The following is a 56,597-nucleotide window of genomic DNA, read 5'->3' as shown; positions in this document are numbered from 1 at the left end:
CGCTCTTGCCAATCACGCGGCAGTGCGCGGCCCCCATGGAGCGGCATTCGACCTCGCGGAACACGATCAGGCGCCCGAACAGGGTGCTCACATAGCCCGTGGCATAGCCCACCTGCATCCAGCAGGCCGGTGAGCCGCCGATGCCATAGGCCGCGATGTGCTCGTCGTCCTCGCTGGAGTGGTGCCACAGGAATTCGCCCTCGTAGCTGCCACGCTCGGGGTCGAAGGCCGCATCGACCACCTCGACCTTGACCATGCCCTCCAGCGCGTGCAACCGGGTGCCGGCCACGGCGGCGGCGGGCGGTTCGGCATCGGGCCACTGGCGCCGCACCAGGGTCGCGTCGCGCGCCCCGCTCACATAGCCGGCCCGGGTGAACAGGCCGCGCACGCGCTCCAGCCCCAGGCTGTCCACCATTTCGCGCCGCAGCGAGCCCAGGGCCTCGGTGTGCAGCAGCACCATGCGCTGGTCCTGCAGCCAGATGCGGCCGTCGCCGGGTGAAAAGAACAGGCATTCGCTGATGTCGTTGACGGTGGGCGAGGCGTCGCTGCTGATGCGCGCCGTGGCAAAGCCGCCCAAGGCCTGCTGCACCGCCCCGGGGTCAAAGCGGCCCAGGCCGGCACCTGAGCTGCGGGCCAGGTCGGCCAGTGAAATGCGTTCGCCCGTCTTCATGACTTGTCTCCTGCCTGTGCTCGGCGGTTTGATCTTTTGATCAAAAATTTGATTTCTTTTTGTAACCATTTGGACAAAAAAAGTCGAGACATTTCGACTGCTGCACAGCAGCAATCGGCACTAGGGATTGTCCGGAGTCTGCGAGCGAAAAACCGCCTGTGTGCAGCGCAGCAATCGCGCCTTTCGGGCCGGGCTGGTCTGGCGTTTGCGATGAACAGGCACACCACCGCAGAGGTGGCGAGTTTCATCCAAGACCTTTCAACCCGTTTCAAACGCTTCCAGAGGACATCCGCCCATGAGCGCCGTCAGAACCGCCGAGCCCTACAACTTCAACCCCGCCACACCCCCAGCACTGGGGGGCGGTACACGCGAGGTGCGCGAGCCCGCCACCGGCGAGACCCTGTGGAGCGTGAACCTGGCCACCCCCGCCGATGTGGCTGCCGCCGCCCAGCGCGCCGAGCAAGCCCAGGCCCAATGGGCCCAAGTGAGCCCGCGTGAAAAGTCCGAGATCCTGCGCCGCGCGGGCAACTTGTTCAGCCAGCGCCACAACGAGCTGGCCCTGCATGTGGCCCGCGAGACCGGGGGCATCCTGCCCAAGGGCCAGCACGAGATCCGCGAGGCGGCTGTGCTGTGCCACCTGGCAGCCAGCATGCCGCTGCAGTCGCAAGGCCAGGTGCTGCCCAGCACGCCGGGCCGCATGAGCCTGGCGCGCCGCGTGCCCCGCGGCGTGGTGGGCGTGATCTCGCCCTTCAACTTTCCAGTGATCCTGACGCTGCGCGCAGTGGCACCCGCGCTGGCCACCGGCAACGCGGTGATCGTGAAGCCCGACACCCGCACCCCCGTGTCGGGCGGGCTGATGATCGCCCGGGTGCTCGAAGAGGCCGGCCTGCCGCCAGGCCTGCTGCAGGTGCTGCCGGGTGACGCGGATGTGGGCGAAGCCCTGGTCACCGACCCGCGCGTGCCCATGATCGCCTTCACCGGCTCGCCCGCGGTGGGCCGGCGCATCGGCGAGTTGGCCGGCCGCCACCTGAAGAAGGTGACGCTGGAGCTGGGTGGCAGCAATTCGCTGCTGATCCTCGACGACGCCGACCTGGACGTGGCGGCCAGCAACGCCGCCTGGGGTGCGTACTTCCACCAGGGGCAGATCTGCATGGCGTCCAACCGCATCCTGGTGCACGAGAGCATGGCTGCCGAGTTCACCAAGCGCCTGGTGCTCAAGGCGCGCCACCTGCCCGTGGGCAATGGCGCCAGTGGCCAGGTGGCCCTGGGCCCGCTGATCGATGCGCGCCAGCGCGACCGCGTGCACGCCCTGGTGCAGGCCAGCGTGGCGGCCGGCGCCCAACTGGAGGCCGGGGGCAGCTTTGACGGCCTGTTCTACCAGCCCACGGTGCTCAGCGGCGTGCGCCCGGGCCAACCCGTGTTCGACGAAGAGACCTTCGGCCCGGTGGCCAACATCGTGACCTACCGCAGCGACGAAGAGGCCGTGGCCCTGGCCAACCAGCACCAGGGCAGCCTGGCCTCGGCGGTGATCTCGCGCTCGGTGGGACGCGCCCTGGCCGTGGGCCGGCAGCTCAAGTCCGGCATGGTCCACATCAACGACCAGACCGTGAACGACGACTGCGTCAACCCCTTCGGTGGCCCCGGCATCGCGGGCAATGGCAGCAGCGTGTGCGGCCCGGCCGACTGGGAGGAATACACCCAGTGGCAATGGCTGACGGTGCAGGACACCGCGCCCACCTACCCGTTCTGAGCCCCCGGCGGCCCCGGCCAGGGGCCGCTCCCCTCCACCGTTTCTGTTGACCCGTTTCTTCTCTCCAAGGAAAACCATGAGCCTGCAAGGAAAAACCATTGTCGTGACCGGCACCGCCTCCGGCATCGGCGCCGAAGTGGCACGCCTGGCCCGATTTCAGGGCGCCCGCGTGATCGGTGTGGACCGCAACGAACCCAGCCTGACGCTGGACGGCTTTGTGAAGGCCGATCTGAGCAGCCCGGCCACCATCGACGAGGCCGTGGCCCGCCTGCCGCAGCACATCGACGCCTTGTGCAACATCGCCGGCGTGCCGGGTACGGCCCCGCCCGATGTGGTGGCCCGGGTCAATTACCTGGGCCTGCGCCACCTGAGCACACAGCTGCTGGAGCGCCTGCCCGCCGGGGGGGCCATCGTCAATGTGGCGTCGATTCTGGGGGCCGAATGGCCGCAGCGCCTGGCGGCCCACAAGGCCCTGGCCGCCACGGCCGGCTTTGAAGCCGGTGCGCAATGGCTGGCCGAGCACCCGGTGCCCGCCGACACCTGCTACCAGTACTTCAAGGAGGCCCTGATCGTGTGGAACGCCGTGCAGTCGCAGCCCTGGTTTCTGCAGCGTGGCGTGCGCATGAACTGCGTGGCTCCGGGCCCCGTGTTCACGCCCATCCTGGGCGACTTCGTGGCCATGCTGGGCGAGGAGCGCGTGCAGCGCGACGCCCACCGCATGGCCCGCCCGGCCTATGCCGACGAGGTGGCCAGCGTCATCACCTGGCTGTGCAGCGACGCGGCCCGCTGGGTCAGCGGCGTGAACCTGCCGGTGGATGGAGGGCTGGCCTCGACCTATCTGTGACAGCCCGGCACCTGGTCGCAGGCGCCCCCCAGCGGTGACGTGCCGCTCGAACGGCACGCCCTTGATTCCAACCCACGAGGAGACAAACCATGACCCGACAAGCCCACCTGCCGAGGCCGCGCGCCCTGGCCCTGGCCAGCGCCCTGTGTTGCGCCCTGTCCGCGCAGGCCATCGAACTGAAATCGGACGACCCCGACACCCGCATCCGACTCGACTTCACGCCCAAGTACAGCACGGCCTACCGCCTGCAGAACCCCTCGGCCGTGCTCACCTCGCCCGCCGCCCGCGGTGACGGCGGCGTGGTCAATGAGAACGCCGGCGACCTGAACTTCAAGAAGGGCTTCGTGAGCAGCCGCTTCGACCTGCTGACCGAGTTCGACTACAGCCGCGGCAACTGGGGCCTGCGCGTGAGCGATGCGGCCTGGAACGACTCGCGCTTTCTGGGCAACACCGGCACCAACACCGCCGCCGGCGTGAACCCGGCCGTGAGCAGCAGCGTGGGCAAGAACAACCAGCTGCTGGATGCCTTTGTCTACCTCAAGGGCTCGCTGGGTGAGCGCCCGGCGACGCTGCGCGTGGGCAAGCACTCGGTGCAGTACGGCGAGACCCTGTTCTTCGGGCAGAACGGCATCGCCGGTGCCCAGGGCCCAATCGACATCGGCAAGATCCTGTCGGTGCCCAACTGGCAGTTCAAGGAGGTGCTGCTGCCGGTCGAGCAGGTGTCGGGCACCGTGAGCCTGAGCGACCAACTGACCCTGGGCGCCTACTACCAATGGAAATGGCGGCCCAGCCTGATCCCGGGCGTGGGCAGCTACTTCTCCAACCAGAACTACATCGGCGGCGGGCCGGTGTACTTTGGCGCGCCGCTGCCGCCGGTGCTCAACACCGACAACAGCAAGAACCAGACGCCCGGCAACAGCGGCCAGTTCGGGGCCCAGTTGCGCTGGTCACCCGAGGGCAGCGCCTTCGAGTATGGCTTTTATGCCGCGCGCTACCACGACAAGACCCCGGCGGTACCGGTGTTCGACCTGATCAATGGCAATGTGCACAACACCTATGCCAAGGGCATCGAGACCCTGGGGGCCAGCGTCACCTCGTCCATCGGGCAGCTCAACTGGGCGCTGGAGGGCTCATGGCGCCACAACGCCCCGCTGGCCAGCGACCCGGCCGTGCTGGGGGGTGCGCCCTTCATGCCGTCCAGCCAATGCAGCGGCGACGCCGGCAACCCCTGCTATGCCACCGGCAACACCGCCCACCTGAACCTGTCGGGCATCTATGTGCTGAGCAAGTCGGCCTGGTGGGACGGCGGCGCCCTGCTGGGCGAGGTGGCCTGGAACCGCACCCTGAGCGTGCTCAACAACCCCAGCGCCCGCGGCTTTGGCGGCCTGGACCCCAACACCACGCGCGACGCGGCGGCCCTGCGCATGATCTTCGAGCCCCAGTACTACCAGGTGCGCCCGGGGCTGGACCTGTCGTTCCCGGTGGGGCTGGGCTACAACTTGGCCGGCCGCTCCTCGGCGGTGGTCAATTTTGCCGGCGGCGGCAGCAAGGTGGGCGACCTGAGCATCGGGGTGAAAGGCAAGTTCCAGGACGGCTGGAACCTGTCGCTGAACCTGATGACCTATTTCGGCTCGGCCAACACCTTGACCGTGCCCGACCCCCTGGGCACCCGGATGTTGTCCTTCGGCCAGACGCTGCGCGACCGCAGCTACCTCGCCTTCAGCGCCTCGCGCACCTTCTGAACACCCCCACGGAGACACACCCCATGAACAAGCCACAACGCCCCCTGGGCGCCAACACCTTCACTTTGGCCACCACTTTTGCCACCACACTGGCCGTCAGCCTGCTGCTGGCCAGCCCCGCGGCCCAGGCCGCCGTCAGCGCCGACGAGGCCGCCCAGCTCAAAGGCCGGCTCACCCCGCTGGGCGCCGAGAAGGCCGGCAACAAGGACAACAGCATTCCGGCCTGGACCGGCGGCCTGACCCAGGCCCCGGCGGGCTACAAGAACGGCAGCCCCCGGCCCGACCCCTTTGCCGGTGAAAAGCCCACCCTCACCATCAATGCCAAGAACATGGCGGCCCATGCCGAGCGCCTGAGCGACGGCGTGCAGGCCCTGATGAAGAAGTACCCCGATTTCAGCATCGAGGTCTACCCCAGCCACCGCAGCGCGGCAGCCCCGCAATGGGTGTATGACAACACCTTGCGCAACGCCACCCGGGCCAAGACCATCGAGGGCGGCTACGGCGTTGAGGGGGCCTACGGCGGCATCCCCTTCCCGATCCCGAAAGACGGCTACGAGGCCATCTGGAACCAGCGCCTGGCCTGGCGCGGCGGCAACTTCAGCATGCCGATGCGGGTCTGGGTGGTGACGGGCGACGGCCAGCGCAGCATGGCCTCGGGCGGCGTGCAGACGCTGCGCCAGGCCTATTACGACCCGGCGGGCAGCCTGGAGAAGTTCGATGGCTACTACCAGTACGGCAAGCTGGTGGTGGACGCCCCGGGCTCCAAGGCGGGCGAGGCCATCCTGGCGCTGGACGGCGTGTCGGACGCGGCGCCGCGCGGCCTGTGGCAATACCTGGTGGGGCAACGGCGGGTGCGCAAGGCCCCTTCGGTGGCCTACGACACGCCCGACTCGGTCACCTCGGGCATCGGGCTGTTCGATGAGGCCTTCACGCTGTTCGGCCCGATCGACAAGCACGAGCTCAAGCTGGTGGGCAAGAAAGAGCTGTACATCCCCTACAACAACAACCGCGCCGCCAGCGCCAAGATAGATGAGCTGGTCACCCCGCACACGCTGAACCCGGCCCAGGTGCGCTGGGAGCTGCACCGCGTGTGGGAGGTGGAGGCCACGCTGGCCAGCGGCAAGCGCCATGTGATCCCCAAGCGCCGCTATTACCTGGACGAGGACAGCTGGCAGATCGTGCTGTTCGACGGCTGGGACGCCAAGGGCCAGCTGTGGCACACCAACTACTCGCTGATGCTGACGGCGCCCGACATCCCCGCCGTGACCAATGTGGTGATGTGGGGCGGCTATGACCTGCAGACCGGCGCCTACTACCTGAACATGGCGTCCAACGAGCTGCCGCGCCAGTACGAGGTGAAGCCCACCATCCCGCGCTCGTTCTTCAGCCCCGAAGCCTTGTCCAACGAGGGGTCGCGATGACACGGCAGGGCATACAGGATCAACCCCCTGTGTGGCGCCGGCGCAGCGCCCTGCTCGGCCTGGCAGGCCTGGCCGGCCTGGGCGGATGGGCGAGCCGCAGCAACTGGGCCGCCCAGACAACGCCGGCCCCCAGCATGCCGGCCGTGCTGGGCCAGCCGGCCCTGATCAGCCCCAAGGCCCAGGGCGCGGCCATGCTGGCCGTGACCCGTGCGGGCCCCCGGCTGGTGGCGGTGGGCGAGCGCGGCATCGTGCTGCTGTCGGACGACCATGGCCAGCAATGGCGCCAGGCCCAGGTGCCGGTGCAATGCACCCTCACCTGCGTGTGCTTTGCCAGCGCCAGCCTGGGCTGGGCCGCCGGCCACGCCGGGGTGATCCTGCACACCGCAGACGGTGGCGAACACTGGCAGCGCCAGTTCGACGGCCAGGCGGCAGCCCAATCCCAGCTGGCCGCGGCCATGGCCGCGGGCCAGGAGGGGGCCTTGAACGACGCGCGCCAGGCGGTGGCCGAAGGGGCCGACAAGCCCTTCTTCGACCTGGAGTTTCTGGACGAGCAGCACGGCTTTGCCGTGGGGGCCTACAACATGCTGTTCAGCACCGACGATGGGGGCCGCCATTGGCACAGCCAGGGCCTGCGCCTGCCCAACCCGGGCAAGCTGCACCTTTACGGGCTGCGCGCTTTGGGCACCACGCTGGTGGTGGTGGGCGAGCAAGGCCTGGTGCTGCGCGGCGAGGCCTTCGGCGCCCAGGCTTTCGAGGCGGTGCCTGCGCCGTACAAGGGCAGCTTCTTCGGCCTGCTGCGCAACGCAGGCCACAGCGTGGTGGCCTACGGCCTGCGCGGCTCGGCCTACCAGTCGATCGACGGAGGGCGACATTGGCAGCGCCTGAACAGCGGCCTGAACACCAGCCTGGGGGCCGGCGTGGCGCTGGGCGGTGAGCGCTTCATGGTGGGCAGCCAGGCCGGCGAGTTGCGCCTGGGCCAGGGCCCCGAGCCCGAGCTGCGCGCCGCACCCGGCGAGCCCCTGCCGCTCACCGGCCTGGCCCTGGCGGCGGACGGCTCGCTGGTCGCCTCCAGCCTGCGCGGCATGCGCCGCCTGGGCCCACCGCGCCTCAGTTGAACTGCCGCCCTCCTTCACAGACCTCCCTCCACCGCCGTGGCGGTGCCTTCACCCATGCACACCGACACCTCTTCAGACCCCCATCCCGTGGCCGCACGGCTGGAAGACTTCGACACCCGCTCAGGCTCCTGGCTGGAGCGCAGCGTCTTCAACCACCGGCCCTGGGTGCTGGGGCTGTGCCTGCTGCTGACCCTGTTGCTGGGCTGGCAGGCGCTGCGCCTGCCCCTGAACGCCAGCTTCGAAAAGACCATCCCGACCTCGCACCCCTACATTGCCAACTACCTGGCGCACCGGGCCGACCTGGCCGGCCAGGGCAACACCTTGCGCCTGGTGCTGGAAGCACGCCAGGGCACGATCTTTGACAAGGCCTACCTGGACGCCCTGCAGAAGATCAACGACGAGGTGTTCCTGATCCCCGGCGTGGACCGGCCTTTCATGAAGTCGCTGTGGACCTCCAACACCCGCTGGGTGGCCGTGACCGAAGACGGCCTGGACGGCGGACCGGTGATCCCCGACAGCTACGACGGCAGTGCCGCCAGCCTGGCCGAACTGCGCGCCAACGTGGAGCGATCGGGCGAGATCGGGCAGCTGGTGGCGGCGGATTTCCGCTCCAGCAGCGTGCTGATCCCCCTGCTGGAGCGCCACCCCGAGACCGGCGCACCGCTGGACTACGGCGCCCTGTCGCGCGAGCTGGAGGCCCTGCGCGATCGGCACAGCAACGAGCACCTGCAGGTGCGCATCACCGGCTTTGCCAAGGTGGTGGGCGATCTGATCGAGGGCCTGGTCCAGGTGCTGGCCTTCTTTGTGCTGGCCTTGCTGATCTGCAGCGGCATTCTGCTGGCCTACACCCGCTGCCTGCGCAGCACGGCGCTGGTGGTGGCCTGCTCGGTGGTGGCGGTGGTGTGGCAGTTCGGGCTGCTGACGCTGCTGGGCTATGCACTCGACCCCTACTCGGTGCTGGTGCCCTTTCTGGTGTTTGCCATCGGCATGAGCCACGGCGCGCAGAAGATGAACGGCATCATGCAGGACATCGGGCGCGGCACCCACCGCGAGGTGGCGGCGCGCTACACCTTCAGGCGCCTGTTCATGGCCGGCATGACGGCGTTGCTGTGCGACGCCGTGGGCTTTGCCGTGCTGATGCTCATCCGCATCGAGGTGATCCAGGACCTGGCGGTGATCGCCAGCCTGGGTGTGGCCGTGCTGATCTTCACCAACCTGGTGTTGCTGCCGGTGCTGCTGTCCTACACCGGAGTGGCCCCGGCGGCCGCGGCCCGCAGCCTGCGCCAGGACAGCGGCCAGGGCGATGGCAAGAGCAGCGGCGCCGGCCTGTGGGCCTTGCTGGCCCGCTTCACCGAACCCCGCTGGGCCCTGGGCACGCTGGTGGTGGCGGCTGTGCTGGCCGGCGCGGGCGCCCTGGTGAGCCGAGAGCTGAAGATAGGCGACCTGGACCCCGGCGCCTCGGAGCTGCGCCCCGAATCACGCTACAACCAGGACAACGCCTACCTGATCAGCCACTACGGCGCCAGCACCGACATCCTGACCGTGATGGCCATCACCCCACCCGACCGCTGCACCAGCTATGCCGCCCTGGCCCCGATGGATGCGCTGGCCTGGCAACTGGAGCAGCTGCCCGGCGTGGAAGCCACCCAGTCGATGGCGGGCCTGTCGCGCATGGCCATGGTGGGCTACAACGAGGGCAACTTCAAATGGCTGGACCTGCTGGCCAACGACGGCGCCCTGGGCGGCGTACAGACGCGCGCGCCGCGCGAGCTGTTCAACCAGAGCTGCTCCTTCCTGGCCCTGTACGTGTACCTCAAGGACCACAAGGCCGACACCCTGGCCCGGGTGGTGAAGGCGGTCGAAGCCTATGCAGCCACCCACAACAACGAGGCCATCCGCTTCGAGCTGGCCGCGGGCAGCGCCGGCATTGCAGCCGCCACCAACATCGTGGTGGAGCAGGCCAACCGCGAGATGCTGCTGTGGGTGTATGCCGCGGTGATTGCCCTGTGCTGGGTCACCTTCCGCTCGTGGCGTGCGGTGGTGGTGGCGGTGCTGCCGCTGGTGCTGACCTCGGTGCTGTGCGAGGCCCTGATGGTGGGGCTGGGCATCGGCGTGAAGGTGGCCACCCTGCCCGTGATCGCGCTGGGCGTGGGCATCGGGGTGGACTATGCGCTGTACGTGCTCAGCATCATCCTGGCGCGCCAACGCCAGGGCGACAGCCTGGCCACGGCCTACCGGCACGCCCTGCAGTTCACCGGGCGGGTGGTGATGCTGACCGGCATCACCCTGGCCCTGGCCGTGGGCACCTGGGTGTTCTCGCCCATCAAGTTCCAGGCCGACATGGGGCTGCTGCTGGCCTTCATGTTCCTATGGAACATGGTCGGCGCCCTGACGCTGCTGCCCGCACTGAGCCATTTCCTGCTGCGCACGGCCGCCAAGGCCACCGACGTGGCCCCAACAGCATCGACCTCGCCGCCGGCCCAAGCGGCCTCAGCCACCACCCCAAGCCCCTTCGCCCTGAGCGAATGACCCCCAACCCGGAGACTGCACATGAACACCGACCTTCAGGCCCAAAACACAGCGCAGGCGACCCTTGCAAAAGCCCCGCTGGAGCCCGGCTTTGCCGCCTTCCTGCAGCAGGCCGCTGCCGCCGGCGCCCCGCCCATCGAGCGCTTGACGCCCGCCCAGGCGCGCCAGATGTACCGACAGATCAGTGCCGAGCTGAGCCAGGACCCACCGGCCGTGGCCTCGGTGCGCGACCTGAGCATCGCCGGCCCCGCCAGCACGCTGACGCTGCGCGTGTACACCCCACCGAGCCAGGGCCCCTGGCCCACGCTGCTGTACGTGCACGGCGGCGGCTTTCTGATGGGCGATCTGGACACCCATGACGCCGTGTGCCGCACCCTGTGCCAGATGGCCGACACCCTGGTGGTGGCGGTGGACTACCGGCTGGCGCCGGAGCACCCCTTCCCGGCCGCACCCGACGATGTGGAGGCCACCGTGCGTTGGCTGCAGGCGCATGCCGAATCGCTGGGCGGCCAGCCCGGCCCGCTCGCCCTGGCCGGCGACAGCGCCGGGGCCCAGCTGAGCCTGGTGGCCGCCCGCCGCCTGCAAGGCCAGGGCATCCGGGCCCTGGGCCTGATCTACCCGGTGGCCGCCCACCCCGACACCCAGAGCGCCTCGCAGCGCGAACACGGGCAAGGCAAGTTCCTCACCCGCTCGGCCATGGACTGGTTCAACCAGGCCTACCTGGGCAGTGACCCGGCGCACCGCGGCCACCCCGAGGTGGACCTGCTCGGCTCCACCGGCTTCGAAGGCCTGCCCGCCACCTGGTTGGCCACCCTGGGCCACGACCCTCTGTGCGACGAGGGCGTGGCCCTGGGCAGCCGCCTGCGCCAGGCCGGCGTGCCGGTGCGCCACCAGCACTACCCCGGCGCCATCCACGCCTGCCTGCACTTCACGCGGCTGTCGCCCACGGGCTGGCAATTGATGGCGGATCTGGCGCAATGGCTGCGGGAGCAGGATGGGCGAGCGGCAAAGCGCTGAACGCGCTGAACGCGCTGAATTGAATACCAGTCTGGAATAGCAGGTTGGTATTGCCTGCTCTACCCGTGAGTAGCTTTTCCGTCATGAGGTGACTTATCAGAGCGTTTTCCTGCCAAGACGCATCACTTGATGAACTCCTCCTGGCCCAAGCTGCGGCGCCTTTGGCGTCTTCGCCGAGTAGCAGTCTCGCCAAACTGCACCGCCCGCTGAACACGCCGACCGAAGGTCGCCGATCTACTCAAACACCGGCCGAAAGAAGCTGCGCTCATAGCTGAGGATGCAGCGCGTGTCGTCGGCCAGCTTGAAGGCGGCCTGGCATTCTGGGTCGGTCTGGGAGCGGATGCGGTAGGCCTCGTAGGCGGCCAGCGAGGGGAAGGAGAACGAGGCCAGGGCGATGTTGTTGGCGCCTTCTGAGGGCAGCAGGTAGCCGTGGTGAATGCCGCCCAGGCGGTTCACCAGGGCGATCCAGAGCTTGCCGTAGTGCTCGAAGGTCTTGAGCTGGGTGGGGTCGATGACGTAGCGCAGGTGGCAGGTGATCATGGGGTTGAGCGAGGGGGGTGGTCTGTCTTGGAGCGGCCAATATACCCGGCCTGTTGGCCACCACGGACACCCTGCCCCCCTCTCGCTTCAGCCGCCCTGCAAGGCCTGGCCGTAAAAGGCCTCGCCGCCCATCTGGCCGCCCTTGAGGATCAGCTCCAGCCCGTCGCGGCGGGGGTTGGCGGACCAAGCCCGGCACAGCGGGGCGCCGGGCGTGACGCGGGCCAGCACGGTGAGGGCTTCGATGCCCAGCACGCTGGCCACCTCGCCCGAACTGTCACCACCGGCCACCACCACGCGCTGCAGGGGGTGCTGGTCGAGCAGGCGCCGCATGATCTCGGCCAGGCAGGCGCCCACCGCACGGGCCGCCTCGGTGCGGCTCAGGCCGGCCCGGGCGGCGTGCTGGTCAAAGGCCTGCACCGCCGGGTCGTCCGGGCCCTCGGCGCTGAAGACCAGGGCGCTGCGCCCGGCCGACAGCGCGCTGCCGGCCTGCGCCAGCAAGCGCTGCAGTTCGGCCTCGCGCCGGTCGGGCAGCAGGCAGGCTGCGATGTCCAGCCGCTCGGTGGCAAAGCCATGGGCCCGCGCCCAGCGGATCTGGCCGGCCGAGACGGGCGAGCAACTGCCGCTCACCGCCGCGATCATGGGCACGGGGGTGGCCGCGGGCAGGCCAGCGTTGGCGGGCAGCCAGCCCTGGCTGCGCCAATAGGCGGTGAGGGCATAGCTGAGACCCGAAGAGGAAGCGCTGAACAGCCCACCGCCGCGCTGCGTCCAGACCAGGCGGCCGGCTTCGAGCAGCGTCTCATCGTCCATCACGTCGATGAACACGATGGGGGCCCCGGCTTCAGCCTGGCGGCAGACGGTGAGCTGCGCCTGGGCATCGCCAACCTTCAGCTGCACCATATCGACCAGGCCGGTGCGGCGCGGGGTCTGTGCGGCCAGGTGGCGGCGCAGATCGGACTCGCCCATGGGCGTGACCGGGTGGCGCAACATGGTGGGGTGGCGGTCCAGCCGGTAGCCCACGCCGTCCACGGCGGCGAACAGGTGGCCGAACACCTGGTAGCGGCGCAGCCGGGGCGCGCCCACCACGGTGGGGCTCCAGTCGCCGCCCATGTGCTGCAGCCCGATCTCGATGGCGCAGCCGATGGAGCCGATGGCGGGCGATGAGTCAAAGGTGGAGCACACCTTGTAATGCAGGATGGGCGCGCCCAGCGCCTTCAGACTGGCAAAGGCCTGCGGCAGGTGGGCGGCCATCCACTCGGGGCTGCGGCCGCGCGACGAGCCCGCCAGGCCCACGCAGCGCACGCCCGGGAAGCGCTGCAGCGCCTCGGGCGTGGGGGGCTGCAGAAAGAGCACGGTGGGCACGCCCGCGGCAGTCATGGCCTCCATGGCATCGGTGGAGCCTGTGAAGTCGTCGCCGTAATATGCCAGCAGCAGGCCGTCGGCCAGGGTGTCTTCAGCCGCGCTCATCGCCAGAACCCCAGGGCCTGGGCCAGGGCCGGTGAATCCTGGGCGGCCCGCTCCAGTTCAATGCCCTCTTGCGCCGCCTGCCAGGCATCGCGAAACGATTGCACCCCTGCGGCCACACCGCCGGGGTGGCCGAAGATGCCGCCACCGGCGGTGTGGATCAGGTCGGCACTGCCCAGACCGGCAAAGGTGTCGTGGGCCTGCAGGCCGGTCTGACCCGAGCTGAAGACCGGCATGGCCGTCATGGCGGCGCTGTCCATCACCGGGGCCAGCACGGCGCGTGCCGCCGCCATCACGCTGTCGTCGGCTTCGCTGAACTTGTTGCGCAGGCCGTTCACGTGCAGGTGGTCGGCCCCGGCCAGGCGCCACAGCTTCTGCCAGGGTGCGTAGTCAAACCCCAGTTGCGGCGACCGGCTCAGGTAGCCCCAGCCGGCGCGGTGGGCGTGGATGGGCAACTGGGCATGGCGGCGCAGCTCGGTCATGCCGACCAGGCCGATCGAGTTCAGGCAGGCCATCACGCAGCTGCCGCCCTCGGCCAGCACCAGGTCGTGGCGGCGCTTCATCTGGTCCAGATTGCCGGTCAGGTTGAAAGCCACCATTGGCATGCGGCCCAGTCTGTCGGCTGCGGCCCGCACCACGCGCATGACGGCCTTCACGCGCTCGTCGAAGGGGCAGGCCGGGCCGTCAGCCTGCAGCTCGTCGTCCTTGATGAAGTCGATGCCGCCGTCCACCAGCAGTTGCACCTGCTCGGCCGTCTGCTGCACGCTCAGGCCCACGCTGGGCTTGATGATGGTGCCGATCAAGGGCCCGCTGTGCACACCGCTGAGCCGGCGCGTGCCGGCCACGCCAAAGGCCGGGCCAGGGTAGGCCTGGGCAAAGGCCGGGGGCAGTTGCAGATCGATCAGGCGCAGGCCGGTGACGCAGCGCAGCTCGTACAGGTTGCCGGCGATGGTGGCCATCAAGGTGGGCAGGCAGGGGCCCAGGTTGGCCAGCGGCCACGACAGCTCCAACAATGCCCGCGTGTAGCGCCCGTTGGTCGCGGGGCCGGGCGTGGGCAGGCTCGGCACGGGGCTGCTGTCGAGGATCTGCAGGCGCTCGACCCGGGCACCGGCCCGGGCCTTGAGCTCAGGCGTTTCGGTGGGCAAGGCCACAAAGGTGCCGCTGGACTGCTCGCCAGCAATCACCTCGGCGGCATGGGCCGGGTCGTCGCCCGTCTCCAGCCAATAGGTGGCGTGTATGCGTTCCATGGAGAGTGGCCTTGCTCAGGTGATGCGGCGGATGCTTTCAGCGATTTCTTCGCGCTCGAAGACCTTGATCCAGTCGTCGCGCATCAGGCGGGGCTTGCCGAAGGTGATGGCCTTGTTGCACGCATCCGAGAAAGCGCCCGGGATCTCCTTGAAGATCACCGCGGCCAGGATGTTCATGTGGCCCAGCAGAAAGTCGCGTGCGCACTCGGCCGGCACACCGCGGCGCACGGTTTCGTCCATGGCTTCGCGCATCACGTCGAGCAGGGTGGCGCAGACGGTCTCCGACAGGCCAGGCTCCAGCAGGGCCATCTGGTCCACGGTCAGGCGGTACGAGTTGAGGATGGGGGCGTAGATGGTCTTGGCCAGTTCTTCGCCCAGATCAAAGGCCGACTCGGGGCCCTGCATCAGCGCGCTGGTGATCGACTGCTTGGCAAAGCCGCCGCCAAAGTAATCCTTGCGCGCGGCTTCGCTGGTCTCGTTGTTGTAGATGGGCGGGTGGCAGGGGTGGGCCACGAAATAGGTCAGATCAGCCCGTTGCGGCAGGTGGCCGGCAAAGGGGGCGGCGGCGTCGAGCACCATCACCATGGTGCCGGGCTTGAGCAGGGGTTCGATCTGGTGCGAGATCTTGCCGATCAGGGTGTCGGGCACGGCCAGGATGACCACGTCCACGTCCTGCAGCGCTTCTTCGGTGCTGACCACCGACAGGCCCAGTTCATCGCGCAGGCGTTGCTGGCCGGCCGCGCCGGGCTCGACGTGGGCCACGCGAAAACGTGAGTTGAGCAGGTTCTTGGACAGGCGCACGCCCATCTTGCCGCCGGCGCCAAACAAGGCAATTTTGGGGTTCATGTGGAGTTCTCCTTGAAGTGGATAGGCCCGGCTTCGGGCCCTTGCAGAAAAGGCTGCGCAGCGCGCAGCAGGGGGTCAGCTCAGCTCAGCTCAGCTCAGGTCAGGCCAGCGCCGCGGCGCGGGGCATGGGGGCGTGGGCCACCTTGAGCACCAGCACACCGGCCAGCGCCATCAGCGCGCCCACCACGAACATGGGCAGCTGGTAGCCGCCGCTGCTGTCTTTCAGCGCGCCGGTGATGAAGGGGGCGGCAAAGCCGGCCAGGTTGCCCACGGTGTTGATCAGGGCCAGCCCGGTGGCGGCACCGGCACCGCTGAGGAAGCGGGCCGGCAGCGACCAGAAGTTGGGCAGTGCGGCAAAAATGGCGCAGGCCGTGACGGTGATCACCGCCACCGTGGTCACCGGCGACTGCATGTACAAGGCGCAGGGGATGCTGGCCGCCCCGATGAAGGCGGGCAGCCCGACATGCCAGCGCGACACCCCGTGGCGGGTGGCATGTTGCGTCGCCAGGTACAGGGCCACGGCCGCTGGCAGGTAGGGGATGGCCGTGATCAGGCCCTTCTGGAACACGTTGAATTTGCTGCCGAACTGGGCTTCGAAACCGCCGATCACCGTGGGCAGGAAGAACGCCAGGGCATACAGGCCGTAGATGAAGCCGAAGTACACCAGGCTGAACAGCCACACCCGGCTGTCGCGCAAGGCCAGGCCCGGATGGGCGCCAGGTGTCTTGGCCTTTTGGCGGGCCTCCTGGGCCAGTTCATCGGTCAGCCAGCGCTGCTCTTCGGCGCTGAGCCAGCGGGCGTCGCTGGGCTTGTCGGCCAGGTAGAACCAGGCGATGAAGCCGACCACGATGGCCGGCACGGCCACGCCAAAGAACATGATGCGCCAACCGGCCAGGCCGAACAGGCCATGGGCCTCGATCAGCAGCGCCGCCAGCGGTGCGCCGATCACCGTGGTGAGGGGCTGGGCCAGGTAGAACAGGCCCAGGATGTGGCTGCGGTAGCGCGCCGGCACCCACTGGCTGAGGAACAGGATGGCGCCCGGGAAAAAGCCCGCCTCGGCCACGCCCAACAAAAAGCGCAGCGTGTACAGGCCCTCGACGTTGCTCACCCAGGTGAACAGCAGGGCCACCACGCCCCAGCTCACCATGATGCGCGACAGCCAGCGCCGGGCGCCGTATTTGTGCAGCGCCAGGTTGCTGGGGATCTCCAACACGATGTAGCCCACAAAAAAGATGCCCGCGGCCATGCCGAACTGCGCTGCCGACAGCGCCAGGTCCTTGCTCATGCCGTTCGGGCCGGCGAATGAGATCGCGGTGCGATCCAGGAAATTGATGAAAAACATCAAGGCCACAAAGGGCACGAGCCGCCACGACACCTTGCGGATGGCGCTTTGCTCAACGGTTTGGACAGAACTGTTCACGAAGTCTCCTCGTTGTTGGGGGCCACACCCTGCGGGGTGCAAGGCCATTTCTATCTGGTGTGATGAACTGGTGTGATGAGTAGACCATTGAATGAAAAAACCACGCACTGGGGTTTTCACGGAGGCCATCGCCCTGGCCTGGGAGGGGCTGCACCGGGGCCGCGGAGCGAGGCGCCGGCCGGGCCATAATCGAAAATCGCCCATTTCGCCCCGCCCCTGACACCGAGCCCGCCCTCCATGACCGAACCGATCCAGCGCCGCAAACTGTTCCAGGAGGTTTTTGATCGCCTGATGGCGCGCATCCGTTCGGGCGACATCCCACCGGGCGGCCAGTTGCCGTCCGAACGCGAGCTGATGGAGGAGTACGGTGTCGGCCGCCCCGCGGTGCGCGAGGCCCTGCAGGCCCTGGAGCGCTCAGGCATCGTGGAGATTGCGCATGGCGAGCGCGCCCGTGTGGTGGTGCCGACGGCAGACCGGCTGATCGGGCAGATCGCGGGCGGTGCCATGCACCTGCTGCGCAGCCAGCCCGATTCGCTGGAGCACCTGAAGGATGCCCGGCTGTTTCTGGAGACCGGCATGGCCCGTCTGGCCGCCGAACGCGCCACCGAGGAAGACATCGCCCGGCTGCGCCTGGCCGTGGCACGCCACCGCGCCTCGCTGAACGACCTGGAGAAGTTCATCGAGCTGGACATGCACTTCCACCGCGAGCTGGCCACGGTCAGTGGCAACCCGATCTTTCCTTCCATCGTCGAGGCGCTGTTCCGCTGGGCCGGCGAGTACTACCAGGCCATGGTGCGTGCCCCGGGGGTGGAAGACCTGACGCTGGCCGAGCACGACCGCATCGTGGACGCCATCGCCCAGCACCAGCCCGAGGCCGCCGCCGAGGCCATGCGCGCCCACCTGACGCGCGCCAACAAGCTCTACCTGAAGCCCCAGGGGCAGGGCAACTGAGCGCCCGGGGCGACCCGCCCGGGCCGTTCTGGCCCCACTTTCACACGTGAATAGCGCCTGTCAGGCCGGGATGGCCTCGGGCGCGGCCGCCGGCACCTGATCCCACCACGCCGGCTCACCGATGGCAGCCCGCAAATGGGCCATGAACAGTCTGGCCCGCTGTGTGCGGCCCCGGCCGGGGGCGCGCACGGCGTGGATGCCGGGCAGGCCGTCGGCCGGGGGCGCTGTCAGCTCGTGTGGGAACAGCGCCACCAGGTTGCCGTCGCGCAGGTGATCGCTGACCACCCAGGTGGCGATGTGCAGCACGCCCAGGCCGCCCAGCGCGGCCTGCAGCATCCCGTCCTTGTCGTCGGTGCGAAAGCGCCCGCGCACCGCCAGCGGCTGGTTGCGGTTGACGCCTGCGTAGCGCCAGATGAAGGACGGCGCCGGCGGCGTGGCCACGCTGATGCATTCGTGCTGCAGCAGGTCCATGGGCGATGCCGGCCGCCCGGCCCGCGCCAGGTAGGCCGGGCTGGCGCAGGTGACGAGGCGCACCGGCGCCAGCAGCGTGGCTTGCAGATCGCTGTCGGGCAACACGCCGATGCGGATGGCCACATCCACGCCCTGCTCGGCCAGGTCGATCACCTGGTCGCTGAGGTGCAGATCCACCTCCACGCCGGGGTACTGGTGCACGAAGCTGGCCACCGCAGGCACCACGTGCCGGCGCCCGAACACGGTGGGTGCGGCCACCGTCAGCGGGCCACGAGGCAGGTCGTCCAGCTGGTGCAGCGCGTCGCGGGCGGCGGCGATCTCGCTGAGGATGGTGCGGGCGCGTGGCACAAACTGCTCACCCGCGTCCGTCAGGTGGATGCGGCGCGAGCTGCGGTGGAACAGCGGCGTGCCCAGCTCGGCCTCCAGGGCATCCACCTTGCGGGTGACCGAGGACACCGCCACGTCCTGCTGGCGCGCTACCTCAGAAAAGTTGCCACTGCTGGCCACGGCGAGAAAGGTCTTGAGGGAATCGATCATGGAGCGGATGGGCACAAGCCCGGGTCAGGTGGCGAAACGCGGGGCCGCATGCGGGAATGCACGCAGTGACTTTGCAAACATCGCAAAGATACTTTGCATATCTTCTTATTGTTCGGTTTTTTGCAAAAACCAACAATAGCCTCTGTCAGCGATTCCTCCCTGCAACCCCTGCGGCCCTGGCCGCGACAAGGACCTTTCATGAAGACAAAACGCACCTCTGTTGTTCACACCCAGGCCACCCGCCTTGGCCTGGCCTTGGCACTCGCCCTGGGCAGCCTGGCCGGCACGGCCGGCGTGGCCCAGGCCGCAGCCCCCATGCAGAAAACCCAGGCCCCGGGCTGGTACCGCCTGATGGTGGGCAGCTTCGAAGTGACCGCACTCAGCGACGGTACGGTGAACCTGCCGGTAGACCAACTGCTGCACGCCCCCAAGGGCCGCGTGGCCGAGGGCCTGAAAAAGCACTACCTGCAGGCCCCGCTGGAGACCTCGGTCAACGGCTTCCTGATCAACACCGGCAGCCGCCTGGTGCTGGTCGATGCGGGCGCCGGCGCCCTGTTCGGCCCCACGCTGGGGCGCCTGTCGGCCCAGATCAAGGCCGCGGGCTACCAGCCCGAGCAGGTGGACGACATCGTCATCACCCATATGCACCCCGACCACGTGGGCGGGCTGGTGGCTGAGGGCCAGGTGGTGTTCCCCAACGCCACCGTGCACGCCGACCAGGCCGACAAGGACTTCTGGCTCTCGCCCGCCAGCCTGGCCGCCGCACCCGATGCGCAAAAAGGCTTCTTCCAGGGTGCCATGGCCTCGCTCAACCCCTACGCCGATGCCGGCAAGCTCAAGACCTTCCAGGCCGACGGCGAGATCGTGCCCGGTCTGCGCAGCCAGGCCGCCCATGGCCACACCCCGGGCCACAACGTGTATGTGCTGGAGAGCGAAGGCAAGCGCCTGGTGCTGCTGGGCGACCTGATCCACGTGGCCTCGGTGCAGCTCGAATCACCCGAGGTGACCATCGGCTTCGACAGCGACGAGCCCCAGGCCCGTGCCGCCCGCACCCGCCTGTTCAAGAGCCTGGCCCAAAGCGGCAGCCTGGTGGCGGTGGCGCACTTCCCCTTCCCCGGCGTGGGCCGCCTGCGCGCCATGGGCAAGGGCTTTGTGTGGGAGCCGCTGAACTACAGCAGCCAGGTGAAGTGAGGCCTGGGCGGCGCCCGCATGGAGCGCCGATCTCCATGTGGCGCCCCGCCTGACAGCGTCGACGCGCCCTGCAGCAGGTCCATCGGCGCTGGCCTTCCCTGGCCTGCACCACGCACGTATGATGTGCAGAATTCTGTACAAACCCCGAAAGACGCTGCCATGGCCATTTCTGCTGCTGACGTGGTTCCGCTGTCGCAAGCACGGGCCAACCTGTCTGAACTTGCCCAGCAGGTGAAAGCCGGCGCTGAGAAGATCATCACCAAGAACGGTGAAAGCTACGTGGCCCTCATTGACGCCCAACGGCTGGACTACTACCACCAGTTGGAACGCGAAAGAATACATCTGCAGCTGATCACGGAAGCCAGCCAAGGCTTGGCGGATATTTCAGCGGGCAAAGTCAAAGACGCGCGCACCACGCTGTCCGCCCTCCAACGCCGCCGCGCCGCCCGCGCGGCTGGCTGAATCGAAGCCTGCGCCGATCGTGACTGCAGGCCTTCGCATCCAACTCACCGCCAACTTCGAACGCAACCTGGAAACCATTGAGGCGTTCCTGACCGAAGCCGAGGCCGCGCAAGCCTTCGATGCCTTGCTGGACGAACTGATGGGCACCGTGATCCCGAATCTGGAGCGATTTCCTGGCATGGGACGCTTGTTTCTGGAACGCCCGGTTCGTTCGGTCGAAGTGGCCAATGAACTGAGCCGCTTGACGCAGCAACTGGCGGCGCTCGGCCAGGACGGCAAACTGCGCGAGTACGTGATGACACACCACCTGTTGCTGTACGCCCGATTCAAGGAGGACCTGTTTTTTCTGTCCATCCGGCATCAGCGCCAGCTGTCATTTGATTTTGAGGCGCTCTGGCTGCAGCCCTGAACGAGCTCGTAAGGTGAAACCAACGATCTCAGCGTCCCCCCAGACATTCCAGCTCAAACAAAGGCAGATCGGCCTGGCGGCTCAGCCAGACACCGCCACCCAGTTCAACAAAGCCTTCTGACAGGCCACGCCGGTACAGCGCGGCACGGTGGCGGAACAAGCGGGAATCGGTCAGGTCTTCGTCGATGATGTCGCGCTCGTAGTCCTCACGGGCCACGGCCTCGACATACAGCGCACCCTTGCACAGGCGGGCCAGGTTGCGCAGGGCCAGGGCCAGGTCGGTGGGGCTCAGGTAGGGCAGCACACCCTGGCAGATCACCAGATCGAAGGGCTGGGCGCTGGCGTAATCCACCACCGAGCCCTTTTGCCAACCGTAACGCTCGCACAGGTAGTCGCTGTACTCCACGCCCTGGTAGCTGGCACCCGGAAAGTGGCGCGTGATGGCCTCGCGCCACAGGCCGATGCCGCAACCCACATCGAGCACCCGTTGCACCGGCACACGCACGTACTGCAGGTAGTGGCAGACAAAGGCGCCCAGGCGCTCGGCATGGCCGGCATCCACCACGCGGGTCTTCTTGTCAAAGTAAAAGCGTTGGTAATACGCCTCGTCAAACCACTGCTCGCTTGCTGATTGCACACCTGTTCCTTGTCACCAAAACCCCCTCCCGCAGGGGGAGCCGGGAGTATGGCGCAGGCCCGCCCTGGTTCGGGCAGCTTTGACTGCAGTTTTTGACATCGGTTTCAAATGCGAATCATTCTCATACAATTCAGGCTTTGACATCACAACTGGCCCTGCAGGCCTGCCCCATGCCCATCCTGATTCGCCCCAAGCGCCACCCAGCCCTGTCCATTTTGCTGTTCACCGGCATGGCCCTGCCAGGGGCCCAGGCGCAGACCACCGCCCCAGCACGCGATGGCACTGAAGAAGCTGCACTGAAGACCGTGACCGTGCAACAGGCCCGTGCCGCAGGGTTTGTGCCCGAGACGGTCGAGGCCGGCACCTTTCGAGGTGCCTCGGTGATGGAGGTGCCCTCCACCGTCAACGTGGTCACCCGCGAGGTGCTGGAGCTTCAAGGCGCCAGCGGCCTGTACGATGCCCTGCGCAACACCGCCGGGGTGACACGCCAGCAAAACGGCGGCGAGACCTGGGACCAGTTGGTGATCCGCGGCATGCCGGTGGAGAACCGCACCAACTACCGCCTCAACGGCTCGATGCCGATCATGAACTTTGCCCAGATCCCCATGGAGGACAAGGAACGCGTCGAGGTGCTCAAGGGCGCGTCGGCCCTGTATTACGGCTTCACCTCGCCGGCCGGGGTGGTCAACTTCGTCACCAAGCGTGCGGGGGCCCAGCCCGTGAACTCGATCGGCATGACGCTGGACAACCAGGGCCGGGCCATCGCCAGCGCCGAGATGGCGCGCCGCTTCGGCAGCGAGCAGGAGTTCGGCCTGCGCCTGAACGCGGCCGGCGGCTCGCTGGGCTCCTACCTCGAAGGCACAGGCAAGGGCCAGCGCCGATTTGCCTCGGCGGCCCTCGATTGGCGCGTCAACAGCCGCCTGAAGCTGCAGGCCGACCTGTCTTATGACAAGCGTCAGACCAACGAACAGATCGGCATCAACCTGCCCACGGCCGTGAACGGCACGATCACCCTGCCGCACCCGGTGGACGCGCGCAAGCTGGTGGCCCCCGCCAACACGGCGTTCGACACCGAGTCGAGCCTGGCCCAGGTGCGGGCCGACTACGCGCTCAGCGATCAATGGGCCCTGACGCTGGAGGCCGGTCACTCCCAGACCCTGCGCGACCGCAACCTGGCCATCTTCCGCTTCAACGACCAAGCCTCCATCGCGACCGGCGCCGGGCGCATCACCGGCAACAGCCAGCACCTGGCTGTGGGCTCGGACCTGCTGCGCGCCGAGCTGTTCGGCAGCGTGCAGGCCCTGGGCCTGCGCCATGAGCTGACCCTGGGCCTGAGCCGCACCGACAAAACGCAGGACCCGGTCTACCAACGCAGCTACAGCGTGGCATCGCAAAACCTGTACAGCCCGGTGCCGCTCACCAGCGTGGTCTGGGGTGCCCTGCCCACCAGCCCCACCACGGCCGGGCTCAAGACCAGCGACACCGGCCTGTATGCGGTCGACCGCATCGAGCTGCGCCCGGGCTGGCAGGTGATTGCAGGCCTGCGCCACACCCACTACCGCAGCGAGCAAGGCACCGCCCTGTACGACGTGGCCAAGACCACCCCGATGGCCGCGCTGATCCACCAGCTCAGCCCCCAGGTCTCGGCCTACGCCAGCTACGCACAAGGTCTGGAGGAAGGCGAGGCCGGCCCCACCGGCACGGTGAACCAGAACGTGCGCCTGGCGCCGGGCGTGAGCCGGCAGCAGGAGCTGGGTGTGCGCTGGCAACGGCCGGCCGGTCTGCTGCTGTCGGCCGCGGTGTTCGACATCCGCCGCCCGGGCTACTACACCAACAGCAGCAATGTGTATGTGGCCGATGGCCAGCAGCGTTACCAAGGCCTGGAGCTGGCCGCCCAGGGGCCGCTCACGCGCCAATGGTCCTGGCAGGGCTCGGCCCAGTGGCTGGACCCGCGCTTTCGCCACGTGAGCAGTGCCTACGAGGGCAAGCTGCCCGAGAACGCCTCGCGCCAGACCCTGAGCAACTTCGTGTCGTATGACGTGCCGGCCCTGCCCGGCCTGTCGGTCAACGCGGGCGCCTACACCACCGGGCGGCGGCCGGTGAACGACCTGAACCAGGCCTGGCTGCCCGGCGTGACCCTGTACAGCCTGGGCGCCCGCTACGTGGACCGTACCCTGGGCCAGCGCAGCACCTGGCAGATCAACATCGACAACGCGGCCGACAAGCAGTATTGGGCCGCGGGGGGTACCCGCCTCGCCGCCGGAGCACCGCGCACACTGAAGGCCTCGCTGAAGGTGGATTTCTGATCTACGGCCACAAGCCCAAAGGCATCACCAGCCTCAGACCCTGCGGCCCTGCCCGTCCACCACGGCTTGGCCGTCTTCCTTGGTGAAGGCGGCCTGCTGCGGCTGGGGCAGCAGGTCCAGCACCTGCTCGGAGGGACGGCACAGGCGCGTGCCCAAGGGGCTGACCACGATGGGGCGGTTGATCAGGATGGGGTGGGCCAGCATGGCGTCCACCAGCTGGGCGTCGCTGGTGCCAGGGGCATCCAGGCCCAGCTCCTTGAACACGGCCTCCTTGGTGCGCACCAGCTCGATCACCGGCTGGCCGGTGGCGGCGATCAGGGCCAGCAGCTGTGCGCGATCGGGCGGGGTCTTGAGGTACAGGATGACCTCGGGCTCGACGCCGCTGTTGCGGATCATGGCCAGGGTGTTGCGCGAGGTGCCGCACGAAGGGTTGTGGTAGATGGTGATGTTGCTCATGGGTTGCATTGTTCCAAAGTCTGGTGGCCAAAATCGAGTGGCAAAGGGCAGAAGGCCTGTCAGCTGCGCTCATACCAGGGCTTGCTGCGCTTGACCAGGTGCACCACCAGCAGCATCACGGGCACCTCGATCAGCACGCCCACCACGGTGGCCAGCGCGGCACCCGATTGAAAGCCGAACAGGCTGATGGCGGCCGCCACTGCCAGCTCGAAGAAGTTGCTGGCACCGATCAGGGCCGATGGGCAGGCCACGTTGTGCTTTTCGCCCAGCACGCGGTTGAGCCAGTAGGCCAGCGCCGAGTTGAAGAACACCTGGATCAGGATGGGCACCGCCAGCAGGGCGATCACCAGCGGCTGTTTCAGCAGGGCCTCGCCCTGAAAGGCGAACAGCAGCACCAGCGTGGCCAGCAAGGCGGCCATCGACCACGGGCCGATGCGCGCCAGCGCGGCCTCCAGGGCCTGGGGCCCCCGCGCCAGAAGGGATTTGCGCAGCCATTGCGACAGGATGACCGGGATCACGATGTACAGCAGCACCGAGGCCAGCAGCGTGGCCCAAGGCACGGTGATGGCCGAGATGCCCAGCAAGAAGCCCACCAGGGGTGCGAACGCCACCACCATGATGCTGTCGTTGAGCGCCACCTGCGACAGCGTGAACAGCGGGTCGCCGTGGGTGAGGCGGCTCCAGACGAACACCATGGCGGTGCAGGGCGCGGCCGCGAGCAGGATCAGGCCGGCGATGTAGCTGTCGAGCTGATCGGCCGGCAACAGCGGGGCAAACCAGTGGCGGATGAACAGCCAGCCCAGAAACGCCATCGAGAACGGCTTGACCAGCCAGTTCACGAACAGGGTCACGCCGATGCCACGCACGTGCTGGCGCACTTCACCCAGCGCCGAGAAGTCGACCTTCACCAGCATGGGGATGACCATGACCCAGATCAGCAGCCCCACCGGCAGGTTGACCTGGGCCACCTCCATGCGGCCGATGGCCTGGAACAGGCCGGGGAACAGCTGGCCCAGCGCAATGCCGGCCACGATGCACAGAAAGACCCACAGCGTGAGGTAGCGCTCAAACACGCTCATGGGCGCTGGGGTCGGGGTGTCGGAGAGGGCAGTCATTCAGGGGCTCCGCGTCAGGCCTGGGCCAGTTGCCGGGCACTGCCCTGCAGCACGGCGTGGGCGAGTTTCTCGGGGGGCAGGTTGCACAGCAACTGCAGGCGCTGCTGCAACAGGTGCAGGGTCTGGCGGAAGGCCTCCAGCTTGTGGGCCTCGTCACCGTCGCCGGCGGAAGGGTCGGCATAGCCCCAGTGGGCCGTGGCCGGGTGGCCTGGCCAGACCGGGCAGACTTCGCCCGCTGCGTCATCGCACACCGTGATGATCAGGTCCATGTGCGGCGCATCGGGGCCGGCGAACTCGTCCCAGCTTTTGCTGCGCAGGCCCTCGGTCGAGAGGCCGGCACGGCTCAGCACCTGCAAACCCAGCGGGTTGGGCATCTGCCCGGGGCGCGGGCTGCTGCCGGCCGAGTAGGCCTTGAAGCGACCGGCGCCCATGTCATTGAGCAGGGCCTCGGCCAGGATGCTGCGGGCCGAGTTGTGGGTGCAGAGGAACAGAACGTTCAGGGCTGCCGTGGGCGCAGCAAGCGGATGGGAGGGGCTGGCAAGGGTCATGGCGTCAGGTATCAGCAGCAGGATTTCGGGGATGGGGTGGATGCGCCGGGCGTGGCCCGCGGCGCGCAGCAGGCATTTGCAGCCGGCACCGGCGCACAACAGGCCGCCGTCTGAACAGGGGCTGGTGCCTCATTGAACACAGGAATGTTTTCCAGCGTGTGAAAGTGCTCCCAGGCAATGCCCTGCGGATCGGTCACCCAGTGCTTTTCGCTGCGCGCATAGCAGCAGGTGGTCTCACCCTCATCGAGCAGGGCCATGTCGGCCCCGGTGGCACGCTGCTTGAGGGCATCGAGCTCCTCCGCGCTGTCGGTCTGGAAGCCGAAATGGTCCAGGCCGGGCTGACTGCCGCGGGTGGAGATCGCAAAGTTGAGCGGCGGATCCGTCAGCATCCACTTGGCGTAGTCGCTTTCCACACGGGCCGGCTCGGCCGCGAAAAGCTGCTGGTAGAAGCGGACACTGGCCTGCAGGTCATCGACATGCAGATGGACATGGAAGCGTTTCATGGCGGACTCTTTCTTTCAGCAAGGGCAAGCGGTTGAGGCAGACGAGGCGGCACAGGGCTGGCCCTGGCAGCAGTTGTCGGTCAGGTAGGCCAGCACGGCGTTCATGCGCTCGAAGCGGGCGCGGTAGATCAGGTTGCGCCCAACGCGCTCCTGGCTGACCAGCTCGGCATGCACCAGCTCCTTGAGGTGGAACGACAGCGTGTTGGGCGCCAGGCCCAGGGCCTCGGCCACCGCGCCCGGGGTGAGGCCGGCCTCGCCCGCCACCACCAGGGCCCGGAAGATCTCCAGGCGTGAGGCCTGCGCCAACGCAGCCAGCGCTTTGACGACGGAGCTTGATTCCATATTTCCACTTTCGTTGAACTATTGAATTTTAAACAGATTCGAGGATGAACGGTCAAGTGCCGGCCTCGGCGTCCACAATCAGCGCCCATGAACCTGCGATTCGTCGAGGCCTTTCACTGGGCCGCCTCGCTCAAAAGCATCACGCGCGCGGCCGAGAAGCTGCACATCACGCAATCGGCCATGTCCAACCGCATCGCCTCGCTCGAAGAAGAGCTGGGCGTGGTGCTGCTGGACCGGCGCGAGAAGCAGTTCCGCCTCACCGTGGCGGGCCAGCGTTTTCAGCTGCATGCCCAACGCCTGCTGGAGCTGCAGCGCCAGGTCAAGCAGGAGCTGGGCTCGGGCAGTGGCGGACCGATGGCGCTGCGCATCGGGGCCATCGAATCGGTGGTGCACAGCTGGCTGCCCGGCTGGTTGCAGGAGATGCGGCAGCAGCACCCCGACTTCGAGCTGGAGCTGACGGTGGAAACCTCGCCCGTGCTGGTGGACCAGATCCGGCGCGGCGCGCAAGACCTGGTGTTCACCTCGATCGCGGGCAGCGACAGCGAGGTGCACACCCGGCTGATGCCGGCCATGGAGATGGTCTTTGTGGGGCACAAGGCGCTGCACGCCCAGGCCCGCTACGCCCTGGCCGACCTGGCCCAGCACGACCTGATCACCTTTCAGCGCGGCTCGCAGCCACACCAGAGCCTGCTGCAACGCTTTCAGGAAGCCGGGCTGCCGGCGCCACGCATCCACGCCATCTCATCGATTTCGGCGATGGTGCAGCTGGTGGAAGGGGGTTTTGGCATTGCCACCCTGCCCCGCGCGGCCACGAGGCACCTGTCCAGCCGCCTGTTGCTGCGCATCCTGCGCTCGGACGTGACGCTGGCGCCCCTGCCCATCCACGCGAGCTACCGCGCCGATCCGGGCTCGGGGGTGGCCGAATCAGTGCTCGAATCGGCCCAGGCCTACGTGGGGCGCACCAAGCCGGTTCGTCGAAGCCGCACCAGCCCCGCAGCCAGTGCCTGACCGCCCCCGTCTTGCACCCCGCTGGTGCCACCACACCCTCGGGTAAGTCCTGATGGCCTTGGCACGGATTTCGCAATATCGAGAATTCTCGCGGCTTCATCGATTTTTTCGATGACAAACACAGCAAATTTCGCGTTGGATTCAAGGCGCGGCGGCTTCCACAATCCGCCCCATCGCCAACGATCACGCCCGATGCGTGATGGCTCTTGAAGACACGCACCATGAACCGCCCGAGCACCGCCACCCCATCCAGCGCCCCCTCCAGCGCGCCCTCCACTGCGTCGCCCCAAGGCCTGCCCGGCCCCGAAGCCAGCGCCCTCGAAGTGCGGCTGGCCGCCCGCTCAGGCCAGTTGCAAGGCCACACCAGCGGCCTGGCCCGCGAACACGTGCAGGTCAACCTGGCCATCCTGCCGCAGGATCTGGCCGAAGACTTCAAGCGCTTTTGCGAACTCAACCCCACGCCCTGCCCGCTGCTGGCCGTGTCCGAGCCCGGCTCGCCCGCCCTGCCGGGCCTGGGGCTGGACCTGGATGTGCGCACCGATGTGCCGCGCTACCACGTGTGGCGCCACGGCGAACGCGTGGCCGAGACCACCGACCTGCGCGACTGGTGGCGCGACGACCTGGTGACCTTTGCCCTGGGCTGCTCGTTCTCCTTCGAGCACGCCCTGCTGGAAGCCGGCATCGCGCTGCGCCATGTCGAGCAGGGCCTGAACGTGGCCATGTACCGCAGCAACATCCCCACCCAATCGGCCGGCGTGTTCCGTGGCCCCACCGTGGTGTCGATGCGCCCCCTGAAGGCAGCCGACGCGATCCGCGCCGTGCAGATCACCGCCCGCACACCGCAGGTGCACGGCGCCCCGATCCACATCGGTGACCCCGCCCTGATCGGCATCGCCGACCTGAGCCGCCCCGACTACGGCGACGCCGTGGCCGTGCACGCCAACGAACTGCCCGTGTTCTGGGCTTGTGGCGTGACCCCGCAGGCGGCCATCGCTGCCGCCCGCCCCGCGTTCTGCATCACGCATGCGCCGGGCCACATGCTGGTCACCGACCGGCTCAACCGCGAACTGCGGCAAGCGCACTGAGCGCCGCGGGCCTGGTGCCCGCCTCCTATCCGAATCATTCAGGCCCCAACGTCCCGTGCGCGGGGGCCGGGATCAGCACAACCCGGTTTTTCTTCACCCTCCCTCAACCCTCAACCAGAACCTCCCCATGTGGCTACAACAAACAACCCCTTCTGAGCGCCGCACGCTCACCGCCACCTTCGCCGGCTATGGCGTGGACGGCTTTGACTACATGATCTACACCTTCCTGATCCCCACCTTGTTGGCTGCCTGGAACATGAGCAAGGCCGAGGCCGGCTACATCGCCACCGGCGCGCTGCTGACCTCGGCAGTGGGCGGCTGGGCCGCCGGCGTGCTGGCCGACCGCTATGGCCGGGTGCGCGTGCTGCAGTGGACGGTGCTGTGGTTTGCGCTGTTCACCTTCCTGAGCGGCTTCACCAACTCCTTCGGCCAGCTGTTCTTCACCCGCGCCATGCAGGGCTTCGGCATGGGCGGCGAATGGGCCGTGGGCTCGGTGCTGATCGCCGAGACCATCTCGGCGCGCCACCGTGGCAAGGCCGCCGGCCTGGTGCAAAGCAGCTGGGCCGTGGGCTGGGCCGCCTCGGCCTTGGCCTTCTGGGGCATGTACGCGGTGCTGCCGCCCGAGCAGGCCTGGAAGGTGCTGTTCTGGATCGGCATCCTGCCGGCCGTGCTGATCCTGTACATCCGCCGCAACCTGGGTGAGCCCGAGGTGTACCTGGCCGAGCAGGCCCGCCTGCGTGCCAGCGGCCAGCGCAGCAACTTCCTGCGCATCTTCCACCCCAGCCTGCTGCGCACCACGGTGCTGGCCAGCCTGCTGGCCACCGGCATGCAGGGCGCCTACTACTCGGTGACCACCTGGCTGCCCACCTTCCTGAAGACCGAGCGTCACCTCTCGGTGCTGGGCACCAGCACCTACCTGCTGGTCTTGATTGCCGGCTCGTTTGTGGGCTACCTGACCAGCGCCTGGCTGTCGGACGCCATCGGCCGACGCCGCTGCTTCATCCTGTTTGCCGCCATGGGCGCCGCCCTGGTGCTGAGCTACACCCAGATCCCCATCACCGACAGCCTGATGCTGGTGCTGGGCTTCCCGCTGGGCTTCTTCCTGTCGGGCATCTTCTCGGGCATGGGCGCCTTCCTGTCGGAGCTGTTCCCCGGTGACGTGCGCGGTTCGGGCCAGGGCTTCAGCTACAACTTCGGCCGCGCCATCGGCACCATCTGCCCGGCCCTGATCGGCCAACTCAGCGCCACCCTGCCCCTGGGCCAGACCATCGGCTGGATTTCGGCCATCTGCTACGGCCTCGTGATCGTCGCCGCCCTGGCCCTGCCCGAAACCCAGGGCCGTGAACTGAGCCCCAGCGCCGCACCGGCGCGCTGACCCTTCCCTGCCATTTTTGATCGAGCAAGAGCATGTCTTCCTCCACGACCCTCCCCCTTGAAAACACAACCCCCAACAACGCCAGTGACAACGCCTTGTGGGAGTTCTGGATCGACCGCGGCGGCACCTTCACCGACCTGGTGGGCCGCGACCCGGCCGGTGAATTCCACACCCTGAAGATGCTGTCGGAAAACCCCGAGCAGTACCGCGATGCCGCCGTCGAAGGCATCCGCCGCCTGCTGGGCCTGCAGCCCGGCGAGGCCATCACGCCGCAGCGCGTGGCCTGCGTCAAGATGGGCACCACCGTGGCCACCAACGCCTTGCTGGAGCGCAAGGGCGATCGCACCCTGCTGGTCACCACCCAGGGCTTTCGCGATGCCTTGCGCATCGCCACCCAGGCCCGCCCCCAGCTGTTCGCCCGCCACATCGAACTGCCCGAGCTGCTGTACGAGCGCGTGGTCGAGGCCCAGGAGCGCGTGGACGCCGACGGCGGCCTGGTGCTGCCGCTGGACACAGCCGCCCTGCGCCAGGCCCTGCAGGCCGCCTTTGACGATGGCCTGCGCGCCTGCGCCATCGTCTTCATGCACGGCTACCGATACCCGCAGCACGAGCTGCAGGCCGAGGCCCTGGCACGCGAGATCGGCTTCAGCCAGATCTCGGTGTCGCACCGCGTCAGCCCGCTGATCAAGTTCGTGCCGCGCGGCGACACCACCGTGGTCGATGCCTACCTGTCGCCCATCCTGCGCCGCTATGTCGAGCAGGTGGCCCAGCAGATGCCGGGCGTTCCCCTGTACTTCATGCAAAGCTCGGGCGGCCTCACCGAGGCCCAGCGCTTCCAGGGCAAGGACGCCATCCTGTCGGGACCAGCCGGCGGCATCGTGGGCATGGTGCGCACCGCCGTAGCGGCCGGTCACGACAAGGTGATCGGCTTTGACATGGGCGGCACCTCGACCGATGTGAGCCACTACGCCGGCGAGTTCGAACGCACCTTCGACACCGAGGTGGCCGGCGTGCGCATGCGCGCCCCCATGATGAGCATCCACACGGTGGCCGCAGGCGGCGGCTCCATCATCAGCTTTGACGGTGCCCGCCTGCGCGTGGGCCCCGAGTCGGCCGGCGCCAACCCCGGCCCGGCCAGCTACCGCCGCGGTGGCCCGCTGGCCACCACCGATGCCAATGTGATGCTGGGCCGCATCCAGCCGCAGTGGTTCCCGCAGGTGTTCGGACCGGCGGCCGACCAGCCGCTGGACCGGGGCGTGGTGCAGCAGCGCTTTGAAGCCATGGCCGTGGCCATGGTGGCCGCCAGCGGCCGCCCCACCCGCGCCGAAGAGGTGGCGGCCGGCGCACTGCAGATCGCCGTGGGCAGCATGGCCAACGCGGTCAAGCGCATCTCGGTGGCCCGGGGTTATGACGTCACCCACTACACGCTGCAGTGCTTTGGCGGCGCCGGCGGCCAGCACGCCTGCCTGGTGGCCGATGCGCTGGGCATGACCCGGGTGCTGGCCCACCCCTTCGCGGGGGTACTCTCGGCCTATGGCATGGGCCTGGCCGACCAGATCGCGCTGCGCGAGACCTCGATCGAGTTGCCGCTGGACGCCGCCGGCCTGGCCACCGCCGCGCAGCAGGGGGCGGCTCTGCAGGCCCAGGCCGAGAGCGAGCTGAGCAGCCAGGGCCTGGGCGCCAGCGCCCTGCAGACCCGTTTTCAACTGCAGCTGCGCTACGCCGGCACCGACACCGCCCTGCCCTGCCCCTACGAGCCGGTGGCCTCGGCCCCCGAGGCCCTGGCCGCGCTGCGCGACCATTTCGAGACGGCCTACCGCCAGCGCTTCGCCTTTCTGATGCCCGAGCGCGAGCTGGTGATCGAGGCCGTGAACGTGGAATGCACCCTGCCCGGGGTGAGCACCACCCGCCAGGCCCAGGCCCGGCCCGCCGTCGAGCACGCGGCCAGCGCCGTCTCCAGCGTGCGCATGTACTGCCTGCAAGACGATGCCCCGGCCGGCTGGCGTGACGCCGCCCTGTACCAGCGCGAGGCCCTGGCCGCCGGCGCCACCCTGAACGGCCCGGCGGTGATCGCCGAGCGCAACTCGACCACCGTGGTCGAGCCCGGCTGGCAGGCGCAGATGGGGGCCGATGGCTGCCTGCTGCTGCAGCGCGTGCAGGCCCGCAGCACCGTGCACGCCGTGGGCACCCAGGTCGACCCGGTGATGCTCGAGGTGTTCAACAACCTGTTCATGAACATCGCCGAGCAGATGGGCCTGCGCCTGCAGAACACCGCCTACTCGGTCAACATCAAGGAGCGGCTCGACTTCAGCTGCGCGGTGTTCGACGCGGCCGGTCAGCTGATCGCCAACGCGCCCCACATGCCGGTGCACCTGGGCTCGATGAGCGAGTCGATCCGCAGCGTGGTCGAGCGCAACCCCGACATGCAGCCCGGCAACGTGTATGTGCTCAACGACCCCTACCACGGCGGCACCCACCTGCCCGACATCACCGTGGTCACCCCGGTGTACCTGCAAGACGGCGACGCCCAGCCCAGCTTCTTCGTGGCCTCGCGCGGGCACCATGCCGACGTGGGCGGCACCACCCCCGGCTCGATGCCGCCCTTCTCGAGTCGCATCGAAGAAGAAGGCGTGCTGATCGACAACTTCCTGCTGGTCGAGCGCGGCGTGCTGCGCGAGGCCGAGATGCTGGCCCTGCTGCAAAGTGGCCCCTACCCCAGCAGGAACCCGGCCCAGAACCTGGCCGATCTGCGCGCCCAGATCGCCGCCAATGAAAAGGGCACGCAAGAACTCAAGGCCATGGTGGCCCGCTACGGCCGCGCCACCGTGGCCGCCTACATGCAACACGTGCAAGACAACGCCGAAGAATCGGTGCGCCGCGTGATCACCGCCCTGAAAGACGGCCAGTACACCTTGCCGCTGGACAACGGCGCGCAGATCCAGGTGGCGGTACGGGTGGACCCGGTGCGCCGCTGCGCGGTGGTCGACTTCAGCGGCACCAGCCGCCAACTGCGCAACAACTTCAATGCCCCCAAGGCCATCACCATGGCCGCGGTGTTGTATGTGTTCCGCACCCTGGTGGACGACGCGATTCCGCTGAATGCGGGCTGCCTCAAGCCCATCGAGGTCATCGTGCCCGAAGGCTGCATGCTGAACCCGCGCGCGCCCGCCGCCGTGGTGGCCGGCAATGTCGAAACCTCCAGCTGCGTGACCAATGCGCTGTATGGCGCGCTGGGGGTGATGGCCGCGGCCCAGTGCACCATGAACAACTTCACCTTTGGTGATGCCGAGCACCAGTACTACGAGACCATCTCGGGCGGCTCGGGCGCCGGAGCCGGCTTTGCCGGGACCAGCGTGGTGCAGACCCACATGACCAACTCGCGCCTGACCGACCCCGAGATCCTCGAGCTGCGCTACCCCGTTCGCCTGGAAACCTACGAGATCCGGGCCGGCTCGGGCGGCAAGGGCCAGTGGCAGGGCGGCGATGGCGGCAGCCGGCGGGTGCGCTTTCTGCGCCCCATGACGGCCTCGATCCTGAGCAACAACCGCCTGCAGGGTGCCTTCGGTGCCGCCGGGGGCCAGGCCGGCGAACCGGGCTGCAACCGCGTGCTGCGTGCCGATGGCCGCACCGAGACCCTGGAGCACATCGGCCAGGTCGAGATGGGGGTGGGCGATGTGTTTGTCATCGACACCCCGGGCGGCGGCGGCTACGGCGCGCCCACGGCCGAGCCCAGTGCGGCCCGCCAGACCCAAGCGCTGGCCCCCGTGGCCTGAAGGGCTGATCCCCCGCATGCGGCCCCAGGGGGCGCTTGCGGGGGCCTGCCTCCTCTCCCCCCAACCCACCCCGTCTGGAGCCGATCACCATGCCCACCTTGTCCCTGCGTCAAAAACTCTGGCTGCCGCTGGTGCTGGCCTGGCTCAGCCTGCTGGCCCTCAGCGTGTTCCATGCCTGGCAATCGCGCGAGCTGCAGTTCGAAGCCCGGCGCGCCGCGCTGGCCGACATCACCGACATGTCGCTCAGCCTGGTGCGCGACCTGGCCCGCCAGGCCAGCGAAGGCAAGCTCACCGAGGCCGAGGCACGCCAGCAGGCCCTGGCCCGCCTGGCCGCCCAGCGCTACGGCAAAGATGGCTATGTGACCGTGGTGGGCGCCGACTCGGTGATCGCCATGCACCCCATCAAGCCCGAGCTGCAGGGGCGCAACATGCTCGCCTTCAAGGACGCCAAGGGCACGCCGCTGTATGTGAACATCGCTGCCGCGGGGGCCTCGGCCGAAAGCCATGGCTATGTGGACTACTGGTGGCCGCGCCCGCAAAGCGAGGCGCCCAGCCCCAAGATCGCCTGGGTGGTGCGCTTCAAGCCCTGGGGCTGGGACCTGGTGGCGGGCGACTATGTGGATGACATCGAGCAAGGCTTTCACCGCGCTTTGCTGCAGTCGGGCGCCGCCCTGCTGGTGCTGGGCCTGCTGATGTCGGCCCTGAGTGCGGTGCTGGCACGCAGCATCGAGCGCGCGGTGGGCGGTGAGCCCGTCCAGGTGGCGCGCCAGGCCCTGAGCATGGCCGAAGGTGACCTGGCCAGCGAACTCGCCCCCCGCGGCGCAGACCCCCACAGCCTGGCCCATGCCGTGAACCACCTGCGGCTGCAGATGGGCCACAGCCTGGCCCAGGTGCGCGAAGCCACCACCACCATCGATCACGCGGCGCGCGAGATCGCCCAGGGCAACCTGGACCTGTCGCAGCGCACCGAGGCCCAGGCCAGCGCCCTGCAGCAGACAGCGGCCACCATGGACCAATTCAGCACCACGGTGCAGCACAACGCCGACAACGCCCATCAGGCCAAACAGCTGGCCCAGAACGCCTCCGAGGTGGCCAGCCGGGGCGGCAGCGTGGTGGCCCAGGTGGTGCACACCATGAAGGACATCAACGACAGCTCACGCCGCATCGGCGACATCATCGGGGTGATCGACAGCATCGCCTTCCAGACCAACATCCTGGCGCTGAACGCGGCGGTGGAGGCGGCCCGCGCGGGCGAGCAGGGCCGCGGCTTTGCCGTGGTCGCCAGCGAGGTGCGCCAGCTGGCCGGCCGCAGCGCCGAGGCGGCGTGCCAGATCAAGACCCTGATCCACACCAGCGTGGGCCAAGTGGCCCAGGGCAGCACCCTGGTCGATCAGGCCGGCCAGACCATGGACGAGGTGGTGAGCGCCATCCGCCAGGTCAGCGACATCGTGAGCCAGATCAGCGCCGCCAGCGCCGAACAAAGCGCCGGCGTGGGCCAGATCGGCCGAGCCATCAACCAGCTCGATGAAACCACCCAGCAAAACGCCGCCCTGGTCGAAGAAGCCAGCGCCGCCACCCATTCACTGGCCGCCCAGGTGGCCGTGCTGCGCGAACAGCTGGCCTTGTTCAGGCTGGGGCCGGTGCCGGCGGGGCGGACGCTGGCATTGGGCAGGGTCTGAGCCCGCCCATTTGCAGGCTGGCCACTCAGACCGGCACCCAGCGCCAGGCCTCGCCCACCGCCTGCACCCGGCCGACCGAGCTGCCCGGAAAGTGCGAGCTGAAGTACAAGGCCTGGCGCTCGCTCAGCTCGGCCAGCACGGCCCGGCGGGTGGCGCTGGCACGGGCCGGGTCGTCGCAGAAGACCGAGCTCAGACCCGGTGCCAGCACCTGCAGCGGGTGGTGCATCACATCGCCGCTGAACAGGGCGTGCTGGCCCTCTGAACTCAGCCACAGGCTCATGTGGCCCGCGGTGTGGCCCGGGGTGGGCACCATGGTCAGGCCCGGGGCGATCACGGTGGGTTCGAAGGCGATGGGCTGGTGCAGACCGGCCTGCACCACGGGCTCGACGCTGTCGCGCCACACCGCGGCCAGGTGGCCGGTGTGCTGGCGGATGTGCGCCAACTCAGGGGCCGGGAATCGGTAACAGGCCCGGGTGAACAGGGGCTGCCAGCGGCCATCCAGCCAATGCGTGTTCCAGCCCACGTGGTCGGTGTGCAGGTGGGTGTTGATCACAAGGTCGACCTGGTCAGGCTGTACACCGCTGGCAAGCAGGCGGCTCAGGTAGGGCGTGGCCAGCTGATGGAAGATGGCTTTGCCCGGCCGCTCGCGCCCGTTGCCGATGCCGGTGTCCAGGATCACGGTCTGACCGGGTCGGCGCAGCACCCAGCTGTGGATGCTCAGGCGCAGACAGCGGCCCTCATCGGCGGTGGTGCTGGCATCGGCCCAGGCGGTGCGCGGTGGCGCAGTGGCTTCATCCCAGGCCGGAAACAGGAACGCGGGCGCAAAGCTGTCGACGCAGCGCTCCTCCACCTTCCAGACAGACCACTCGCCGACACGGTAAATGGGCTGGCCTGGGGTCGGGGTGCCAATCAACTCGCTCATTGCAGGTTCTCCACGGTGATGTTCCTGGCGCGGATCAGGCGTTGCCAGAACACGGATTCGGCCTTCTGCCGGCTGGCCAGTTGCTCGGGCGTGCCGCCACCGGGCTCCACCCCGGCGGCCCGCAAGGCGGTCTGGGCCTCGGGGGTCTTGAGCCAGGCATTGACCTCGCGGCCCAGGCGCTCGCGCAGATCGGCGGGCACGCCCCGGGGCGCGAATAGGCCCACCCACTGCTCGACAGCGTAATCCTTGAAGCCCAGCTCGGCCAGCGTGGGCAGGCTCGGGTCCAAGGTGCTGCGCTGGGCCGAGGTGACGCCCAGGATCTGCACCTTGCCGTCGCGCTGGGCCGCCAGCGCCCAGGGCACCTGGGCCAGGGCGAACTCGATGTGCCCGCCCAGCAAGGCGGCGTAGGCCGGGGTGGCGCCCTGGTAGGGGAGGTGGTTCAGATCCACACCGCTTTGCTGCTCCAGCAGGGCGAAGGCCAGGTGGGCCGTGCTGCCGATGCCCCACGTGCCGTAGCTGGCGCTGCCGGGCTTGTCGCGCGCCAGGCGCTGCAGGTCCTGGGCGTTGCGCACGTTCACCCCGGCGCGCTCGACCACCGCCATGGGCACACGGCCCAGCTCGATCACGGGGTCGAAGGCATTGGCGGCGTCGTAGCGCAGGGTTTTGGCAAACAGCAGGGGGTTGACCACCTGGGTGTCGACATTGCCCATGAAGAAGGTGTAGCCGTCGGCCGGGCTGGCCGCGGCATAGCCTGCGCCCACCATGCCGCTGGCGCCCGGCTTGTTCTCGACGATGACAGGCTGGCGCAGGCGCGCGCCCAGGCCGTTGGCCAGCGCGCGCGAGGTGCCATCCACCGCGCCGCCCGGCGCCCAGGGCACGATGAGGCGGATCGGCTTGTCGGGGTTCCAGGCTGGCGCGGCAGCCGGTGCTGCAGGGGCAGTCGCTGTGCTGGCCAGGCCAAAGCCCGGCTGAGCGAGCAAGGCCACAAAACACTGGATCACGGCCGTGCGGCGAGTAGCGGAGCGGGGATGCGGATGGGGCGTCATGAGGGGCACCTGTTGGGGTTGAGGGTGCCATCCACTATGCTGAGCGCCCATCGACACCACAATTCATTCTTTCTGCTTGCTTGATGCCCTGAAAGCATCACCCTACTGAGGGCCCCATGCCATGGAACTGCGCCATCTCCGTTATTTCGCCATGGTGGCCGAGCACCAGAGTGTGCGCGCCGCCTCGGAACACCTGTACGTGACCCAGCCCGCCGTGTCGCGCCAGATTCAAGACCTGGAGGCCGAACTGGGCGTGAGCCTGTTCGAGCGCAGCAGCCGCGGCCTGCGCCTGACCGAGGCCGGCCTGGCCTTCCAGGCCGATACCCAGCGCATCCTGGCTGCCGTGCAAGAGGCCAAGCGCTCGGTGCAGTTGCGGGCCGCCGGGTTGCTGGGCAGCCTGCGCCTGGGCCTGATCGAGAGCGCAGGCTGGGATGGCCTGGTGCCCGAGGCCATCGGCCGCCTGCAGCAGGAGGCGCCGGGCCTGCGCATCCAGCTGTTTCCGATGAGCACGCCGCAGCAACTGGCGGCCTTGCACGAGGGCGGCCTGGACGGCGGCTTCATCTACCCTTTTGAGCCCCTGGACGCGGCGCTGCAGTGCACGGCCCTGGCCCGGCACGACGTGATCCTGGCCGTGCCCGAGGGCTCGCGCCTGGCCCAGCGCCCGCTGGTGCAGGCCAGCGAACTGTCCGACGAGCCCTTTGTGATGTTCGAGCGCCCGGTGTACCCGGCCTACCACGACCGCCTGATGGGGGCCTGTACCCAGGCCGGCCTGACGCCGCGCATCGTGCAGGAGGTGGGCAGTGAATCGGCCGTGCTGTCGCTGGTGTCGGCGGGCATCGGCATCGCCCTGGTCAATGCGGCCAACCGGGGCCGGCCGCCGGCCCGGGTGCGCTTTGTGCCCCTGGCCGATGTGTCGGTTCCCCTGAGCCTGTCGTTTGCCTGCCGGCGCGAAGGCGCCAGCCCCGGCCTGCAGCGGTTTCTGAGCGCGCTGCAACAACCGGCGCCGTCACCACAATGATGCCTTCAGAGCATCACTAACACCAATCAACAGCATTGGAAGTTTCCGGGCATTGAATCGATAGTCCGGGTGCACCGGGCCGGTCGGCCCGCAGCGATGGGCGCTGCGGCGGCGGCCCGTTGAAACGGTACATCTCCCATGCCCCAAGTTGCCGCGGCGCCAACGCCCCCGTCCTCCCGCCCCTCCCTGATCAGCACCGACATCGACTTTGACCGGCCCGGCCTGCAATCAGGTCACCTGCGCCTGCCCTACTCGCACGACCGCTCGGGCTATGGCCACATCCCGGTGCCCATCGCGGTGCTCAACCAGGGCCCTGGCCCCACCCTGCTGCTGACCGGGGGCAACCATGGCGATGAGTTTGAAGGCCCCATCGCCTTGATGAAGCTGATGCGGCGCCTGCCGCAACTGCAGATCCAGGGCCGCTTGATCGTCATCCCGGGGCTGAATTTCCCGGCCCTGATGCAGGGCACCCGCACCTCGCCCATCGACCAGGGCAACCTGAACCGCGCCTTTCCGGGCCAGCGCAACGGCAGCCTGACCGAAATGCTGGCGCACTACGTGGACAGTGTGCTGTTCCCGCTGGCCGATGTGGCCTTCGATCTGCATGCCGGCGGCGCCTCCACCCACTACCTGCCCACCGTGCTGGCGGCCTGGCCCTCCGACCCCGCCCAGGCCGACACCTACAGCCGCCTGGTGCAACACCTGGGCGCACCCCGCACCCTGGTGATGGACCTGCTGGGCGAAGACCGCACCTTTGGCGCCGCAGCCGACCGCCATGGCCTGCTGTTCTTCTGCGGCGAGTTTGGCGGCCAGGCCGTGTGCAACCCCCAGGGCCTGGCCCTGGCCGAGACCTGCATCGAGCGTCTGATGCAGGGCATGGGGCTGCTGCCCCCAACGCTGGACGCCCTGCCACCCGAGGCCACCCACCTTTACCGCGTTGAGGGCGATGCCCACTATGTGTTCGCCCCGGTGCCCGGCCTGTTTGAGCCGGCCTTTCAGTTGGGCGACGAGGTGCAGGCCGGTCAGATCGCGGGTTGGATTCACGACCCCACCCAGCCCGGCGCCCCAGCCACTGAGATCCGCTTCAAAGGCGCCGGCCTGGCGCTTTGCATCCGTGCCTTGGCCCGGGTGGAGGCAGGGGATTGCCTGGGGCACTTGGCCAGCCGTGTTCCGGCCGGTCAAGTCTGAGGCCCGCCAAAAGCCTGAATCGATCGCGTGGCTGGCCGCCCGCAAGGGCATGGCCGGGGCCCGGTCGCTGTCACATCGCACGGGCGTGCCGCTGCCGGCAGCCGCCGCAATGGCACCAGGTGCCACTGCAGCAAAGCCCGCCCAAGCTATCCGCAGCGGCTTTGCCGGCGTGCTGGGCCGTCATGACCTGTGACCTACCCTGGTGCTGGGGTGAATGAGCGCTCCGGCCGGCCGCTGGTGTACTGGTTTCTGTGATCAACCGGCGCAGGGCAAGGCTGCGAAATCCGGGGCGATTATCAGAAATGCCGGGCTCGCAACCGCAAGCCGAACAAAGCCGTGTCCTCTCTTGCCAACAGCTGTTGCGCCACCCTGTTCATTGGGTGCGCCTTGATACATATCAATCGGGTGAGCGCCGCAGAGGGGAACATGCATGCGAGTCCTCGACCGCTGGACCGTTGGGCATGTGTCTGAGAACCCGGATTGCTTCGTGCGTTGAGCAAACGACAAACTGGGTTCGTCACTTTGACCGCTGCCTTGGCCCATCTGAAGGGATGCCCTGCGTCATATTTTTGGGAACATCCATGACACTCTTCAGCAAAACCAGTCTCAGCGCCCGTCTGTATGTCGTTTCATTCGCGCTCATCGCCGCGCTCATCGCCGTCACCGCCAGCGCCTGGGTTCAGCTGCGTGAGGTGAGAGACCTGTCGCACCGCACCGGCAACATCAAAGTGCTTCAGCTCAGCCTGATCGCAAGCACGGAGTTGAAGGTGTCGCAAGCCCTGTCGGACATCCGACAGGCTTTGCTGTCCACCAAGCCAGAGACCGTCGACCAATCCGCCAAGGATGTGCAGCGCAAGCGCGAGCAGATCGCCAAGAACGATGCCGCCTTTCTGGCCGAGATCACGGATCAGGCGGGTCGGGATGCCTTCAAACGCGACTGGCTGGACCTGCAGGTCGCCTCGTGGCCCGTGGCCGAGAAGAACCTGGAGTTGATCCGCAGCGGGCAACACGAAGCCGCCCTGAACATGCTGGCCGACACCACTTTGCCCCAGTTTGCCAAGATCCAGACCTGGCTCAGCGAGGAGCGCGACCGCCAAGCCAAGGTCCTGGGCCAGGATGTCGCGGCCATCGGCAGCAACGTGGATGAGATCCGCTTGCAGCTCTCCACGCTGGTGGCTGCCGTGGCCTGTGGCTTGGTGGCCTTCTCCTGGTTCATGGCCCGTGCGCTGCGCGCCCGCGTGGCCCAGGCCCAGATCGTGGCCGACCGTGTCAAAGAGGGCGATTTTTCAGTCTCGGTGGTGGACAACAATGCCGACGAATTCAGCCCCTTGTTGAGTGCACTCGGATCCATGCAGGTGTCGCTCACCGAAGTGGTGGCGCAGGTGCGCCAGAACGCCGAGGGCGTGGCCACGGCCAGTGCAGAAATCGCCCAGGGCAACCAGGACCTGAGCCAGCGCACCGAAGAACAAGCCGCGGCGCTGGAACAGACCTCGGCCACCATGAGCGAACTCGGCAACACCGTGCGCAACAACACCGAAAGCGCCCGGCAGGCCAATCAACTGGCACAAGGCGCGTCGGCAGTGGCCGTGCAGGGCGGCGATGTGGTCGGCAAGGTCGTCACCACCATGGAAGGCATCAGCACCAGCAGCCGCAAGATCGGGGACATCATCGGCGTCATCGACGGCATTGCCTTCCAGACCAACATCCTGGCACTGAACGCGGCCGTGGAGGCGGCTCGCGCTGGCGAACAAGGGCGTGGCTTTGCAGTCGTGGCATCGGAAGTGCGCAGCCTGGCCCAGCGCAGTGCCGAGGCCGCCAAGGAAATCAAATCGCTCATCAGCAGCAGCGTTGAACAGGTGGAACAAGGCACCTTGCTGGTGGACCAGGCGGGCAAGACCATGGGCGAGATCGTGGCCTCGATCCAGCGGGTCAGCCACATCGTGGCCGAAATCACCTCTGCCAGCGACGACCAAAGCTCTGGCATCGAGCAGGTCGCCGACGCGGTCGGGCAGATGGACCGGGTCACCCAGCAGAACGCGGCCCTGGTCGAGGAGAGCGCCGCGGCCGCCAAGAGCCTGAAGGGCCAGGCCGACCAACTGGTGCAGGCCGTGGCGGTGTTCAAACTGACCCAGGGTGGCGCACGAGGCTCAGCCCCCATGACCCACGGCACCGCAGTCAGGACACCCAGCCTGTCGCATCGTTCAGCCCCAACCCGGACAGCGGGCCATCAACGCCCCGCAATGCGCAGCGCATCGAAGACCTCGCCGGCATTGACCTCCAGCGCCAGCCAGCCCCAGGCATCCAAGGGCGACAACGAAAGCTGGGAGTCGTTCTGAGCCGGACGGCGGTCTTGGGCTGAGTGCCGCAGCGCTCCAGGGAGCGGCGGAGGCGAGGCGGGCGACATGGTAAAACGCTCGCCACCCATCGCTGTCTATCGCTGTCTATCGCCCCAGAGAGGCCCCTGAGAGCCGCCACCCATGCCCATGCCGTTCGAATACCAGAATGCCTCGCGCCAGTTCGAGCAGTTCATGATCGATGCGCGCGACTGCGCCGGCTTGGCCACCACCAACATGAGCTGGAACATGGTCATCGGTGTGCTGCACACCTTTCGCAGCCGCTTGCCGGTAGAGCAAGCGTTGGCGTTTGCCGACGCCTTGCCGCCGGTGCTGCGTGCCCTCTTTGTGGAGCACTGGGATGTGAGCCAGCCGGTGCGCTCGTTTGGCACGCCGGAGGAAATGCTCGACGAAGTGCGCTCCGTGCGGCGGCAACACAACTTTGCGCCGCCTCACGCCATCCGGGCCGTGGCTGAAGCCCTCCGAAAGAACATGGACCCCGAGGTGCACCAGCGCGCCATGAGCAAGCTGGCGCCGGCTGCACAAGCCTATTGGGGCTATCAGTCTTCCTGTTGAGCCGGGCCACAGGTCGAACTGCTCGCACCCCACGCCCACCGAGGGAGTGAAAGGCATGGTCTGGATACGCTTCAGCCACCCCATTCAATTGCCAAAATAGACATTAATTAATTTTCAAAATGTCTTTTGTTGCCATTTTAGGAATAGCCAATTGCCTGGAAAGCCGTTTTTCTGATCAGTCGATCTCTCTAAACTTCGGCCACGCGCTCCATCCGGCTCTGGGCCGGAGACGAGCGCTGCGCCCATCCCGCCCACTGTGGTCTTGAGACTTGGGCGCCAGAACCCCAGCCCGCCCCATCCAACGCTCGCCTCATGAATCGTCTGCTCAGCATGCAGGTCTTCTGCCGCGTGGTCGACTGCCAAGGCTTTGCCTCGGCGGCCCGTACCCTCGACATGTCGCCGCCCGTGGTCACCCGCCTGATCTCTGACCTGGAAACCCATCTTTCGGCGCGCCTGCTCAACCGATCCACCTCCCGCAAACTGGTGCTGACCGAGGCCGGCCGCATCTACCTCGACCAGGTGCGCCGCATCCTGGCCGACATCGAAGAAGCCGAGGCCTCCGTGCAGTCGGCCACGCAGCGGGTGGGAGGCCGACTCAAGGTGCTGGCGCCGCCCTCGCTGGCCACCTACGAGCTGGTGCGACTCATCCGCAGCTTCAAACAAATCCACCCCAAGGTGACGATCGAGCTGACGACCAACGCCCAGGCCGAAACCCTGGACGAAGATTTCGATGTCTGCCTGGTGATGAGCCATGCGCGCCCCCTGAACGGCGACTTTGTGGCCCGGCGCCTGGCGCACTCACAGCTGGTGCTGTGCGGCTCACCTGACTACCTGAAGGCCCAGGGCCGCCCGCAGCATCCCAAGGACCTGATGAACCACGCACTGGTGACCCTGCCCTTTGTGCACGACCTGACCTTTCGCCGCCCCCCCGCCAGTGCCCGGGACAGCCAGCCCGATGACAGCTATGCCATGGCCTTCACGCAAGTCGCGCTCAGCACCACCCAGCTGGAGACGGCCCGCTCGGCCGCGCTGCAAGGCCTGGGACTGGTGGTCTTGCCGTCCTTTGTGGCGGCCCCGGCCTGCGCCAGCGGCGAGTTGCAAAGCGTGCTCACCGACTGGCGTCTGCCGGCCCTGAGCATCCATGCCGCGATCCCGACGCGCGAGCATGTACCGGCCAAGACCAAGGCCTTTCTGGACCACCTGGCGCAGGCTTTTCCCGACAGTGAAAAAGACCCCTGGCTGACCCGCTGTACCGCCAACGCCGATTGACCCGCCACAGCGGCGTGCTGACGCCGCTGCCCCACGAAAGAACCCATGACAATGCCCAGCGGGCGGGAATGGCTGTTTTCCGTCAAAACCTTTGCGGCCTCGATGCTGGCGCTGTACATCGCGCTGGCGCTGGGCATGCCCAGGCCCTACTGGGCCATGGCCACTGTGTATGTGGTGTCGCACCCGCTGACGGGCGCCACCCGGTCCAAGGGCGTTTACCGGGCTGGCGGCACCCTGCTGGGCGCCGGCGCGGCGGTGCTGCTGGTGCCCTGGCTGGTGAACCAGCCGGTGCTGCTCAGTGCGGTGGTGTCGCTGTGGACGGGCAGCCTGCTGTACCTGTCCCAACTGGACCGCACGCCCCGCAACTACCTCTACATGCTGGCCGCCTACACGCTGCCCATGATCGCCTTTGGCGCCGTGGGCTCGCCGGCCGAGGTGTTCAATATCGCCGTGGCCCGCACCCAGGAAATTCTGCTGGCCATTGCCTGCGCCAGCACGGTGGCCGCCCTGGTGTTCCCGGGCCGGGTGGCCCCGGTGCTGGACCAGCGCATGGGCGTGTGGTTGCGCGACGCTGCGGCCTGGGCCACCGAAGCCTTGCAACCTGGCCAGGTGCCGGGCGCCAGCCGCCACCAGTTGGCTACCGACATCCTGGCCCTGGACCAGTTCATCGGCCAATTGGCCTATGACACCGCCAGCGTGGACGTGGTGCGCCATGCCCGCGAGCTGCGCTGGCGCCTGAGCCTGCTGCTGCCCATGCTGTCGTCACTGCAAGCCGCGCTGGCCGAGCTTCGCCAACTCCCGCAAGGCCTGCCGGCGGGGCTTGAGCAAGCCCTGGCGCAGGTCGCCGACTGGATGCAAAACCTTGACGCCCAGGCGGCCCCCCTCACTGGGCTCCATTGGCAAAACCCCGATGGGAGTGGCCCGGCCGGCTCTGATTGGCCGGCGGTGTTGACGCAACACACGCTGGCCCGGCTACACACCCTGGTCTGCCTGTGGCAAGACTGTCTGGCACTGCGCCAACGCATCGCCCGCAACAACCATGGCCGCACCGGCTTGGATGACTGGGCACCGGCCTACCGCCGCCAGCACCTGGACAGCCAGGCCCGCCATGTGGACCACGGCATGGTGGTGTTCTCAGCCCTGTCGGCCTCGGCGCTGAGCTTTGTGCTGTGCCTGCTGTGGATCGAAACCGGCTGGCAGCAGGGCGCCAGCGCGGTGATCATGGGCTCCATCACGGCCTGCTTCTTTGCCGCCCAGGATGAACCGGCCCGGGCCCAACGCGGCTTTTTTGGCTGGACCTGCGTGGGCATGCTGCTGACCAGTGTGCTGCTGTTCTACGTGATCCCGGCCACCCATGATTTCGAAACCCTGGTGCTGGTCCTGGCCTTGCCCTTCCTACCCCTGGGCACGCTGGCCTTGCGCCCCAGCTTTGCCCCCATGGCGATGACCTTGACCGTCTGCACCGCCTCGTTTCTGGGCCTGTCGGGTGCCTACGACGCCAATTTCGCAGACTTTGTGAACAGCAACCTGGCCGGCATCGCGGGGGCCTTCGGCGCGCTGGTGTGGACGCTGCTGACCCGACCCTTTGGCACCGGCCTGGCCCTGCGCCGCCTGGTGCGCAGCCTCTGGCGCGATCTGGTGCGCCATGCCTGGGGCCGCCATCAGACCGAACACGCCGCGCTGGGCGCCATGGGCGATCTCATGCTGGATCGCCTGAGCCTGCTGCTGCCGCGCCTGGCCGCCAGCGCCCATGACCGGGTCACCGATGGCTTCAGTGAGTTGCGGGTGGGCTTCAGCGTGCTGGACCTGCAAGGCAGCGGCGCGCCCGCCAGCCCGGTTGGGCAACCCTTGCGCCGGGTGCTGGGGGCCGTGGCCGCCCACTACCGGGCGCGCCTGAACCAGACCCCCCACCCCCACGCGGCACAGGCCCTGGGCCAGCGCATCGACCGGGCCCTGCACACGCTGGCCAGGCAGGACAGCCCGCAGGCCCGGCAAGCCCGCCATGCGCTGGCCGAGTTGCGCATCACGCTGTGCCCAGGCCGGCCGGCACCCGCACGGGCCCTGGTCACGCCCGAACCCACACGGAGCCCCACTGCATGAATGCCGAAATCGACCTGTACGGGGTGTTTGTCCCCAGCGTGCTGCTGCTGGCCGTGCTGGCCCTGGGCCTGACCGCTGGGCTGCGCCTGGGGCTGGCGCGACTGGGCTTGTACCGGCTGGTATGGCACCGCTCACTTTTCAACTTCTGCCTGTTCGTGGTCGTGTTGTCGGCCTGCGTCCAAGGCAGCATCTGGTGGAGACCCTGATCCCATGACACCCTTGCCCCTCTTGCACACCCTGAAGCACCGAACCATCCCGGTGGTGCTGACGCTGCTGATGGCTGCCGCCGCGGCCAAGACCGGCCAACACCTGTGGGTCTATTACAACGACGCCCCCTGGACCCGCGACGGTCACCTGCGGGCCGACGCCGTGCAAGTGGCACCCGATGTGTCGGGTCTGCTGACCGAGGTGCTGGTGCACGACAACCAGGCCGTGCACCGGGGCGATCTGCTGATGGTGGTGGACCGCGCACGCCACGAACTGGCAGTACGTCAGGCCGAGGCCGCCTGGCGCGCGCAGCGTGCCGTGGTGGCCCAGGCCCGGCTGGAGGCCGAACGCAACCACCGCCTGAGCGACCTGGTGGCGCGCGAGAGCCAGGAACAAGGTGACGCCCGGCTGGAACAAGCCGAGGCCCAATTGGCCAGCACCGAGGCGGCCCTGGCCCTGGCCCGGCTCAATCTGGCCCGCACCCGCATCACCAGCCCGGTGGATGGCTTTGTGAACGACCGGGCGCCCCGCGTAGGCGACTACGTGAGCACCGGCCGACCCGTGCTGTCGGTGCTGGACCGGGCCTCGTTCCATGTTGACGGCTACTTTGAAGAAACCAAGCTCGACCACATCCACCTGCAGCAGCCGGTGGAGATCCGCATCATGGGCAGCGAGCTGCGGCTGCGGGGCCACGTGCAAAGCATGGCCGCCGGCATCGAAGACCGCGACCGCAGCAATGGCGCCAGCCTGCTGCCCAACGTCAACCCCACCTTCAACTGGGTGCGGCTGGCCCAGCGCATCCCCGTGCGCGTGGCGCTGGACGAAGTGCCGCCCAACTTCCACCTGATCGCCGGGCGCACGGCCACGGTGTCGGTGCTCGATGAAGCGCCCGCCGCCCATGGGGCTGAACCCAGCACGGGAGGACACTCATGATCAGGCAAGCTGGCACCGTCGCTGCCACCGCGACCCCTCAACGCTGGCGCCAGAGGGCCCTGGTGCTGGCCTGCGCCAGCGCCCTGGCCGCCTGTTCGCCCCTGCCGGCCACCCCGCCGCTGGCCGACCAGGCCGTGGCACGGCAAGCCTTGGCCCAGGCCGGCTTCGAGCAGGCTCATGGCCCGGCGGTCTCACTGGGGCCGGTGCCCGATCACTGGTGGCAGCTGTATGCCGACCCTGCGCTGGACAGCCTGGTGCAGCAGGCCTTGCAGGCCAACACCGGCTTGCGCGAAGCCCGGGCCCACCTGCAGCGCGCCCAGGCCGTGGTGCAGGCGGTGGAGGCCGAGGCGGGCCCTCATGCCAGCATCGAGGCCGCAGGCAAACGCGCCCAGGAGGCCGGCGAAACCTTCTTGCTGAAAGAAAAGCTGCCCGTGATGAACGAGGGCAACCTGGGCTTCAGCGTTTCCTACCAGATCGACTTGTTCGGCCAGCTGGCCCGGGCCGAAGAGGCTGCCCACGCCAGCCAGCAGGCCACGGCGGCCGCGCTGGATGTGGTGCGCGTGAGTGTGGCCGCCGCCACCGTGCGCGCCTATGTGCAGGGCTGCTCGGCCACCCGCGAGTTGCACCGCGCCGAGGCCGCCCTGGCCGTGCAGCGGCGCCGGCTTGAGTTGGCGCGGCGCCTGGCCGAGGCCGGCCGCAGCCCCCGCACCGCGGTGCAGGCCGCCCAGGCCCAGACCCTGGCCTTGCAGGCCCAGCTGCCGGCTTATGCCACGGCCCAGGATGCGGCCCACTACCAACTGGCTGCCCTGCTGGGACTGCCCCCCCAGGCCCTGAGCCGCGAGCGCACCCATTGCGAGGCCTCGCCAAAACTCGCACAGCCGCTGCCGGTGGGCGACGGTGCCGCCCTGCTGCAACGCCGCCCCGATGTGCGTGAGGCCGAACGCCAACTGGCGGCCGCCACGGCGCGCATCGGCGTGGCCACGGCCGCGCTCTACCCCAGCATCCACCTGGGCGCCTCGGCGGGCCTGAGCGGGGTGTTGGGTGACCTGGGCAACGCCTCCACCGCGCGCTGGGGCCTGGGCCCGCTGATCAGTTGGCAGATCCCGGACAATGCAGCACGTGCGCGCGTGCAGGCCTCGAAAGCCGATGCCCAGGCCGCCCTGGCGCACTTCGACGGTGTGGTGCTGAACGCGCTGCGCGAAACCGAAACCGCCCTGAGCCACTATGTGCATGACCTGGACGAGCAAGCCCGCTTGGCACAGGCCCGCGAGCAGGCCGATCAGGTGGCCCAGGACAACCATCGGCTTTATGAGAGTGGCCGCGCACCCTTGCTCAGCCAGCTGGAGGCGCAAGGCGCGCTGAGCCGCCTGGATCAACAAGTGGCCCAAAGCCAGGGCCAGACTGCGCGGGATGAAGTCGCCCTGTTCCTCGCCCTGGGCGGCGGGTGGCAGCAACAGGCTACCCCACCCGGCAGCGCGCACTGAGCCAGCGGCTGGCGCATGCTGGCGCGGCAGACAACGCGCCCCCCCCCTCAGCCCACGCCAGCCCGCCCCCACCCACACCAGCGCTGCGGCCCCCACGAAAAAAAACCCCGCCACACTGAAGTGACGGGGTCAACGCAATGGAGAAAAACCGCTGGGGTGTCAGGCGCTCACGCGCCCGGCATCAGAAACGATGCTGCAGGCCGAAGGCCACACCGGTGTTGTTGCTTTTGCCGCTGGCGGTCTGGGCCGCCGTCACGCCATTGGCCTTGGTGTAGTCGAGTTCGGCATACACATCGGTGCGCTTGCTGAGGGTGTAGCGGGCGCGAGCCACATAGGTGTCGTACCGGTTGGACGACAGGCCGTCCGCCGAGTACTTGGTGTTGTAGTACGCGCCCACCACCTTCACCAGGTCACTCACATTGAAGGTCACGCCCACATCAGCCACCTGGGCCTTGAGGCCGGTGGTGCTGGCGCTGGCGCCATTCAAGAACTTGTACAGCGAGGTGCTGGCGCTCGAGCTGGTCAGGATCGAGGTGTTGCTGTTGGCAAAGCTGGCGTCGGCCTGCATCTGAGTGTAGCCAGCGGTCACGCGCAGGCCATTGAACAGGTAGTTGCCGCCCAGGGTCCAGGTGGTCTGGTTGCGGCCGGCCACGTCGCGCAGGCGGTCGTAGGCAGCGCCCACTTGCACCGGGTTCACGTCGTACTTCAGCATGGCCTGCACCGACGAGTTGGCGGCGGTCGAGCCGGCCACATTGCCAAACGAGTAGGCCAGGCCGAGGGACGTACCGGCCCACACGGGGCTCTGGTACTTGACCATGTTGTCGCGGCGCGAGGTGTCCAGGCTGCCGCCCACCAGGGTGCCCAAGGGGTTCACCGTGGTGGCAGCCACTGCGGCGTACTGCTTGTTGTTGGTCAGCTCCTGGCCCAGCGGGTCGTTGATGTAGCCGGCTTGCAGGTCGTAGTTGAAGGTGGTGTTGCGGCCCAGGTCGATGCGGCCCCATTGGTTTTCCAGGCCCACGATGGCGCGGCGGTCAAAGATATTGCTGGAGCTGGAGGTGGCGCCAGTGGCAGTGTTAAAGCCCGACTCCAGGTTGAAGTTGGCGCGCAAACCGCCGCCCAGGTCTTCCGTGCCCTTGAAGCCGAAGCGCGAGGTGTTCAGCACGCCCGAGGAGAGCTGGGTTTGCGAGCCGGTGGCGCCAGTGCTGGACTTGACGGCAGCGCTGTCGCTGCGCACGCCTGCATCAATCAGGCCGTACAACTGCAGGCTGGAGCCGGATTCGGCATGGGCGGCGATGGAGCCGGTCAGTGCGCTCAGCGCAGCCAGGGCGATCAGGGATTTTTTCATGGGTGTCATCGGATGGAGATGGAGAAACAAGAAAAGCTCGAAAGGGCCATGGCGCGTGCTCAGAAGCTGGCTTCACCGTGCGGCAGCAAACCGGCTCGGTTGGCGGCGGCGGCCGCAGCACGCACGTCCTGTCGGCTCAACGCCGACTTGACGGCCGGCAGGCCCTGGGACATCGGGTCCACATCGGCCCCATGGCGGGCGGCTTGCACGGCCTCGGTACGCACTTCGGTACGACTGCGTTGCGCCACGCTGGGGGCGTTCAACTGGTCCCGGTAGGTATCGGCCTCGCCGGCGGCAAAGCTGCTGGACGCAGCAAGGGTGACGACGGCCATCAAGGCGGTGGAGAAAAAGGTGCGGGGCATGGCGGGGTTCCTTGAATGAGGTTTCAGGCCGGGGCTTGGCCCGGCGGGTCGGGGAAGGCAGAACGCGCTTCCGTAGCCGATGCGTGACTTTAGAACGCCAAGATCGGCAATAAAACAGGTTTTTCTGGAATTGGTAATTTCTGAATTAGAAACAAATTCAGCCTGCGCAGGCGTCACAGGCGAGTGCCTGCGATACCGTCGCCCGCGCATCTTGTTTCGTTTTTGGAAATTTCCAATTTCTATTTAACTGGTTTTATTGTCATTTTGGGAAGAATAAAGTTCACCCATCGACGAACCAGACTGTGGACAAGCCGCCACGGCAGGTTCAACGAATGCCGGATGCAAGGGCACCCGACAAGCCCTGTTGATCACCCCTGAAAGGACTCCAAAATGAACCGCTCTCTCATCGCCATGGCCCTGTTGGCCGCAAGTACCGCCCTGACCGCCACCCCCAGTTTTGCCACGGGAGAGGCCGATACTTACAAGGATCAATTCGCACCGGTGGTGTCGCAACGCAGCCGCGCCGAGGTCAATGCCGAAGCCGTGGCCGCCGCTCAATTGAAGATCGCAGACCCCAGCCTGCTGGAAATGTCGCGTGTGCAGCCCCTGCTGAAGTCGACCCTGACGCGCGCCGAAGTCAGCGCCGAAGCCGCCCGCGCCAACCGCCTGGGCCTGATCCCGCACGGCGAACTGACTTACTGATCAGTAGGCCCCGGCAGACCGTGGCGAGCTGAGGTCAGCGGTCTGCAAACAGCTCGATCAGCAACTGCCGCAGCCACAGATTGGCCGGGTCGCGGTTGAAGCGCCCATGCCAGAACAGGTTGATGGCAATGTCGGGCAGGCGTACCGGATGCGGTGAGCTGACCAGCCCGAAGGGCTGTTCGCAGCGCAGCGCAAAGCGCTGCGGCACGGTGGCGATCAGGTCGGTGCTTTGCAGAATGTGGCCGACCGCAATGAAGTGCGGCACCACCAAGCGCATGCGCCGCTCGATGCCGGCGCGCTCCAGTTGCCCATCGACCTCACCATGCCCCGTGTGGGCGGCCACCACGCCCACGTGTTCCAGCTCGCAGAACTGCTTCAGGCTCATGGGCACACGCGCCGTGGGGTGACCCTGGCGGAACATGCACACATAGCGGTGCCGAAACAGCCGGCGCTGAAAAAACCCGCTTTGCAGCTGCGGCAGCAGGCCCAGGGCCAGGTCGACCCGGCCTTGGGCCATGTCCTCTTTGAGGTCGCCCGTGTGCGGGCGCAAGGTGCTGATGCGGATGTGCGGGGCCCGCTGGGCCAGGGCTTCCATCAAGGGCGGCATGAAGTACATCTCGCCGATGTCGGTCATGGCCAGGTGAAAGGTGCGGGTGCTGCTGAGTGGGTCGAAGGCATCGCGCGTGGCCAACGCTCCTTGCAAGGTGTTCAAGGCCTGTGCCACCGGCTCGGCCAGGTGCAGTGCGTACGGCGTGGGCGCCATGCCATGCGAGGTGCGGGTGAACAGCTCGTCGCCCAGGCCGGCCCGCAGGCGTTTGAGGGCATTGCTGACCGCGGGCTGGGTCAGGCCCAGGTGCTCGGCAGCCGCCGAGACGCTGCGGTCCAGCAGCAGTTGGTGGAACACCACCAACAGGTTCAGGTCGATGTGGCGCAGGTCCATGGCGGGCGGGTGTTGCGGGGAGGTATTGCGGGGGTGTGTTGCGGGGGGGGTCAGGCGGGTGTTGCAGGTAGGTGCCCCGAACTTGGCTGCAGCCGCGTCTCAATGCACCGGGGCTGCCGGCAACAGGCGAAACACCATCGCACCGAGCACCAACAGCACGGCAATGCACACCAGAACCCCCGCATAAGGATCGCCCCCCAAGGCGGTGGACCAGGAGGCGGCAAAACCGCTCAGACTTTGCACGATGGCCACCCCCAGAAACATGGACATGGTGAACACCGACATGGCACGCCCGGCAAACTCGGCGCCGTAGGAAGCGCGCACGTTGGCGTATTGCAGAACACCGGCCCCCGACAGCACGGCCATGGCCACCATGCCGCCAACGCCAACCCAGGACGAGGGAACAAAGGCCATCGCCACGGACACCGCGGCCATGAGCGTCACGGCGCACACGATCCAATGTCGCCGCCGCGCCGGACCCGGATCAAAATGGCCGAACAAGGCGGGGGTGAACAGCGATATCAGCGACACCAGCAAGGCGACGTTGCCTGTCTGCACCAATGTCATGGCGTGGCGGTGCATCAGCATGGGCCCCAACCACAGGCCACGCAGTGTGAGAAATGAGGCGTAGTTGACACCGGCCAGGGCCAAAATGCCCCAAGTCTGCGGCAGCAGGAAAATGTCGCCAAAGCCTCGCAGGGCGGTGCCGAGGGTCTGTGGGCGCTGTTGGGAGGCGGCCAGTCCCTCGTGCAGTTGGCGATAGACCAGCAGCCAAGAAATGCAGGCCAGCCCGGTCAGCACGGCAAAGCCCCCACGCCAGGAACTGGCGTGGATGAGCCAGGCCAAGGGGGTTCCCGTGAGGATCAGCCCCAGCCCCCCCAAGCCCATGGCCGTGCCTGAGACGGCGGCAAAGCGCTTCACCGGAAAGCGCCTGCCGATGAACAGCGTGCACACCACAAAGGCCGGTGAGCATCCCATGCCAATCAGAACCTGGCCAAGCACCAGCACCGCAAAATTGGGGGCCAACGCAGAAATGAGGGCACCCAATATGGCCAGAGGGAATGTGCACAGCCAGGTGCGGCGCAGCCCGTAAAAGTCGAGCGCGATCCCGACCGCGAACTGGGTCAGTCCGAAGGCGAACGCAAAAGTGGCGGCAAAAAGGCCCAGGTCCTGCGAGGACAGTCCGAACTCCTGCTGCAGACCGGTCGCCATCATGGCCGTGACCGTGCGAAAGGCCTGGCTCAGCGCGAAGGCGCTGACCAAGGTCAACAGGGTGAGCCAGGGCAAGGCGGCTTCGGATTCGGCGGGGGACTCCGTGGGGGATTGGTTCAACGCGGACATCGTTTTTCTGGTCGGGTGCAGATTCATCACCAGTTGGCTGCGCGCCATTCCTGGGATGCGTGCTTCATTTTGACTTGGCACGGATCGCCACAATGTCGCACAGGTTCGGATGCCGATCGGCCGCGCAACGGCTTGCTGGCACGACTTGGCTGCGTTCGAGCCCCCATCAGCGCCCCAACAAGGCTTGACGCTGAAGACGGCTTTTGAGGGTTGGAGTCGAGTTGACTCCAACAAATAAAGTCCGGCGAAACCGGGGCGTGTAAGTCGTTGACTTGGCTACCACCCGTTGAATCGGAAGCCCATTGCAGCCTACCGACCGAGAGCGGTATGGACCGCGGCTTTCAAACTGCAGCGGCTGTTTTCGCCAAGTAGCGACGGTCCGTTCCAAGCGCTTCAAGGTTCCAGGCCTCGGGCTTCCTGAAGTATCCAGTTCGCAAATGCCTGTAGCGGCGCTTCACTTAACTCTACCGGCTCAGGAAGTACGAGACAGAAGTTCTTGGCGATCGACTTGCCATCCGGCCATGGCGCCACCAGACGACCTTGTTCAAGCTCTGCCTCGACATACAGACGTGGCACCAATGCGACCCCTAGGCCAGCCATCGCCGCCTCGATCAACATGGAATGGAGGTCATAGCGTGCGCCAACCGCTGAGTTGGTTAACTCGATAGCGGCTTCATTCGCGTAGAGCTGCCACGCATCTGGGTTCTGTCGCTTGTGAAGGCGCGGGAGCTCATCCAACGAGGCGTCGGCACCAGCGTCCGCGAGGAGCGCCGGACTGCACACTGGCACAAGAACCTCTTCCAGCAAGTGATACAGACGCATACCCGTCCATGCTGGATGCTCAAAATGGATGGCTGCGTCGAAGCCGCTGCCCGTCAGTATGAATGGGTCCAAGCGCTCGGAGATGTGCACCGTGATCTTCGGATGCTTGTCCTGAAAACGTTTCAGCCGGGGGATGAGCCAACGGGTTGCGAAGGTCGGTATGGCTGCGATATCTATGCTCACACCCTCGTCGGGCTGCCCCATCAGATAGAGGCTGTCCCGCTCAAGCCGGTCCAGGATTTCGCGAACTTGCACCGCGTATCTCGCGCCGTTCGGCGCTAGCCGGACACGATTGCCAACGCGCTCGAACAGCGCGACGCCCAGGAACGCCTCCAATCGACCGATCTGACGGCTGATGGCCCCCTCGGTCAGCGCCAGTTCGTCCGCCGCACGTGCAAAGCTGCCGTGCCTCGCCGCAGCCTCAAAGGCCAGGAGCGCGGAATTGCTTGGGATCTTGCGTCGCATGGGAGTCACGCCGGTGGGTATTCGCATCGACGCCAGCTTGAGCAAACGTCACCGAAGGCTCATTTTATATCGCTATTCGCCAGTGAATTTGGTCACTAGCATTACGTTTATGCAATGACCTGAATCGCTTGCATCCAGAGCCCATCCGTTCAAAAGGACAGAATTCATGATCTACACCGTCGAATGCAGCTTCGCGGACCCCAGCAGCGAAGCCGAATGGAACGACTTTTACAGCCTTGAAAAGCTGCCCGCCCTCATCTCGGTAGCTGGCTTTCACACCTCGCAGCGCTTCAAGGCCTTGAGCAGTGGCTGCCCGGTCTATCTGGCCATACACACGATCGACGGTCTCGATGTGCTGACCGGGGAGGAATATCGCCAGAAAGGCGGCGGCAACTTTGCACGGTGGCAGTTGAACATCACCGACTGGCACCGCAACCTCTACGACGATATCGGTCTGGCGCCGGCGGTGCGTGCAGACGAACTCCTCGCGCTTTGCGCGAGCGGCCCCGAGCCTTTGGTGCAGATGGGTCTCACGCCGTTGGCCATGCAGGCAGTGGCGTTGGAGAAGTTCCCCGCACGCCGCTGGCTTGCAAGACTGCCTTGGCGACATGCTCAGTTCGTCGAGAACCTTGAAGGCGTCCACCTCTACACACCGATGACGGACCAACTGACCAACGTTCGCACGGTATCGCCCGAGTTGGAACAGTAGGTCCGCAATGCCCAACGTCACCTTCTATATTCGCTCAGAGGAAATGCCGTCCGATGAGCAGCGGGCCGAGCTTTCCCGTCACTGCCTCGAACTCTGCACGAGTGTTCTTCAAGCGGCGCTCGAAAACGTTCATGTCATCTACATCGACGTTCGCCATGGTCAAGGACATCCCGTCTTCGCAGAAGTCCAATACCGGCTCGAGAGCTTTCGCACGCCCTCCGTCATGAACAAGTTGATGGATGGTCTGGACGAGGCCATTGCGCGCTGCACGGGTCTCAAGGCGCGCATCCGATGCTTTGGTCATGCCGCCTCGAACGTCCACGCTCGAAATTGATGAGTCTTCCGGAGCAAGAACATTGTCTACCCATCCCTTTCCAAGCCAACGAGCCGGAAATTTCACGATCACGGCAATCAGCGATGGCTACCTCAACGCCAGCCTGGACTTCCTGTCAAACATCGACCCGGCCGAGGCCTCCAGAATGCAAAGTGACGCAGGGCAGAAGGTGCCTTCTGCCGTGCACATCAACTGCTACCTGGTTCGCGGAGCGGGCCACACGATTCTCATCGACGGTGGCGCTGGCGGCATCAAGAAATGGGGCGGCCGCCTGAGAGCCAATCTATCGCTGGCTGGCGTTGATCCATCCGAAATTGACACCATCCTACTCACGCACGCCCACCCCGACCATGTTGGCGGGCTGGTGGACACCGCCGGAGAAATGGCCTTTCCGAACGCGGAGTTGGTTGTTCATCGGCGGGAGCTCGAGTTTTGGCAGGATGACGCAAATCTGAGTCGGGCCAGCGAGCATGCCCGCGGCAACTTTCTGATTGCGCGGCAAGTGTTTGATGCTTATCGCGACAAGCGCCGTACTTTCGATGCGGAGGAAGTGCTTCCCGGCGTCAGGGCGATGCCGCTGGCAGGCCACACCGACGGCCACACCGGATATCTCGTGGAATCCCATGATTCAGGTCTGCTTGTCTGGGGAGACATTGTTCATTTTCCTAACATCCAGATCAGTCGGCCTGACGTGTCGATTGCATTCGATCAAGACCCTTCTCTGGCGGCCACCACGCGATCACGACTTCTAGAGTTGGTCAGTTCGGAGGGACTCTTGATCGCTGGCATGCACCTGGGCGAACTCGGCTTTGCGCGAATCAAGCGAGCAAGCGGGCGCTACGGTCTTTTTTATGAAACCTGCGCATAGGGCCGAGCATGGCAAGGGGGGAGCATCTTATCGAGCGGATGGCCGGTTACGGAAAAGCCGACGCGTGAATGTACAAAGGACAGGGCTTGTGAACCGCGGCTCCTGGCCGTTTTCGGCCATCGTGTCAGGGGATTCGCCTACGATGTTCGCATGTACATGCAGGCCGCGAGCAAGAGCACCAAC

51 protein-coding genes (2 of these 51 running past the window's edge) are annotated in these 56,597 nt (G+C 67.3%); 31 read left to right on the top strand and 20 right to left on the bottom strand.

Going from position 1 to position 56,597, the window contains the following annotated elements:
- A protein-coding gene (locus F624_RS0100535; RefSeq protein ID WP_019572290.1) for a sigma-54-dependent Fis family transcriptional regulator crosses the window boundary here: on the bottom strand, positions 1-670 show its 5' end (the start). 1,199 nt of this gene lie to the left of the window's left edge; 670 of the gene's 1,869 nt are visible here — the first part of the coding sequence; it begins with the start codon at positions 668-670; its stop codon lies off the left edge, out of view.
- 295 nt (positions 671-965) lie between these two features.
- Between F624_RS0100535 and F624_RS0100530 the strand changes: the two genes are divergently transcribed.
- The 7 genes from F624_RS0100530 (at position 966) to F624_RS31995 (ending at position 11,088) form a co-directional block, all read left to right on the top strand.
- Positions 966-2,420 carry a benzaldehyde dehydrogenase gene (locus F624_RS0100530; protein WP_019572289.1) on the top strand — a complete coding sequence of 485 codons (1,455 nt, stop codon included), beginning with the start codon at positions 966-968 and terminating at the stop codon, positions 2,418-2,420.
- Positions 2,421-2,496: 76 nt separating this feature from the next.
- Entirely contained in the window at positions 2,497-3,264 is a 768-nt protein-coding gene (locus F624_RS0100525) for a coniferyl-alcohol dehydrogenase (protein WP_019572288.1), read from the top strand.
- An 89-nt stretch (positions 3,265-3,353) separates the two neighbouring features.
- Complete coding sequence (locus F624_RS0100520; protein ID WP_019572287.1) at positions 3,354-5,006, top strand: DUF1302 domain-containing protein; 1,653 nt, start codon at positions 3,354-3,356, stop codon at positions 5,004-5,006.
- A 23-nt stretch (positions 5,007-5,029) separates the two neighbouring features.
- Positions 5,030-6,427: a DUF1329 domain-containing protein gene (locus F624_RS0100515; RefSeq protein WP_019572286.1), complete on the top strand. Its 1,398-nt coding sequence runs from the start codon at positions 5,030-5,032 to the stop codon at positions 6,425-6,427.
- Between the two features lie 29 nt (positions 6,428-6,456).
- Entirely contained in the window at positions 6,457-7,542 is a 1,086-nt protein-coding gene (locus tag F624_RS0100510) for a YCF48-related protein (protein ID WP_245573526.1), read from the top strand.
- Between the two features lie 54 nt (positions 7,543-7,596).
- Positions 7,597-10,071 (top strand): efflux RND transporter permease subunit, encoded by a 2,475-nt coding sequence (locus F624_RS0100505; RefSeq protein WP_019572284.1) that lies wholly within the window; start codon positions 7,597-7,599, stop codon positions 10,069-10,071.
- A 21-nt stretch (positions 10,072-10,092) separates the two neighbouring features.
- Complete coding sequence (locus F624_RS31995; protein WP_019572283.1) at positions 10,093-11,088, top strand: alpha/beta hydrolase; 996 nt, start codon at positions 10,093-10,095, stop codon at positions 11,086-11,088.
- Positions 11,089-11,322: 234 nt separating this feature from the next.
- On the opposite strand, the gene F624_RS0100495 is transcribed toward F624_RS31995, so the two are convergent.
- The 5 genes from F624_RS0100495 to F624_RS0100475 form a co-directional block, all read right to left on the bottom strand.
- Entirely contained in the window at positions 11,323-11,628 is a 306-nt protein-coding gene (locus tag F624_RS0100495) for an NIPSNAP family protein (RefSeq protein ID WP_019572282.1), read from the bottom strand.
- 87 nt (positions 11,629-11,715) lie between these two features.
- Complete coding sequence (oiaK, locus tag F624_RS0100490) at positions 11,716-13,092, bottom strand: 3-oxo-isoapionate kinase OiaK (protein ID WP_019572281.1); 1,377 nt, start codon at positions 13,090-13,092, stop codon at positions 11,716-11,718.
- A complete protein-coding gene (locus F624_RS0100485; protein ID WP_019572280.1) occupies positions 13,089-14,336 on the bottom strand; it encodes a ribulose-bisphosphate carboxylase large subunit family protein in 1,248 nt (415 codons plus the stop codon). The genes oiaK and F624_RS0100485 overlap by 4 nt, the downstream gene beginning before the upstream one ends.
- Positions 14,337-14,351: 15 nt before the next feature.
- Complete coding sequence (locus tag F624_RS0100480) at positions 14,352-15,182, bottom strand: phosphogluconate dehydrogenase C-terminal domain-containing protein (RefSeq protein WP_019572279.1); 831 nt, start codon at positions 15,180-15,182, stop codon at positions 14,352-14,354.
- Positions 15,183-15,282: 100 nt separating this feature from the next.
- Complete coding sequence (locus F624_RS0100475) at positions 15,283-16,602, bottom strand: MFS transporter (protein WP_043425174.1); 1,320 nt, start codon at positions 16,600-16,602, stop codon at positions 15,283-15,285.
- 237 nt (positions 16,603-16,839) lie between these two features.
- Here F624_RS0100475 and F624_RS0100470 point away from each other — a divergent pair, with 237 nt between their 5' ends.
- The gene (locus tag F624_RS0100470) at positions 16,840-17,553 is read left to right on the top strand and encodes a transcriptional regulator NanR (protein WP_019572277.1); all 714 of its coding nucleotides are present in this window, start codon (positions 16,840-16,842) and stop codon (positions 17,551-17,553) included.
- Between the two features lie 60 nt (positions 17,554-17,613).
- Here the strand turns inward: F624_RS0100470 and F624_RS0100465 are convergent, their stop codons facing one another.
- Complete coding sequence (locus tag F624_RS0100465) at positions 17,614-18,561, bottom strand: LysR family transcriptional regulator (RefSeq protein ID WP_019572276.1); 948 nt, start codon at positions 18,559-18,561, stop codon at positions 17,614-17,616.
- Between the two features lie 198 nt (positions 18,562-18,759).
- Between F624_RS0100465 and F624_RS0100460 the strand changes: the two genes are divergently transcribed.
- The 3 genes from F624_RS0100460 (at position 18,760) to F624_RS0100450 (ending at position 20,623) form a co-directional block, all read left to right on the top strand.
- A complete protein-coding gene (locus tag F624_RS0100460; protein WP_019572275.1) occupies positions 18,760-19,752 on the top strand; it encodes an MBL fold metallo-hydrolase in 993 nt (330 codons plus the stop codon).
- A 159-nt stretch (positions 19,753-19,911) separates the two neighbouring features.
- Positions 19,912-20,214, top strand: coding sequence for a type II toxin-antitoxin system Phd/YefM family antitoxin (locus tag F624_RS0100455; protein WP_019572274.1), 303 nt, complete (start codon positions 19,912-19,914; stop codon positions 20,212-20,214).
- A gap of 19 nt (positions 20,215-20,233) precedes the next feature.
- Positions 20,234-20,623, top strand: coding sequence for a type II toxin-antitoxin system RelE/ParE family toxin (locus tag F624_RS0100450; protein ID WP_019572273.1), 390 nt, complete (start codon positions 20,234-20,236; stop codon positions 20,621-20,623).
- Between the two features lie 28 nt (positions 20,624-20,651).
- On the opposite strand, the gene F624_RS0100445 is transcribed toward F624_RS0100450, so the two are convergent.
- Complete coding sequence (locus F624_RS0100445) at positions 20,652-21,260, bottom strand: class I SAM-dependent methyltransferase (protein ID WP_019572272.1); 609 nt, start codon at positions 21,258-21,260, stop codon at positions 20,652-20,654.
- Positions 21,261-21,430: 170 nt separating this feature from the next.
- On the opposite strand from F624_RS0100445, the gene F624_RS0100440 reads away from it, so the two are divergent.
- Positions 21,431-23,566, top strand: a complete 2,136-nt coding sequence (locus tag F624_RS0100440; RefSeq protein WP_051107290.1) for a TonB-dependent siderophore receptor — start codon at positions 21,431-21,433, stop codon at positions 23,564-23,566.
- A 33-nt stretch (positions 23,567-23,599) separates the two neighbouring features.
- On the opposite strand, the gene arsC is transcribed toward F624_RS0100440, so the two are convergent.
- Genes arsC through F624_RS0100415 form a run of 5 tightly spaced genes read right to left on the bottom strand, consistent with a single transcriptional unit; the run spans position 23,600 to position 26,530 of the window.
- Positions 23,600-24,022 carry an arsenate reductase (glutaredoxin) gene (gene arsC / locus F624_RS0100435; RefSeq protein ID WP_019572270.1) on the bottom strand — a complete coding sequence of 141 codons (423 nt, stop codon included), beginning with the start codon at positions 24,020-24,022 and terminating at the stop codon, positions 23,600-23,602.
- Between the two features lie 59 nt (positions 24,023-24,081).
- Positions 24,082-25,137: an ACR3 family arsenite efflux transporter gene (gene arsB, locus F624_RS0100430; RefSeq protein WP_211224121.1), complete on the bottom strand. Its 1,056-nt coding sequence runs from the start codon at positions 25,135-25,137 to the stop codon at positions 24,082-24,084.
- Positions 25,138-25,151: 14 nt separating this feature from the next.
- The gene (locus tag F624_RS0100425; RefSeq protein WP_019572268.1) at positions 25,152-25,685 is read right to left on the bottom strand and encodes an arsenate reductase ArsC; all 534 of its coding nucleotides are present in this window, start codon (positions 25,683-25,685) and stop codon (positions 25,152-25,154) included.
- A gap of 11 nt (positions 25,686-25,696) precedes the next feature.
- Positions 25,697-26,188: an ArsI/CadI family heavy metal resistance metalloenzyme gene (locus F624_RS0100420; RefSeq protein WP_019572267.1), complete on the bottom strand. Its 492-nt coding sequence runs from the start codon at positions 26,186-26,188 to the stop codon at positions 25,697-25,699.
- A 15-nt stretch (positions 26,189-26,203) separates the two neighbouring features.
- Positions 26,204-26,530 carry an ArsR/SmtB family transcription factor gene (locus F624_RS0100415; protein WP_019572266.1) on the bottom strand — a complete coding sequence of 109 codons (327 nt, stop codon included), beginning with the start codon at positions 26,528-26,530 and terminating at the stop codon, positions 26,204-26,206.
- Positions 26,531-26,617: 87 nt separating this feature from the next.
- Here F624_RS0100415 and F624_RS0100410 point away from each other — a divergent pair, with 87 nt between their 5' ends.
- The 5 genes from F624_RS0100410 to F624_RS0100390 all read left to right on the top strand — a co-directional run bounded on the left by F624_RS0100410 (position 26,618) and on the right by F624_RS0100390 (position 35,450).
- Positions 26,618-27,538 (top strand): LysR family transcriptional regulator, encoded by a 921-nt coding sequence (locus F624_RS0100410; protein ID WP_019572265.1) that lies wholly within the window; start codon positions 26,618-26,620, stop codon positions 27,536-27,538.
- A 221-nt stretch (positions 27,539-27,759) separates the two neighbouring features.
- Complete coding sequence (locus tag F624_RS0100405) at positions 27,760-28,623, top strand: putative hydro-lyase (protein ID WP_019572264.1); 864 nt, start codon at positions 27,760-27,762, stop codon at positions 28,621-28,623.
- 127 nt (positions 28,624-28,750) lie between these two features.
- Positions 28,751-29,998, top strand: a complete 1,248-nt coding sequence (locus F624_RS0100400; protein WP_019572263.1) for an MFS transporter — start codon at positions 28,751-28,753, stop codon at positions 29,996-29,998.
- 32 nt (positions 29,999-30,030) lie between these two features.
- Positions 30,031-33,771, top strand: coding sequence for a hydantoinase B/oxoprolinase family protein (locus F624_RS0100395; protein ID WP_019572262.1), 3,741 nt, complete (start codon positions 30,031-30,033; stop codon positions 33,769-33,771).
- 89 nt (positions 33,772-33,860) lie between these two features.
- Positions 33,861-35,450 carry a methyl-accepting chemotaxis protein gene (locus F624_RS0100390; RefSeq protein ID WP_019572261.1) on the top strand — a complete coding sequence of 530 codons (1,590 nt, stop codon included), beginning with the start codon at positions 33,861-33,863 and terminating at the stop codon, positions 35,448-35,450.
- Between the two features lie 25 nt (positions 35,451-35,475).
- Here F624_RS0100390 and F624_RS0100385 read toward each other — a convergent pair whose 3' ends face one another.
- Together F624_RS0100385 and F624_RS0100380 are read right to left on the bottom strand one after the other, a co-directional pair.
- Positions 35,476-36,372, bottom strand: coding sequence for an MBL fold metallo-hydrolase (locus F624_RS0100385; protein WP_019572260.1), 897 nt, complete (start codon positions 36,370-36,372; stop codon positions 35,476-35,478).
- Complete coding sequence (locus F624_RS0100380; protein WP_169426504.1) at positions 36,369-37,418, bottom strand: Bug family tripartite tricarboxylate transporter substrate binding protein; 1,050 nt, start codon at positions 37,416-37,418, stop codon at positions 36,369-36,371. The genes F624_RS0100385 and F624_RS0100380 overlap by 4 nt, the downstream gene beginning before the upstream one ends.
- A gap of 121 nt (positions 37,419-37,539) precedes the next feature.
- Here F624_RS0100380 and F624_RS0100375 point away from each other — a divergent pair, with 121 nt between their 5' ends.
- The 9 genes from F624_RS0100375 to F624_RS0100330 all read left to right on the top strand — a co-directional run bounded on the left by F624_RS0100375 (position 37,540) and on the right by F624_RS0100330 (position 48,526).
- Complete coding sequence (locus F624_RS0100375; RefSeq protein ID WP_019572258.1) at positions 37,540-38,436, top strand: LysR family transcriptional regulator; 897 nt, start codon at positions 37,540-37,542, stop codon at positions 38,434-38,436.
- Positions 38,437-38,574: 138 nt separating this feature from the next.
- Positions 38,575-39,624, top strand: coding sequence for a succinylglutamate desuccinylase/aspartoacylase family protein (locus F624_RS0100370; RefSeq protein WP_019572257.1), 1,050 nt, complete (start codon positions 38,575-38,577; stop codon positions 39,622-39,624).
- A 581-nt stretch (positions 39,625-40,205) separates the two neighbouring features.
- A complete protein-coding gene (locus tag F624_RS0100360) occupies positions 40,206-41,960 on the top strand; it encodes a methyl-accepting chemotaxis protein (protein WP_019572255.1) in 1,755 nt (584 codons plus the stop codon).
- 141 nt (positions 41,961-42,101) lie between these two features.
- Positions 42,102-42,533 (top strand): DUF2267 domain-containing protein, encoded by a 432-nt coding sequence (locus F624_RS0100355; RefSeq protein ID WP_019572254.1) that lies wholly within the window; start codon positions 42,102-42,104, stop codon positions 42,531-42,533.
- Between the two features lie 312 nt (positions 42,534-42,845).
- Positions 42,846-43,802 carry a LysR family transcriptional regulator gene (locus tag F624_RS0100350; protein WP_027474077.1) on the top strand — a complete coding sequence of 319 codons (957 nt, stop codon included), beginning with the start codon at positions 42,846-42,848 and terminating at the stop codon, positions 43,800-43,802.
- A gap of 45 nt (positions 43,803-43,847) precedes the next feature.
- Positions 43,848-45,902, top strand: coding sequence for an FUSC family protein (locus F624_RS0100345; protein ID WP_051107257.1), 2,055 nt, complete (start codon positions 43,848-43,850; stop codon positions 45,900-45,902).
- Entirely contained in the window at positions 45,899-46,108 is a 210-nt protein-coding gene (locus tag F624_RS0100340) for a DUF1656 domain-containing protein (protein WP_019572251.1), read from the top strand. The genes F624_RS0100345 and F624_RS0100340 overlap by 4 nt, the downstream gene beginning before the upstream one ends.
- Positions 46,109-46,112: 4 nt before the next feature.
- Entirely contained in the window at positions 46,113-47,042 is a 930-nt protein-coding gene (locus tag F624_RS0100335; protein WP_051107256.1) for an efflux RND transporter periplasmic adaptor subunit, read from the top strand.
- On the top strand, positions 47,039-48,526 hold the full coding sequence (locus F624_RS0100330) for an efflux transporter outer membrane subunit (protein ID WP_019572249.1): 1,488 nt from the start codon (positions 47,039-47,041) through the stop codon (positions 48,524-48,526). Before F624_RS0100335 ends, F624_RS0100330 begins: the two co-directional genes overlap by 4 nt.
- Positions 48,527-48,707: 181 nt before the next feature.
- Here the strand turns inward: F624_RS0100330 and F624_RS0100325 are convergent, their stop codons facing one another.
- Positions 48,708-49,871, bottom strand: coding sequence for a porin (locus F624_RS0100325; protein WP_019572248.1), 1,164 nt, complete (start codon positions 49,869-49,871; stop codon positions 48,708-48,710).
- Between the two features lie 59 nt (positions 49,872-49,930).
- Positions 49,931-50,233 carry a DUF4148 domain-containing protein gene (locus tag F624_RS0100320; RefSeq protein ID WP_019572247.1) on the bottom strand — a complete coding sequence of 101 codons (303 nt, stop codon included), beginning with the start codon at positions 50,231-50,233 and terminating at the stop codon, positions 49,931-49,933.
- Positions 50,234-50,623: 390 nt separating this feature from the next.
- Here F624_RS0100320 and F624_RS0100315 point away from each other — a divergent pair, with 390 nt between their 5' ends.
- The gene (locus tag F624_RS0100315) at positions 50,624-50,935 is read left to right on the top strand and encodes a DUF4148 domain-containing protein (RefSeq protein WP_019572246.1); all 312 of its coding nucleotides are present in this window, start codon (positions 50,624-50,626) and stop codon (positions 50,933-50,935) included.
- A gap of 34 nt (positions 50,936-50,969) precedes the next feature.
- On the opposite strand, the gene F624_RS0100310 is transcribed toward F624_RS0100315, so the two are convergent.
- The 3 genes from F624_RS0100310 to F624_RS0100300 all read right to left on the bottom strand — a co-directional run bounded on the left by F624_RS0100310 (position 50,970) and on the right by F624_RS0100300 (position 54,503).
- Positions 50,970-51,875 carry a LysR family transcriptional regulator gene (locus F624_RS0100310; protein ID WP_019572245.1) on the bottom strand — a complete coding sequence of 302 codons (906 nt, stop codon included), beginning with the start codon at positions 51,873-51,875 and terminating at the stop codon, positions 50,970-50,972.
- Positions 51,876-51,974: 99 nt separating this feature from the next.
- The gene (locus tag F624_RS0100305) at positions 51,975-53,216 is read right to left on the bottom strand and encodes an MFS transporter (protein WP_031253721.1); all 1,242 of its coding nucleotides are present in this window, start codon (positions 53,214-53,216) and stop codon (positions 51,975-51,977) included.
- Positions 53,217-53,609: 393 nt separating this feature from the next.
- On the bottom strand, positions 53,610-54,503 hold the full coding sequence (locus F624_RS0100300) for a LysR substrate-binding domain-containing protein (protein ID WP_031253717.1): 894 nt from the start codon (positions 54,501-54,503) through the stop codon (positions 53,610-53,612).
- A gap of 166 nt (positions 54,504-54,669) precedes the next feature.
- Here F624_RS0100300 and F624_RS0100295 point away from each other — a divergent pair, with 166 nt between their 5' ends.
- From F624_RS0100295 to F624_RS0100280, 4 genes are all read left to right on the top strand, one after another.
- Positions 54,670-55,212: a hypothetical protein gene (locus tag F624_RS0100295; RefSeq protein ID WP_019572242.1), complete on the top strand. Its 543-nt coding sequence runs from the start codon at positions 54,670-54,672 to the stop codon at positions 55,210-55,212.
- Positions 55,213-55,219: 7 nt separating this feature from the next.
- Positions 55,220-55,546, top strand: a complete 327-nt coding sequence (locus tag F624_RS35595; protein WP_084679353.1) for a tautomerase family protein — start codon at positions 55,220-55,222, stop codon at positions 55,544-55,546.
- A 22-nt stretch (positions 55,547-55,568) separates the two neighbouring features.
- Positions 55,569-56,414: an MBL fold metallo-hydrolase gene (locus F624_RS0100285; protein ID WP_019572240.1), complete on the top strand. Its 846-nt coding sequence runs from the start codon at positions 55,569-55,571 to the stop codon at positions 56,412-56,414.
- A 150-nt stretch (positions 56,415-56,564) separates the two neighbouring features.
- On the top strand, positions 56,565-56,597 hold the start of the coding sequence (locus F624_RS0100280; RefSeq protein WP_019572239.1) for an alpha/beta fold hydrolase. 1,284 nt of this gene lie beyond the right edge of the window; only the first 33 of its 1,317 coding nucleotides appear in the window; the start codon lies at positions 56,565-56,567; its stop codon lies beyond the right edge, outside the window.

This window comes from Curvibacter lanceolatus ATCC 14669 (assembly GCF_000381265.1).
Lineage (GTDB): Bacteria > Pseudomonadota > Gammaproteobacteria > Burkholderiales > Burkholderiaceae_C > Curvibacter > Curvibacter lanceolatus.
Note: the sequence above shows the minus strand (reverse complement) of the source record. Positions and strands in the feature narration are given on the sequence as shown.

Coding starts and splice junctions, on each gene's coding strand:
- F624_RS0100420 (WP_019572267.1), bottom strand. CDS start 26,188: ATGAAACGCTTCCATGTCCATCTGCATGTCGATGACCTGCAGGCCAGT.
- F624_RS0100295 (WP_019572242.1), top strand. CDS start 54,670: ATGATCTACACCGTCGAATGCAGCTTCGCGGACCCCAGCAGCGAAGCC.
- F624_RS0100495 (WP_019572282.1), bottom strand. CDS start 11,628: ATGATCACCTGCCACCTGCGCTACGTCATCGACCCCACCCAGCTCAAG.
- arsC (WP_019572270.1), bottom strand. CDS start 24,022: ATGAGCAACATCACCATCTACCACAACCCTTCGTGCGGCACCTCGCGC.
- F624_RS0100525 (WP_019572288.1), top strand. CDS start 2,497: ATGAGCCTGCAAGGAAAAACCATTGTCGTGACCGGCACCGCCTCCGGC.
- F624_RS31995 (WP_019572283.1), top strand. CDS start 10,093: ATGAACACCGACCTTCAGGCCCAAAACACAGCGCAGGCGACCCTTGCA.
- F624_RS0100345 (WP_051107257.1), top strand. CDS start 43,848: ATGACAATGCCCAGCGGGCGGGAATGGCTGTTTTCCGTCAAAACCTTT.
- F624_RS0100315 (WP_019572246.1), top strand. CDS start 50,624: ATGAACCGCTCTCTCATCGCCATGGCCCTGTTGGCCGCAAGTACCGCC.
- F624_RS0100465 (WP_019572276.1), bottom strand. CDS start 18,561: ATGATCGATTCCCTCAAGACCTTTCTCGCCGTGGCCAGCAGTGGCAAC.
- F624_RS0100335 (WP_051107256.1), top strand. CDS start 46,113: ATGACACCCTTGCCCCTCTTGCACACCCTGAAGCACCGAACCATCCCG.
- F624_RS0100390 (WP_019572261.1), top strand. CDS start 33,861: ATGCCCACCTTGTCCCTGCGTCAAAAACTCTGGCTGCCGCTGGTGCTG.
- F624_RS0100460 (WP_019572275.1), top strand. CDS start 18,760: ATGAAGACAAAACGCACCTCTGTTGTTCACACCCAGGCCACCCGCCTT.
- F624_RS0100320 (WP_019572247.1), bottom strand. CDS start 50,233: ATGCCCCGCACCTTTTTCTCCACCGCCTTGATGGCCGTCGTCACCCTT.
- F624_RS0100425 (WP_019572268.1), bottom strand. CDS start 25,685: ATGACCCTTGCCAGCCCCTCCCATCCGCTTGCTGCGCCCACGGCAGCC.
- F624_RS0100310 (WP_019572245.1), bottom strand. CDS start 51,875: ATGGACCTGCGCCACATCGACCTGAACCTGTTGGTGGTGTTCCACCAA.
- F624_RS0100405 (WP_019572264.1), top strand. CDS start 27,760: ATGAACCGCCCGAGCACCGCCACCCCATCCAGCGCCCCCTCCAGCGCG.
- F624_RS0100520 (WP_019572287.1), top strand. CDS start 3,354: ATGACCCGACAAGCCCACCTGCCGAGGCCGCGCGCCCTGGCCCTGGCC.
- F624_RS0100385 (WP_019572260.1), bottom strand. CDS start 36,372: ATGAGCGAGTTGATTGGCACCCCGACCCCAGGCCAGCCCATTTACCGT.
- F624_RS35595 (WP_084679353.1), top strand. CDS start 55,220: ATGCCCAACGTCACCTTCTATATTCGCTCAGAGGAAATGCCGTCCGAT.
- F624_RS0100300 (WP_031253717.1), bottom strand. CDS start 54,503: ATGCGACGCAAGATCCCAAGCAATTCCGCGCTCCTGGCCTTTGAGGCT.
- F624_RS0100330 (WP_019572249.1), top strand. CDS start 47,039: ATGATCAGGCAAGCTGGCACCGTCGCTGCCACCGCGACCCCTCAACGC.
- F624_RS0100455 (WP_019572274.1), top strand. CDS start 19,912: ATGGCCATTTCTGCTGCTGACGTGGTTCCGCTGTCGCAAGCACGGGCC.
- F624_RS0100370 (WP_019572257.1), top strand. CDS start 38,575: ATGCCCCAAGTTGCCGCGGCGCCAACGCCCCCGTCCTCCCGCCCCTCC.
- F624_RS0100530 (WP_019572289.1), top strand. CDS start 966: ATGAGCGCCGTCAGAACCGCCGAGCCCTACAACTTCAACCCCGCCACA.
- arsB (WP_211224121.1), bottom strand. CDS start 25,137: ATGACTGCCCTCTCCGACACCCCGACCCCAGCGCCCATGAGCGTGTTT.
- F624_RS0100470 (WP_019572277.1), top strand. CDS start 16,840: ATGACCGAACCGATCCAGCGCCGCAAACTGTTCCAGGAGGTTTTTGAT.
- F624_RS0100515 (WP_019572286.1), top strand. CDS start 5,030: ATGAACAAGCCACAACGCCCCCTGGGCGCCAACACCTTCACTTTGGCC.
- F624_RS0100395 (WP_019572262.1), top strand. CDS start 30,031: ATGTCTTCCTCCACGACCCTCCCCCTTGAAAACACAACCCCCAACAAC.
- F624_RS0100400 (WP_019572263.1), top strand. CDS start 28,751: ATGTGGCTACAACAAACAACCCCTTCTGAGCGCCGCACGCTCACCGCC.
- F624_RS0100340 (WP_019572251.1), top strand. CDS start 45,899: ATGAATGCCGAAATCGACCTGTACGGGGTGTTTGTCCCCAGCGTGCTG.
- F624_RS0100380 (WP_169426504.1), bottom strand. CDS start 37,418: ATGACGCCCCATCCGCATCCCCGCTCCGCTACTCGCCGCACGGCCGTG.
- F624_RS0100360 (WP_019572255.1), top strand. CDS start 40,206: ATGACACTCTTCAGCAAAACCAGTCTCAGCGCCCGTCTGTATGTCGTT.
- F624_RS0100410 (WP_019572265.1), top strand. CDS start 26,618: ATGAACCTGCGATTCGTCGAGGCCTTTCACTGGGCCGCCTCGCTCAAA.
- F624_RS0100350 (WP_027474077.1), top strand. CDS start 42,846: ATGAATCGTCTGCTCAGCATGCAGGTCTTCTGCCGCGTGGTCGACTGC.
- F624_RS0100415 (WP_019572266.1), bottom strand. CDS start 26,530: ATGGAATCAAGCTCCGTCGTCAAAGCGCTGGCTGCGTTGGCGCAGGCC.
- F624_RS0100305 (WP_031253721.1), bottom strand. CDS start 53,216: ATGTCCGCGTTGAACCAATCCCCCACGGAGTCCCCCGCCGAATCCGAA.
- F624_RS0100505 (WP_019572284.1), top strand. CDS start 7,597: ATGCACACCGACACCTCTTCAGACCCCCATCCCGTGGCCGCACGGCTG.
- F624_RS0100375 (WP_019572258.1), top strand. CDS start 37,540: ATGGAACTGCGCCATCTCCGTTATTTCGCCATGGTGGCCGAGCACCAG.
- F624_RS0100325 (WP_019572248.1), bottom strand. CDS start 49,871: ATGAAAAAATCCCTGATCGCCCTGGCTGCGCTGAGCGCACTGACCGGC.
- oiaK (WP_019572281.1), bottom strand. CDS start 13,092: ATGAGCGCGGCTGAAGACACCCTGGCCGACGGCCTGCTGCTGGCATAT.
- F624_RS0100485 (WP_019572280.1), bottom strand. CDS start 14,336: ATGGAACGCATACACGCCACCTATTGGCTGGAGACGGGCGACGACCCG.
- F624_RS0100355 (WP_019572254.1), top strand. CDS start 42,102: ATGCCCATGCCGTTCGAATACCAGAATGCCTCGCGCCAGTTCGAGCAG.
- F624_RS0100480 (WP_019572279.1), bottom strand. CDS start 15,182: ATGAACCCCAAAATTGCCTTGTTTGGCGCCGGCGGCAAGATGGGCGTG.
- F624_RS0100440 (WP_051107290.1), top strand. CDS start 21,431: ATGCCCATCCTGATTCGCCCCAAGCGCCACCCAGCCCTGTCCATTTTG.